Origin of the sequence: Marinomonas shanghaiensis (genome assembly GCF_003259175.1) — a bacterium.
GTDB classification, from domain to species: domain Bacteria; phylum Pseudomonadota; class Gammaproteobacteria; order Pseudomonadales; family Marinomonadaceae; genus Marinomonas; species Marinomonas shanghaiensis.
Genome location: NZ_QGOK01000015.1, coordinates 57,672 through 115,342 on the forward strand (window position 1 = coordinate 57,672; position 57,671 = coordinate 115,342).

Annotated in this window: 60 protein-coding genes and 1 riboswitch (2 of these 61 cut by a window edge); of the genes, 27 read left to right on the forward strand and 33 right to left on the reverse strand. The window is 44.1% G+C overall.

All coding sequences use genetic code 11. The features are described from left to right. The 7 genes from DKT73_RS12865 to rsmI all read right to left on the reverse strand — a co-directional run. Window positions 1-194, reverse strand: the 5' end (the start) of a protein-coding gene (locus tag DKT73_RS12865; RefSeq protein ID WP_111638959.1) for a Spy/CpxP family protein refolding chaperone. Its footprint begins 289 nt before the window's first position; only the first 194 of its 483 coding nucleotides appear in the window; the start codon lies at window positions 192-194; the stop codon falls past the left edge of the window. Between the two features lie 210 nt (window positions 195-404). After that, window positions 405-1,577: a 2-iminoacetate synthase ThiH gene (thiH, locus tag DKT73_RS12870; RefSeq protein ID WP_111638960.1), complete on the reverse strand. Its 1,173-nt coding sequence runs from the start codon at window positions 1,575-1,577 to the stop codon at window positions 405-407. Beyond that, complete coding sequence (locus DKT73_RS12875; RefSeq protein ID WP_111638961.1) at window positions 1,574-2,350, reverse strand: thiazole synthase; 777 nt, start codon at window positions 2,348-2,350, stop codon at window positions 1,574-1,576. The genes thiH and DKT73_RS12875 overlap by 4 nt, the downstream gene beginning before the upstream one ends. Before the next feature lies 1 nt (window position 2,351). Then, window positions 2,352-2,549 carry a sulfur carrier protein ThiS gene (gene thiS, locus DKT73_RS12880; protein ID WP_111638962.1) on the reverse strand — a complete coding sequence of 66 codons (198 nt, stop codon included), beginning with the start codon at window positions 2,547-2,549 and terminating at the stop codon, window positions 2,352-2,354. Next, window positions 2,546-4,060, reverse strand: a complete 1,515-nt coding sequence (gene thiE, locus DKT73_RS12885) for a thiamine phosphate synthase (protein WP_111638963.1) — start codon at window positions 4,058-4,060, stop codon at window positions 2,546-2,548. The genes thiS and thiE overlap by 4 nt, the downstream gene beginning before the upstream one ends. A gap of 15 nt (window positions 4,061-4,075) precedes the next feature. Further along, a complete protein-coding gene (gene thiC, locus DKT73_RS12890; protein WP_111638964.1) occupies window positions 4,076-6,082 on the reverse strand; it encodes a phosphomethylpyrimidine synthase ThiC in 2,007 nt (668 codons plus the stop codon). A 181-nt stretch (window positions 6,083-6,263) separates the two neighbouring features. After that, window positions 6,264-6,368: riboswitch (TPP riboswitch) on the reverse strand. Window positions 6,369-6,445: 77 nt separating this feature from the next. After that, complete coding sequence (gene rsmI, locus DKT73_RS12895) at window positions 6,446-7,306, reverse strand: 16S rRNA (cytidine(1402)-2'-O)-methyltransferase (protein ID WP_232827868.1); 861 nt, start codon at window positions 7,304-7,306, stop codon at window positions 6,446-6,448. A 113-nt stretch (window positions 7,307-7,419) separates the two neighbouring features. On the opposite strand from rsmI, the gene DKT73_RS12900 reads away from it, so the two are divergent. The 3 genes from DKT73_RS12900 to DKT73_RS12910 are packed head-to-tail and all read left to right on the forward strand — an operon-like array spanning window position 7,420 to window position 10,128. Continuing rightward, window positions 7,420-9,195 (forward strand): penicillin-binding protein activator, encoded by a 1,776-nt coding sequence (locus tag DKT73_RS12900; RefSeq protein ID WP_232827869.1) that lies wholly within the window; start codon window positions 7,420-7,422, stop codon window positions 9,193-9,195. After that, the gene (locus tag DKT73_RS12905; protein ID WP_111638967.1) at window positions 9,146-9,529 is read left to right on the forward strand and encodes a YraN family protein; all 384 of its coding nucleotides are present in this window, start codon (window positions 9,146-9,148) and stop codon (window positions 9,527-9,529) included. The genes DKT73_RS12900 and DKT73_RS12905 overlap by 50 nt, the downstream gene beginning before the upstream one ends. A 5-nt stretch (window positions 9,530-9,534) precedes the next feature. Further along, window positions 9,535-10,128, forward strand: a complete 594-nt coding sequence (locus DKT73_RS12910) for an SIS domain-containing protein (RefSeq protein ID WP_111638968.1) — start codon at window positions 9,535-9,537, stop codon at window positions 10,126-10,128. A gap of 101 nt (window positions 10,129-10,229) precedes the next feature. Here the strand turns inward: DKT73_RS12910 and DKT73_RS12915 are convergent, their stop codons facing one another. From DKT73_RS12915 to zapE, 5 genes are all read right to left on the reverse strand, one after another. Continuing rightward, complete coding sequence (locus DKT73_RS12915) at window positions 10,230-10,610, reverse strand: ClpXP protease specificity-enhancing factor (RefSeq protein ID WP_111638969.1); 381 nt, start codon at window positions 10,608-10,610, stop codon at window positions 10,230-10,232. A gap of 89 nt (window positions 10,611-10,699) precedes the next feature. Next, on the reverse strand, window positions 10,700-11,332 hold the full coding sequence (locus tag DKT73_RS12920) for a glutathione S-transferase N-terminal domain-containing protein (RefSeq protein WP_111606020.1): 633 nt from the start codon (window positions 11,330-11,332) through the stop codon (window positions 10,700-10,702). 395 nt (window positions 11,333-11,727) lie between these two features. Then, the gene (rpsI, locus tag DKT73_RS12925; protein ID WP_072839866.1) at window positions 11,728-12,120 is read right to left on the reverse strand and encodes a 30S ribosomal protein S9; all 393 of its coding nucleotides are present in this window, start codon (window positions 12,118-12,120) and stop codon (window positions 11,728-11,730) included. Window positions 12,121-12,134: 14 nt separating this feature from the next. Further along, window positions 12,135-12,563, reverse strand: coding sequence for a 50S ribosomal protein L13 (gene rplM / locus DKT73_RS12930; protein WP_111606021.1), 429 nt, complete (start codon window positions 12,561-12,563; stop codon window positions 12,135-12,137). A 152-nt stretch (window positions 12,564-12,715) separates the two neighbouring features. Beyond that, complete coding sequence (zapE, locus tag DKT73_RS12935; RefSeq protein ID WP_111638970.1) at window positions 12,716-13,816, reverse strand: cell division protein ZapE; 1,101 nt, start codon at window positions 13,814-13,816, stop codon at window positions 12,716-12,718. 127 nt (window positions 13,817-13,943) lie between these two features. Here zapE and DKT73_RS12940 point away from each other — a divergent pair, with 127 nt between their 5' ends. Further along, window positions 13,944-14,399 carry a ZapG family protein gene (locus DKT73_RS12940; RefSeq protein ID WP_111638971.1) on the forward strand — a complete coding sequence of 152 codons (456 nt, stop codon included), beginning with the start codon at window positions 13,944-13,946 and terminating at the stop codon, window positions 14,397-14,399. 52 nt (window positions 14,400-14,451) lie between these two features. On the opposite strand, the gene DKT73_RS12945 is transcribed toward DKT73_RS12940, so the two are convergent. Beyond that, window positions 14,452-15,216, reverse strand: coding sequence for a Nif3-like dinuclear metal center hexameric protein (locus tag DKT73_RS12945; protein WP_111638972.1), 765 nt, complete (start codon window positions 15,214-15,216; stop codon window positions 14,452-14,454). 81 nt (window positions 15,217-15,297) lie between these two features. Here DKT73_RS12945 and DKT73_RS12950 point away from each other — a divergent pair, with 81 nt between their 5' ends. Then, complete coding sequence (locus DKT73_RS12950; RefSeq protein ID WP_232827870.1) at window positions 15,298-16,287, forward strand: S1C family serine protease; 990 nt, start codon at window positions 15,298-15,300, stop codon at window positions 16,285-16,287. On the opposite strand, the gene DKT73_RS12955 is transcribed toward DKT73_RS12950, so the two are convergent. The 9 genes from DKT73_RS12955 to DKT73_RS12995 all read right to left on the reverse strand — a co-directional run bounded on the left by DKT73_RS12955 (window position 16,281) and on the right by DKT73_RS12995 (window position 23,242). Beyond that, the gene (locus DKT73_RS12955) at window positions 16,281-16,835 is read right to left on the reverse strand and encodes an SRPBCC family protein (RefSeq protein WP_111638974.1); all 555 of its coding nucleotides are present in this window, start codon (window positions 16,833-16,835) and stop codon (window positions 16,281-16,283) included. The two genes, DKT73_RS12950 and DKT73_RS12955, sit on opposite strands and share 7 nt — an antisense overlap. Further along, window positions 16,835-18,145: a histidinol dehydrogenase gene (gene hisD, locus DKT73_RS12960; RefSeq protein ID WP_111638975.1), complete on the reverse strand. Its 1,311-nt coding sequence runs from the start codon at window positions 18,143-18,145 to the stop codon at window positions 16,835-16,837. The genes DKT73_RS12955 and hisD overlap by 1 nt, the downstream gene beginning before the upstream one ends. Continuing rightward, on the reverse strand, window positions 18,146-18,790 hold the full coding sequence (hisG, locus tag DKT73_RS12965; protein WP_111638976.1) for an ATP phosphoribosyltransferase: 645 nt from the start codon (window positions 18,788-18,790) through the stop codon (window positions 18,146-18,148). A gap of 1 nt (window position 18,791) precedes the next feature. Continuing rightward, entirely contained in the window at window positions 18,792-20,054 is a 1,263-nt protein-coding gene (murA, locus tag DKT73_RS12970; protein ID WP_111638977.1) for a UDP-N-acetylglucosamine 1-carboxyvinyltransferase, read from the reverse strand. A 24-nt stretch (window positions 20,055-20,078) separates the two neighbouring features. Beyond that, on the reverse strand, window positions 20,079-20,315 hold the full coding sequence (locus DKT73_RS12975; protein WP_111638978.1) for a BolA family protein: 237 nt from the start codon (window positions 20,313-20,315) through the stop codon (window positions 20,079-20,081). 212 nt (window positions 20,316-20,527) lie between these two features. Further along, complete coding sequence (locus DKT73_RS12980; RefSeq protein ID WP_111638979.1) at window positions 20,528-21,145, reverse strand: MlaC/ttg2D family ABC transporter substrate-binding protein; 618 nt, start codon at window positions 21,143-21,145, stop codon at window positions 20,528-20,530. A gap of 3 nt (window positions 21,146-21,148) precedes the next feature. Next, window positions 21,149-21,613 (reverse strand): outer membrane lipid asymmetry maintenance protein MlaD, encoded by a 465-nt coding sequence (gene mlaD / locus DKT73_RS12985; RefSeq protein ID WP_111638980.1) that lies wholly within the window; start codon window positions 21,611-21,613, stop codon window positions 21,149-21,151. 1 nt (window position 21,614) lies between these two features. Then, window positions 21,615-22,397 (reverse strand): lipid asymmetry maintenance ABC transporter permease subunit MlaE, encoded by a 783-nt coding sequence (mlaE, locus tag DKT73_RS12990; RefSeq protein ID WP_111638981.1) that lies wholly within the window; start codon window positions 22,395-22,397, stop codon window positions 21,615-21,617. After that, the gene (locus DKT73_RS12995; RefSeq protein WP_111639032.1) at window positions 22,394-23,242 is read right to left on the reverse strand and encodes an ABC transporter ATP-binding protein; all 849 of its coding nucleotides are present in this window, start codon (window positions 23,240-23,242) and stop codon (window positions 22,394-22,396) included. Before DKT73_RS12995 ends, mlaE begins: the two co-directional genes overlap by 4 nt. Window positions 23,243-23,392: 150 nt before the next feature. On the opposite strand from DKT73_RS12995, the gene DKT73_RS13000 reads away from it, so the two are divergent. The 9 genes from DKT73_RS13000 to yjgA all read left to right on the forward strand — a co-directional run bounded on the left by DKT73_RS13000 (window position 23,393) and on the right by yjgA (window position 30,368). Next, a complete protein-coding gene (locus DKT73_RS13000) occupies window positions 23,393-24,373 on the forward strand; it encodes a calcium/sodium antiporter (RefSeq protein ID WP_232827871.1) in 981 nt (326 codons plus the stop codon). Next, entirely contained in the window at window positions 24,373-24,951 is a 579-nt protein-coding gene (gene lptC, locus DKT73_RS13005) for an LPS export ABC transporter periplasmic protein LptC (protein ID WP_111638982.1), read from the forward strand. The genes DKT73_RS13000 and lptC overlap by 1 nt, the downstream gene beginning before the upstream one ends. Next, entirely contained in the window at window positions 24,935-25,444 is a 510-nt protein-coding gene (gene lptA / locus DKT73_RS13010; RefSeq protein ID WP_111638983.1) for a lipopolysaccharide transport periplasmic protein LptA, read from the forward strand. Before lptC ends, lptA begins: the two co-directional genes overlap by 17 nt. Continuing rightward, complete coding sequence (gene lptB / locus DKT73_RS13015) at window positions 25,445-26,170, forward strand: LPS export ABC transporter ATP-binding protein (RefSeq protein ID WP_111638984.1); 726 nt, start codon at window positions 25,445-25,447, stop codon at window positions 26,168-26,170. Window positions 26,171-26,245: 75 nt separating this feature from the next. Then, on the forward strand, window positions 26,246-27,718 hold the full coding sequence (locus DKT73_RS13020; RefSeq protein WP_111638985.1) for an RNA polymerase factor sigma-54: 1,473 nt from the start codon (window positions 26,246-26,248) through the stop codon (window positions 27,716-27,718). 16 nt (window positions 27,719-27,734) lie between these two features. Beyond that, the gene (ptsN, locus tag DKT73_RS13025) at window positions 27,735-28,184 is read left to right on the forward strand and encodes a PTS IIA-like nitrogen regulatory protein PtsN (RefSeq protein ID WP_111638986.1); all 450 of its coding nucleotides are present in this window, start codon (window positions 27,735-27,737) and stop codon (window positions 28,182-28,184) included. 9 nt (window positions 28,185-28,193) lie between these two features. Beyond that, window positions 28,194-28,463 (forward strand): HPr family phosphocarrier protein, encoded by a 270-nt coding sequence (locus DKT73_RS13030; RefSeq protein ID WP_111638987.1) that lies wholly within the window; start codon window positions 28,194-28,196, stop codon window positions 28,461-28,463. Window positions 28,464-28,472: 9 nt separating this feature from the next. Continuing rightward, window positions 28,473-29,825: a magnesium transporter gene (gene mgtE, locus DKT73_RS13035; RefSeq protein ID WP_111638988.1), complete on the forward strand. Its 1,353-nt coding sequence runs from the start codon at window positions 28,473-28,475 to the stop codon at window positions 29,823-29,825. A gap of 6 nt (window positions 29,826-29,831) precedes the next feature. Next, window positions 29,832-30,368, forward strand: a complete 537-nt coding sequence (gene yjgA / locus DKT73_RS13040) for a ribosome biogenesis factor YjgA (RefSeq protein ID WP_111638989.1) — start codon at window positions 29,832-29,834, stop codon at window positions 30,366-30,368. Between the two features lie 109 nt (window positions 30,369-30,477). Here the strand turns inward: yjgA and DKT73_RS13045 are convergent, their stop codons facing one another. Genes DKT73_RS13045 through DKT73_RS13075 form a run of 7 tightly spaced genes read right to left on the reverse strand, consistent with a single transcriptional unit; the run spans window position 30,478 to window position 39,592 of the window. Beyond that, window positions 30,478-31,311: a carbon-nitrogen hydrolase family protein gene (locus tag DKT73_RS13045; RefSeq protein ID WP_111638990.1), complete on the reverse strand. Its 834-nt coding sequence runs from the start codon at window positions 31,309-31,311 to the stop codon at window positions 30,478-30,480. Next, entirely contained in the window at window positions 31,308-35,132 is a 3,825-nt protein-coding gene (locus DKT73_RS13050) for a YhdP family protein (RefSeq protein ID WP_111638991.1), read from the reverse strand. Before DKT73_RS13050 ends, DKT73_RS13045 begins: the two co-directional genes overlap by 4 nt. Window positions 35,133-35,149: 17 nt before the next feature. Then, window positions 35,150-36,604, reverse strand: coding sequence for a ribonuclease G (rng, locus tag DKT73_RS13055; RefSeq protein ID WP_111638992.1), 1,455 nt, complete (start codon window positions 36,602-36,604; stop codon window positions 35,150-35,152). Then, window positions 36,597-37,205 (reverse strand): Maf family protein, encoded by a 609-nt coding sequence (locus DKT73_RS13060; RefSeq protein ID WP_111638993.1) that lies wholly within the window; start codon window positions 37,203-37,205, stop codon window positions 36,597-36,599. The genes rng and DKT73_RS13060 overlap by 8 nt, the downstream gene beginning before the upstream one ends. Window positions 37,206-37,225: 20 nt before the next feature. After that, window positions 37,226-37,699, reverse strand: a complete 474-nt coding sequence (gene mreD, locus DKT73_RS13065) for a rod shape-determining protein MreD (protein ID WP_111638994.1) — start codon at window positions 37,697-37,699, stop codon at window positions 37,226-37,228. Further along, on the reverse strand, window positions 37,696-38,532 hold the full coding sequence (gene mreC, locus DKT73_RS13070; RefSeq protein WP_111638995.1) for a rod shape-determining protein MreC: 837 nt from the start codon (window positions 38,530-38,532) through the stop codon (window positions 37,696-37,698). The genes mreD and mreC overlap by 4 nt, the downstream gene beginning before the upstream one ends. A gap of 16 nt (window positions 38,533-38,548) precedes the next feature. Next, complete coding sequence (locus DKT73_RS13075; RefSeq protein ID WP_111638996.1) at window positions 38,549-39,592, reverse strand: rod shape-determining protein; 1,044 nt, start codon at window positions 39,590-39,592, stop codon at window positions 38,549-38,551. Between the two features lie 236 nt (window positions 39,593-39,828). Between DKT73_RS13075 and gatC the strand changes: the two genes are divergently transcribed. Genes gatC through gatB form a run of 3 tightly spaced genes read left to right on the forward strand, consistent with a single transcriptional unit; the run spans window position 39,829 to window position 43,036 of the window. Continuing rightward, window positions 39,829-40,116: an Asp-tRNA(Asn)/Glu-tRNA(Gln) amidotransferase subunit GatC gene (gene gatC, locus DKT73_RS13080; RefSeq protein WP_111638997.1), complete on the forward strand. Its 288-nt coding sequence runs from the start codon at window positions 39,829-39,831 to the stop codon at window positions 40,114-40,116. An 11-nt stretch (window positions 40,117-40,127) separates the two neighbouring features. Further along, a complete protein-coding gene (gatA, locus tag DKT73_RS13085; RefSeq protein WP_111638998.1) occupies window positions 40,128-41,588 on the forward strand; it encodes an Asp-tRNA(Asn)/Glu-tRNA(Gln) amidotransferase subunit GatA in 1,461 nt (486 codons plus the stop codon). 2 nt (window positions 41,589-41,590) lie between these two features. After that, complete coding sequence (gene gatB, locus DKT73_RS13090) at window positions 41,591-43,036, forward strand: Asp-tRNA(Asn)/Glu-tRNA(Gln) amidotransferase subunit GatB (RefSeq protein ID WP_111638999.1); 1,446 nt, start codon at window positions 41,591-41,593, stop codon at window positions 43,034-43,036. 128 nt (window positions 43,037-43,164) lie between these two features. Here the strand turns inward: gatB and DKT73_RS13095 are convergent, their stop codons facing one another. Further along, window positions 43,165-44,397 (reverse strand): GGDEF domain-containing response regulator, encoded by a 1,233-nt coding sequence (locus DKT73_RS13095; RefSeq protein WP_232827873.1) that lies wholly within the window; start codon window positions 44,395-44,397, stop codon window positions 43,165-43,167. A 198-nt stretch (window positions 44,398-44,595) separates the two neighbouring features. Between DKT73_RS13095 and DKT73_RS20310 the strand changes: the two genes are divergently transcribed. Both DKT73_RS20310 and DKT73_RS13105 read left to right on the forward strand, forming a co-directional pair. After that, the gene (locus DKT73_RS20310; RefSeq protein WP_111639000.1) at window positions 44,596-44,883 is read left to right on the forward strand and encodes a YkgJ family cysteine cluster protein; all 288 of its coding nucleotides are present in this window, start codon (window positions 44,596-44,598) and stop codon (window positions 44,881-44,883) included. Next, window positions 44,880-46,547: a L,D-transpeptidase family protein gene (locus DKT73_RS13105; RefSeq protein WP_111639001.1), complete on the forward strand. Its 1,668-nt coding sequence runs from the start codon at window positions 44,880-44,882 to the stop codon at window positions 46,545-46,547. Before DKT73_RS20310 ends, DKT73_RS13105 begins: the two co-directional genes overlap by 4 nt. A 97-nt stretch (window positions 46,548-46,644) precedes the next feature. Here the strand turns inward: DKT73_RS13105 and rlmM are convergent, their stop codons facing one another. Genes rlmM through DKT73_RS13120 form a run of 3 tightly spaced genes read right to left on the reverse strand, consistent with a single transcriptional unit; the run spans window position 46,645 to window position 49,581 of the window. Beyond that, complete coding sequence (gene rlmM, locus DKT73_RS13110) at window positions 46,645-47,697, reverse strand: 23S rRNA (cytidine(2498)-2'-O)-methyltransferase RlmM (RefSeq protein WP_111639002.1); 1,053 nt, start codon at window positions 47,695-47,697, stop codon at window positions 46,645-46,647. 46 nt (window positions 47,698-47,743) lie between these two features. Further along, on the reverse strand, window positions 47,744-48,487 hold the full coding sequence (locus tag DKT73_RS13115; RefSeq protein WP_332871655.1) for a TIGR01621 family pseudouridine synthase: 744 nt from the start codon (window positions 48,485-48,487) through the stop codon (window positions 47,744-47,746). A 32-nt stretch (window positions 48,488-48,519) separates the two neighbouring features. Beyond that, a complete protein-coding gene (locus tag DKT73_RS13120; RefSeq protein WP_232827874.1) occupies window positions 48,520-49,581 on the reverse strand; it encodes a GGDEF domain-containing protein in 1,062 nt (353 codons plus the stop codon). 459 nt (window positions 49,582-50,040) lie between these two features. On the opposite strand from DKT73_RS13120, the gene DKT73_RS13125 reads away from it, so the two are divergent. The 8 genes from DKT73_RS13125 to DKT73_RS13160 form a co-directional block, all read left to right on the forward strand. Next, window positions 50,041-51,600 carry an ABC transporter ATP-binding protein gene (locus DKT73_RS13125; protein ID WP_111639004.1) on the forward strand — a complete coding sequence of 520 codons (1,560 nt, stop codon included), beginning with the start codon at window positions 50,041-50,043 and terminating at the stop codon, window positions 51,598-51,600. Then, window positions 51,597-52,664: an ABC transporter permease gene (locus DKT73_RS13130; RefSeq protein ID WP_111639005.1), complete on the forward strand. Its 1,068-nt coding sequence runs from the start codon at window positions 51,597-51,599 to the stop codon at window positions 52,662-52,664. The genes DKT73_RS13125 and DKT73_RS13130 overlap by 4 nt, the downstream gene beginning before the upstream one ends. Window positions 52,665-52,673: 9 nt before the next feature. Further along, window positions 52,674-53,606, forward strand: coding sequence for an ABC transporter permease (locus tag DKT73_RS13135; protein WP_111639006.1), 933 nt, complete (start codon window positions 52,674-52,676; stop codon window positions 53,604-53,606). A gap of 66 nt (window positions 53,607-53,672) precedes the next feature. Continuing rightward, window positions 53,673-54,740, forward strand: a complete 1,068-nt coding sequence (locus DKT73_RS13140; RefSeq protein WP_111639007.1) for a BMP family ABC transporter substrate-binding protein — start codon at window positions 53,673-53,675, stop codon at window positions 54,738-54,740. Between the two features lie 157 nt (window positions 54,741-54,897). Then, window positions 54,898-55,905, forward strand: a complete 1,008-nt coding sequence (locus DKT73_RS13145; RefSeq protein WP_111639008.1) for an adenosine deaminase — start codon at window positions 54,898-54,900, stop codon at window positions 55,903-55,905. Window positions 55,906-56,006: 101 nt separating this feature from the next. Further along, complete coding sequence (locus tag DKT73_RS13150; protein ID WP_111639009.1) at window positions 56,007-56,375, forward strand: DUF2750 domain-containing protein; 369 nt, start codon at window positions 56,007-56,009, stop codon at window positions 56,373-56,375. A 78-nt stretch (window positions 56,376-56,453) separates the two neighbouring features. Further along, entirely contained in the window at window positions 56,454-56,909 is a 456-nt protein-coding gene (locus tag DKT73_RS13155) for a DUF2946 domain-containing protein (protein WP_111639010.1), read from the forward strand. Between the two features lie 149 nt (window positions 56,910-57,058). Beyond that, window positions 57,059-57,671, forward strand: the 5' portion of a protein-coding gene (locus DKT73_RS13160) for a PepSY-associated TM helix domain-containing protein (protein ID WP_111639011.1). The gene runs 782 nt beyond the window's last position; only the first 613 of its 1,395 coding nucleotides appear in the window; its start codon is at window positions 57,059-57,061; its stop codon lies beyond the right edge, outside the window.

Consider the following 57,671-nt stretch of genomic DNA (forward strand, 5'->3'; position numbering starts at 1 on the left):
TGTTGCGCTATACGGCTTGCTAGCTGCTCATGACTAGGCGCGGCATTTATCGGAGCCTCTTGTGTCGTTTGGCCTTGCATTGCCTCACTTTGTGGCGCTTTTGTTTCTGCAAAAGCACTCACAGCCACACCGGTTATAATCGCGGCACTCAAACCGATAACACCCATCATTCCTGCTTTTTTACGATTAAACATAGTTAGCTCCTTAAGCTTTGTTTCCTGTTTGGATGAAATCTATTATGTCTAATTATTTGTCAAACAGTGTCAAAGAGAGTGAATCGAGATGCACAACTTGTCATGAGAGCGTAAGGGAAAATGCGCATTCACGGATTTTCCCTACTAACCAAGCAAGGATGAACATATTCTTAGAAATGGAATCAAATGGCTTGACGCGCCATTCTCTTTTTAACGGTGTGAAAGGGCTGGGTCCCAATCTTTCCAAACAACGTCGCGCCCCTGCTTACGAATCATTGCCATAATATCCGCAACGGGACGCTCATCACTTATCTCAAACTGCTCAAGCGCTTCTTGAGCGTCCTCTGCGTAGCCACCCGGTTGCGTTTTCGATTCTGCACTCATTGTCGTAAAGCCCATCCGCACTGCATGATGACGAAACTCAGGCGATTCACGTGTAGACAAGCTCATTTCTAAATCTCGATCAAACAAGCGCCACGCAGCAATAAGCTGAACCAACTGACGATCAGAGATGACTGATTTCGGAACGATCCCGCCTTCACAAGGACGAATACGTGGAAACGCCACGCTAAAGCGGCTGCGCCAGTAACACTTTTGCAAATGCCGTAAATGATGCGCCATCATCACGGAATCCGTACGCCAGTCTTCCAGCCCAAGTAACACGCCTAAACCAATTTTATGAATGCCAGCCTGCCCAATACGATCAGGCGCGTCTAGACGATAATTGAAGTTAGACTTATTGCCGCGCAAATGATGCTCAAGATACGTCGTACGCCGGTACGTCTCTTGATACACCAGCACACCATCTAAACCGATATTTTGCAGCTGTTTATAGTCCCTCACCTCTAACGGTTGCACTTCCATAGAAAGCTGACTGAAATGCGGCTTAATGAGCGGAATCATGCGCTCAAAATAAGGCATAGAGACTTTATTGGTCTCGCCAGTCACTAAGAGAATATGATCGAAGCCTTTGCTTTTAATGGCAAGCACTTCTTTTTCTATCTGCGATTCATTCAGCGTGAGGCGCTTTATCGCATTACTCATGGAAAAGCCACAATAAGTGCATTCATTCGCGCAGGTGTTAGACAAATACAAAGGCGCGAATAAACTCACCGTATTGCCAAAGCGCTGTAAGGTTAGCCGCTCACTTTTCGCCACCATCTCCAGCAAATATGGCTCTGCCGCAGGGGAAATCAAGGCAGCAAAATCCGCCACATCCAATTTACTCTTGCTCAAGGCGCGTAATACATCTTGCTCGGTTTTCTCTTGATGAGATTGTGTCACCGCTTGCCAGTCTGTACTTTCGACAAAATGGCTAAACTGACCTTTTACTGCTGGGCTTTGTTCTAACATGCGAATTTTTTGACTGGCCTCTTCCATCATGACAAAGCTCCAATGAAATCCGTCAAAGGGCTAGTGGCATTCGCTTGTAAACGTTTTTCACCCAAACCCGACTCATAAGCCATACGCCCTGCTTCCACAGCGAGTTTAAAGGCCTTACCCATTTGAGCCGGCTGCTTAGCAACGGCCATGGCCGTATTGACCAATACCGCATCCGCACCAATCTCCATCGCTAATGCGGCGTCGGACGGCGCTCCAATGCCCGCATCGACAATCACAGGCACCCTACTTTGCTCAATGATAATTTCCAAAAAAGGGCGACTCGCCAAGCCCATATTAGAACCAATGGGCGACCCAAGCGGCATCACACACTGGCAACCCACTTCTTCTAAGCGTTTGCAAAGCACGGGGTCAGCATGAACATAAGGCATAACCACAAAGCCTTTTTTGATCAATTCTTCCGCGGCCAACAAGGTTTCCATACCATCTGGCATCAAATAGCGTGGATCTGGGTGAATTTCTAATTTCACCCAGTGTGTCTCCAACGCTTCCCTAGCAAGCTCTGCCGCAAAAACCGCTTCCTTCGCAGTACGAGCGCCAGATGTGTTGGGCAATAACTTCATACCCTGACGCTGCAGAGGCAGAAGAATATTGTCCGTTTGATTTTTTAAGTCCATACGACGCAACGATAAGGTCACCAGCTCACTTTCACTGGCAGCTAAAGAGTCCATCATGGCCTGAGCGCTGGCATATTTGCCTGTGCCAGTAAATAATCGAGAATGAAATTCGTGTCCGGCAATCAATAAAGATGACATGTTAGCCCCCAGCAATAGATTCAAAAATAAACACCTGACTTTGTTCATTCAACTTAGTCGTGCGCCACAAACTTTTTGGTACGACTTGTTGATTGATCGCTATGGCAATGCCTTGTTGGCTTTTCTCCAACTCAAGCAGTAAATCTTCGAGGGTATTTCCAACAAATTCATAAGGCTCTTCGTTTAGCACAATTTTCATCGCTCACCTCTCACATGGTTCTTGAAGGCCACCATTAAAGATCGTGTTGTGGCTTCTGGCTCTATCGCTTTGGTGATGGCTGTCACTAAAGCAACACTATCGACTCCCGTTCGTGTGACAGCCGGTAAACGTTCGCCTGTAATGCCACCAATGGCCACCGTGGGAAAGGCACCTTTTAATAGCGTGGCATAATGAGTAAGACGCGTTAAACCTTGCGGTTGAGATGGCATGTCTTTGGTTTGCGTGGGAAAAATATGCCCTAACGCGATGTAACTTGGCTGAATAGATTGTGCACGCGCAATTTCATAGTAGCCATGTGTACTGATGCCGAGACGCAATCCGGCCGCTTGAATTTGCGTCAAGTCCGCCACATCTAAATCCTCCTGACCAAGATGCACGCCGTACGCACCAAACGTGATAGCGTGCTGCCAATAATCATTAATAAAGACTTGAGCGTCGTATTCTTTTCCTAGGCTAATCGCCTGTTGAATTTTATGCTTTAAATCAGCATCGTTAGGGTCTTTGATGCGCAACTGAGCAATTTTCACCCCTTGCTTAAGCACCAGTTCTAACCAAGCCACGGAATCCACCACTGGATATAAACCCATTTTACCAAAATCCATCTTGGCAAACGGCTGATTCATGGACATTATTGGTGAGAATGGAGAGACAATCGTTGGCATATTTTCAATCTGAAGCGGCCAACCAGGTCGTCCCAATGGCCCAGCGCCAGCACCTATTTGCACACCTGTTTTCAATGCGCCCGTTATATAGGCTTTCGCCATGGTCATGGCATCTAGAAGATCGTAGCCATGGGCAATAAAGCTCGCCAACGCAGTCGATAAGGTGCAACCAGTACCTCGGGTATTATGCACGGTGAGTTTTGCGTAGGAAAACCCAACGATAGTGTCACGATCTACCAACCAATCTATGGCTTGTTCTGAGTTTGAGTGCCCCGCTTTTAACAACCACGCACATTTTGATGTCGATAGGTACGCGGCTAATTGACCTTGTATATCAACTGCTGGTTGTTGAGCCGACAAGCCTGTTAACCGCTCAAATTCCATCAAGTTGGGGGTAATGACATCCACAACAGGCAGCAAGCACTCTAATAAGCAAGCCCCAACAGAATCTTGCTGTAAGCGATTACCCGACTCACTGCTCGCGGCCATCACAGGATCAAACACCACCAGCACATGGGGGAAATTTGCTTTAATAGTCTGCACCCAAGAAGCGCACGCTTTGACAATCTCAATAGAAGGTAGCAAGCTAACCTTAATGGCCGCTGGCGGCACATCATCAAGCAAGGTTTGCCATTGCTCATTGAACATAGTCAGCGAAACGGGCTCCACAGAACGTACGGCTTTCGAGTTTTGTGCGGTAATACACGTCACAATGGTTTGCACGTGACATTCTAAATCTTGCCCCGTACGCAAATCCGCTTGAAGTCCAGCGTGGGCAGACGAATCCGATCCCCCCACACACCAGACCACAGGAGGTTTTATCGACATAAATCCTCCTTATCCTTACAAGGATGTTTCTTTTAGTTTATCCGTAGTGAGATAGACATCACTGCCTAACTCACGGAATTGCTCAGACATTTTTTGCATACCGGTTTCGGCTTCACTGATACCAATAGCATCCGACTTTAAAGCACTTACATCGATCTTCTCCGCTTCAAGTTCTAAGCCCTTGGCGTAGTCGCGCACCTCTTGAGTGATTTTCATTGAGCAGAATTTCGGCCCACACATGGAGCAAAAATGCGCCACTTTACCAGAGGCTTGGGGTAAGGTTTCATCGTGATAAGAACGAGCGGTTTCTGGGTCTAACGATAGGTTAAACTGATCCTCCCAACGAAACTCAAAACGCGCTTTCGATAAAGCGTTATCACGAATTTGTGCCCCCGGATGACCTTTGGCCAAATCCGCCGCATGGGCCGCAATTTTATATGTGATTAAGCCCTGCTTAACGTCTTCCTTGTTGGGTAAGCCTAGGTGTTCCTTTGGCGTTACGTAGCACAACATGGCACAACCGTACCAGCCGATTTGCGCCGCCCCAATACCAGAGGTGATGTGATCGTACCCTGGTGCAATGTCTTGAGTTAACGGCCCTAATGTATAAAACGGCGCTTCATGACAATGCTTCAACTGCTCTGTCATGTTCTCTTCGATCAACTGCATTGGTACATGCCCAGGTCCTTCAATCATCACTTGCACATCGTACTCCCAAGCAATTTTTGTCAATTCGCCCAAGGTACGAAGTTCCGACATTTGCGCTTCATCATTGGCATCCATGATCGAACCCGGACGCAAGCCATCCCCCAAAGACAAGGCCACATCGTAAGCCGAACAAAGCTCACAAATGTCACGAAAACGCTCGTAGAGAAAACTCTCTTTATGGTGCGCTAAACACCATTTCGCCATGATGGAACCACCACGAGAAACGATACCTGTCAGACGCTTAGCCGTCATGGGCACATAACGCAGCAAAACACCCGCATGAATGGTGAAGTAATCTACTCCCTGCTCCGCCTGCTCGATCAGAGTGTCGCGAAACACGTCCCAATTAAGATTCTCAGCGACACCATCGACTTTTTCTAAAGCTTGATAAATCGGCACAGTGCCGATTGGCACAGGTGAGTTACGCAAAATCCATTCACGAGTTTCATGAATGTTTTTACCCGTCGATAAATCCATTACCGTATCCGCGCCCCAACGAGTCGACCACACCAGCTTTTCTACCTCTTCTTCAATGGAAGAGGTCACGGCAGAGTTACCAATATTGGCATTCACCTTTACCAAAAAGTTACGCCCAATGATCATCGGCTCGGATTCAGGATGATTGATGTTATTAGGAATAATGGCACGACCTCTTGCCACTTCATCACGAACAAACTCCGGCGTAATACGCGTTTGTAGGTTCGCTCCGAAGCTCTGGCCAGGATGCTGTCGCAATAACAACTCGCTCTTTATGGCATCGATATTTTGATTTTCACGTAAGGCAATGTATTCCATTTCTGGAGTGATGATACCTTGGCGCGCGTAATGCATTTGCGTCACACACTTACCTTGACGAGCCCTGCGCACTTTGGGCAATTCTTTGAAACGCAACTCGTCCAGAGACGAATTTTCTAGACGCGATTGAGCAAACTCAGAAGACACACTTGGTAATATTTCGGTGTCATCGCGTTTATCAATCCATGATGCACGCATGGGAGCCAAACCACGATAAACATCGATGTTTTCCTGTGGGTCCGCATAGGGGCCTGAGCAATCGTACACATAGATGGCTTCATTAGGCTCAAAAGTGAGATTATCTGGATCAGAACCAATCGGCGTGTCCGTCAAATTAATCTTACGCATTGGCACACGAATCGAATCATCTGATCCAGTTAAGTAAATGCGCTCGGAAGCGGGAAAAGGTCTTGCTTGTAATGATTCGATAAAAGACTTCGCCGCTTGGCGTAACGCTTCACGAGAGGACTTTTTAGAGGTATTCGCTGGTTTATTACTGGATTCATTTGTAGTCGACATGAGCACTTCCCTTATTATAAAAATGGAGAATTGCTTGTCTGGGTGCTGTTTCACAGGCAAACGCATTGAGGGCGTTTATTGCAAAACATGAACCCTGAATTTTAGTAGAAAAGAGGCTTTACATGATAAGACCGCATCGATTCCATAAAAATCAGGAGCTCATTCGATGCAGAAAAGAAAAAGTGAAGATTTTCTTGTTTCCTACGCGGGTATTAGCCCGATCAGGTTCTGCGGATCCCGCATTTAATAATGCGATCTCAGCCAAATGGCACTCCGACAAGTAGGCCTGAGTATACTCAGTCTGATCGGAATGTAAACACCCATATTTGCTATGGGCGTTTATCTAAGAAACGTGCCGAAAGCTCACTCGCTCTGCATTTCCAGTGCCATTTTGTAAAGATGATTTTTCTTTTCACCCGTTAATTTGGCTGCCATCGCGGCAGCTTGCTTAACAGGCAAATCTTCGAGCAAAATGGTCAAAATTCGCCTCGCTTCTAACTCTGCTTCATTGCCACTTTCTTGCGTAAAACTCAACATCACAACGAATTCACCACGCAGTTGATTGGCATCGGCATCAAACTGAGCCAGAATCTCAGACGCGGTTCCAGACAAAAAAGTCTCAAAAGTTTTTGTCACTTCACGAGCCAACACTAATTGAGCATCGTCACCGTACACTTTTTGAACATCGGCGATGGAATCATACACACGGTGCGTAGACTCGTAGAAAACCACGGTACCTACCTGCTTTTTCCAGGCTTCAAATAAATCACAGCGGCCTTTGGATTTAGCGGGAACAAAGCCGGCAAAAAAGAATTGGTCAGTTGGTAAGCCAGAGGCACACAAAGCCGCAACCAAGGCACAAGCACCGGGTATGGGCACCACTTTGTGCCCTTTTTCACGTAGCGCATGGACCACATGATAACCTGGATCTGAAATCAATGGCGTGCCTGCGTCAGAGACCAAAGCAACGTTTTTCCCTTCATCCAGTAAACTTGCCACATAATCGGCTTTGTCTTTTTCATTGTGATCATGAATAGAAAATAATTTTGCTTCGATGGCAAAATGATTGAGTAAACGTCGAGTATGGCGCGTGTCTTCCGCTGCAATATAGTCTACATCACGTAAAGTTTGCTCGGCTCTTTTGCTAAAATCGTCTAGATTTCCAATTGGGGTTGCAACTATGTATAACGACCCTCTCGCATCATCAGAACTATGTGGTAACATGTTGCCTCTTTTATTTGTCATTTTGTAAGCTTATGAGCCTCATTAATTATCGCATCATATCATTAACTCTATGCTCTTTTCTTCTGAGTGCCTGTAATTCCATGAATTTAAACATGGATGCACAGCAAAACGCCGCCCGATACACGGGTAACGGCTCGACACAAGAAGGAACGCTACCACCCAGCATATACCATCCTTTTAAAGGGACTGGTGTGTCTGGGTCTTTGGCAGATGCCTACAATTCCGCCAAAATTGACTATGAGCAAGGTGAGTATCAACACACTATCGACACACTTGAAAACAAAGTGCTGCCTATTAATTCACCTATTCAATTTGATGCGTATTTATTAGCGGCCTTAGCCACCGCCAATTTAGACGATTCAATAGAAGCTTTAAACTATCTAGCGCAAGCAGGTAAGCTTTCTAGCGCAAGCTATCCTGACAATCAGAATAAGCTGAAGCAGACAAAAGCTTCTGTTTTGGAATATTTCGGTAATTGGGTCGAAGTTGTCATGCTACGCATGGACTTAACGTACAACCTACCACTTAACGACCGCGAAGAAAATCAAACCCGCCTCTGGATGGCTGTGCAAAACCTAACGCAGAATGAGATAGAAGAGCTGTACAAACAACAGAACCCTATCCTTAATGGTTGGTTAAACATCAGTAGCATTCTACGAGATCAGTCGCTGTCAATAGAACAGCAAATCAATGTGTTCAAAAAGTGGCAGTCTGAAAACCCTAGCCACCCCGCAGCCATTTCACCGCCACAAGACTTTGAAATTATGTCATCGGTTGAAAAGATGGCACCAAAGAAAATTGTTTTGATGCTGCCGATGAGTGGAAACCTAGAACGCGCTTCTCAAGCCATTGTGGATGGCTTTTTCGCCAGCTTCTACAATCAAAAAGAAGCCAGACCACAAGTCAGTATTGTCAACGTGAATGAATATCAGAACATTACTGAGGCACTTAATGCGGCCAACGAGAAACAACCTGATGTGATCATCGGCCCGCTACAGAAAAACAATGTGGCGCAAATTAGCCGCTTAGAACTTCCTTATCCCGTTATTGCGCTTAATCAACTGGATTTTAACCAATATACTAAGAATCTATATCACTTCTCCTTAAGTGCCGAAGACGAAATTCACGAATTGATTAATTTTGCGAAACAAGAAGGCGCAACCAAAGCAGCTATTTTAAGCACGCAAGACACATGGGCACTGAAACAAAGTGATGAGTTTAGAGCCGCGGCTGTTGATGAGAACATCACTATTACATCCAATCAATCGTATGCCAACACGCCCCAAGGCCGACAAGATGCCATACAAAAACTTTTATTGATCAATGAAAGCTACGCCCGTAAACGCCTGGTAGAACAATGGACAGGAGTCAGTGTCGACAGTATTGCTCGCTCTCGAGAAGATTTAGATTACGTTTTTTATGTTGGCAAGCTCAATGACGCCAAACAAATACGGCCTCTTCTAGATTTTTACTTTGCCGATAAAATTCCGATGCTAGCCAGCAGCACACTTAATGACAGTGCTCTTGATAGATCGATCAAACCTGGTGATATAGAACGCATCCTCTTTACAGAAGCGCCCGCTCTAACCCCAAATAGCAATGTACTTGATGAGCTGCCTAAAAACCAAAATTCAAATATTCTACGACGCCTTCAAGCACTGGGCGCAGACTCGTATTTATTAGCCAATAAGTATCAATTATTCACGTTACTTCCAAGCACTAAGATTTCAGCCAACACTGGCATTATCACCATGGATAAAGATGGCATCTTTCACAAAAGACCTGTCATCATGACTTACCAAAAAGGAAATTTGGTTTATGCAAACAGCCCTGAATTTTTTGAGAAAAAGGAAAACACCGAAAAATAACGGCGAAAGAGCCGAACAGGCTGCAGAAGACTTTCTTCTCAAACAAGGGTTACACTTTGTAGAACGAAATTTTTTCTGTCGCCTGGGGGAAATTGACTTAATTTTTCTTGATCAACACACGTTTGTTTTCATCGAAGTTCGGTTTCGCGCGAACAGCGCGCATGGCAGCGCCGCTGAAAGTCTTGGTCACTCTAAGCTGAAAAAAGTGCGTAATAGCGCGGCTTTATGGCTACAAAAGAATAATAAAGAAAATAACGCGAGTCGTTTCGACGCAATTTTATTTGACGAAAAAATAGACACTCAACATTTAACTTGGCTTAAAGCAGTATTTTAATCACTATGGATTTTCAAGAAGCAATCTACACACAATTTGCCCAGAGTTTTGAAGCACAACAACAAGCACTGGAAAGTTTACCGCCTTATATTGAACATGCCGCCAAGGTCATTTTTTCAAGCATTGCTTCTGGCGGAAAAATCATTTGCATAGGAAACAGCACCGGCTCTCACCTTGCTCAATACTTCAGCACCTTGATGCTGGATAGGATGGACAGAGAACGCCCAGGCTTACCCGCTATCAATCTTAGCGGTGAGGGCTCTGCCCTATTGGCAATCACTCACAATGACAGCTACCATGACGTCTTCTCTAAACAAATAACGGCGCTCGGCAATCAAGGCGACATACTTTTTGTGATAGCCAACCGCGGCAACACATCGCCTATAATACAAGCCATTCAAGCAGCCCATGAGCGCAAAATGAGTATAGTCGCACTAACAAGCCCAGAAGCCAAAAACGTTTCTTCGCTAACCTCTCAGGACGACACAGAAATAAAGATAAACCTACTTGGCACAGCCAGAGTACACGAATGCCAGCTCAGCGTTATCCATATTTTGGTTGACCTACTAGAACGCCAACTGTTTGGCTACGAAGACTAAAAACCAACAACAAAAACACCTTTATTTTAAAGCAAAAAAAAGAGCGCTAACAAAGTGGCTCTTTTTATATTGCTAAATTCAGCTAAACCGAACAATTTACTTTATTTGACAACCTTAAGCTGAAACCCTTTCTTAGGCTCTGGTGTTGTTGGTGGTGTCGGCTCGTCGTGAAATTCTTCATGCGGAAACACAAAGCCATCACCATTTTCTTTCGCATATAAAGCCAGCGCCGCTCGCATAGGCACGTAAACCTGCATAGGCTTGCCACTAAAACGAGCCTCAAAAGAAACCGCCTCTTTATCCATAATCAAATGACGCACAGCCGACATACCGATGTTCAATACGATCTGGCCATCTTTTACAAACTCAGTAGGCACAACAACATCTTTCTGATCTGCATCCACCAACAAATAAGGTGTCATCTCATTATCCGCCACCCAAGCATAGGCAGCATTTAACAAATAAGATCTTTTCGGTAACATTCTTCCTCCGACCTAATTAATATTTAGTAAAAAAAAGGAGCACTAAGCTCCTTTTTTGTGACTTGATACAACCGCTTCAGAGGCTGAAGCTAGTCTAAACGCATCTCTTGTTCTGCTTCAGAAAGACTTTCTTGGAAAGACTCACGAGAAAAAACAAGATCCATATATTTATAAAGCGCTCTTGCCTGATCTTTTGGTATCTCTACACCCAATATAGGTAAACGCCACAATATCGGAGCCAAGCAGCAGTCTACTATTGTAAATTCGTCACTCATGAAGTAAGGCTTTTCTTCAAAGATTGGAGTAACGTTAAGCAGACCTTCACGCAACTCTTTCTGCGCTTTAGCAACCGCTTCTTTATCTTTGCTCGTCAAAATCAAATCAACTAATTTTGCCCAGTCACGCTGAATACGGTACATAAACAAACGGCTTTCAGCACGAGCAACAGGATATACAGGCAACAATGGCGGATGTGGGAAACGCTCATCTAAGTATTCCATCATCACATTTGGCTCATAAAGAACCAAGTCGCGATCTACCAATGCTGGAAGCTCATTGTATGGATTTACATCGGCCAGCTCATCCGGCTTATTAAACGGGTCTACATCTATGATGTCCACTGTGACGGCCTTTTCGGCCAATACAATACGAACTCGATGGCTGTAATGATCTTCTCCATCAGAAAAGAACGTCATTGAGGAGCGCTTTGCAATAACACCCATGTCTAACCCCTATATTGAAAACATCTACGTCCTCTTCAAAGGAGAGGACAAACTATAATATGCTGACGAAATAACAAAAATATTACACGATTTCGTCATCACAAAAAATCTTTAATGAGACTTTACCACGCACCTTTCTTAAAACAAGGCTTCGAACACTCAGCACTATTGGAATGAAATATGGTCAACCCAATAAAGCAAGCGACACGTAGTAAATTCATAACACTATCATGAAGCCATGAAAATTAAAGCTCAGTTATTCTAACATCATTTTCAGATAATTTTTCTTAGAAAAACAATTTTGTTGTAAGAATCGTATTACTGACTTTATTTCAAGCAAAAAAAACGCTTGGCGAAAACACCAAGCGTTTTGATAATAATTCCAAAGCGAAAAATTAACGCTTAGAGAACTGAGGACGACGACGTGCTTTGCGTAGACCAACTTTCTTACGTTCAACTTCACGAGAGTCGCGTGTAACGAATCCAGCAGAACGTAGAGTACGACGTAGAGTCTCATCATATTGCATCAAAGCGCGTGTAATACCGTGACGGATCGCACCAGCTTGACCAGAGATACCACCACCTTTAACAGTGATGTAAACGTCAAATTTTTCAGTAGCGCCAACAAGTTCAAGAGGCTGACGAACAACCATCTGAGCCGTTTCACGACCGAAGTACTGAGAAAGAGTACGGTTGTTGATAACTAAGTTACCAGAACCCGCTTTAAGGAACACACGAGCGGTAGACGTTTTACGACGACCTGTACCGTAGTATTGAGTAGCTGACATAATGATCTTCCGTATTAAATGTTAAGGGCTTGAGGTTGTTGAGCAGTATGTGGATGCTCAGTACCAGCGTACACTTTCATTTTCTTGTGCATTGCACGGCCCAAAGGACCTTTTGGCAACATACCTTTTACGGCGATTTCAAGAACGCGCTCAGGAGCGTGATCAATCAACTTCTCGAAATTCATAGAACGCAAGCCGCCTGGGTAACCAGTATGGCGGTAGTATTGTTTAGCAGCTGCTTTGTTACCTGTAACGTGAATTTTCTCAGCGTTAATAACAACGATGTAATCGCCAGTGTCAACGTGTGGAGTGTATTCCGCTTTATGCTTGCCACGTAGACGGCGAGCAATTTCAGTAGCCAAGCGGCCTAGAGTTTTGCCTTCAGCATCAACCACGAACCAGTCGCGGCGAACTTCAGCAGGTTTAGCTGTAAAAGTTTTCATCAAAAAACCCTTTCAATACGCGAGCTTAATAGCACGCTATACCTATTATTATTGGTTGGCCAAATAAATAGTATTTGATCAACGTACACTTACCTTTAAAAAGGCGAGCGAAGTATATACCAATAGAAAACAACATGAAAGTAGAAACAGGCTTATGGGCGATGCTCTAGAGATAAATATTCTTCTGATTGCATTTCCAACAAGCGACTAACAGTACGATCATATTCAAATGCAAGGCGTGTCCCCGTGTAAATGTCAGGAATAGCCACTTCGGCAGAAAAAATCACTTTCACATGACGATCATAAAACTCGTCAACCAGATTGATAAAACGCCTCGCCAAATCATCTCTCGAGGCATCCATCTGCGGTAAGTTAGAGATAATCACCGTCGTATACAAACGAGCGATCTCAATATAATCGATCTGACTTCGCGGCCCATCACACAGCGCTTTAATGTCGAACCAAGCCAAGCCCTCACAGCTGCGCAGCAAGGGAATATTTCGCCCTTCTATTTCAACAGCCCCGCCCTCTACAATATGAGAAGCGTCTGAGATCAAGCTCATAAAGCGATCATTTAACTCCTTGTCCGCACTCTCGCTCAGAGGAAAATGATACAACTTAGCTTGCTTTAACGTACGCAACCGGTAATCCACACCACCATCGACATTCATTACTTTGGTGTGTTTTTTCACAAGATCAATAGCCGGCAAAAAACGTGCACGCTGGAGACCATTTTTATACAAACCATCCGGCTCAATGTTTGAGGTGGCAACTAACGTCGTACCATTTTCAAACAACACCTCCAGCAATCCGGCTAAAATCATGGCATCAGTAATATCTGTGACAAAAAATTCATCAAAGCACAGCACTTGGGCTTTGGAGGAAATTTTTTTGCCTACAATTTCTAACGGATTTTTGACATCGTGAAGTTTGCGCAATTCTTGATGAACCATCTGCATAAAACGATGAAAATGCAGACGCATTTTCTTTTCCGTCGGCAAACAATCAAAAAAAGTATCCATCAAGTAAGTCTTACCACGACCCACTCCCCCCCAAAAATAAAGTCCCTGCTCAACCGTAGGCGCCTTCTTTTTCAAAAAACGCCCTAAAAAGCCACCTGTGGCTTTTTCCGCCTGATTGGCGACCAGACGATCAAATAAATCCTGAAGCGCCTCTACCGCTTCCTCTTGAGCGGGATCATAATTGAAGTCTGTTCTTGTTAAATCTTGCTTATAACGTGTAATGGGTGTCATCGCCGCTCTTTCATTAGATTAGTAAATTATGCTCATTCTAACAAATTGCATCTTAAACAACACCTATCAAGCTGTTATCGTAGGGGTGGTTTCGCTATAATGGATTATCTGTTTTTTGGAGAAAGTCATGAACTTAGAAGAATTTAACATTATCGTTTTTATCACCGGCATTATAATTGGCTGTGTTGCCACACTCGCTCTTAAAAGTTTCATTGCGAAAAACAACCGCAAGCAAACAGACTCAAGCTCAAATATCATCACCATGAAGACATTGCAGCAAGAGTTAGACAGCAAGCAAGTTATCATTGATAACTTTTTCACGGACAGCAACCAACACCTTTCTACAGTTGAAAAACGGCTCGCTGAGCTGCGCAATTGTTTAGCTGAAAACGCCAAGCAATTAAGCAACGTTACGGTTGAATCCAGCACCACGGCGGAACAAAACCTATCTTCTGAATTCTCAGACTCAGTAGAACCGCCAAGAGACTATGCCTTAAAACATGGCAAAGAACCTGGAATGCTGAGTGAAAACTTCGGCTTGGAAAACAGAGATCTCGACTTAGAACCAAAACGCACCATGTAACATAGAAAAACGGGCCATTAAAAAGCCCGTTTTTTTTACTTATCACCACACGTTACGCAGGATTATCAATATCAATAAATATGGCATCCAAGCCATGCTCTTGAGCTAAAAACTTCGCTATGGATTTTGCACCGAATCGCTCGGTAGCGTGATGACCCGCTGCGACAAAATGAATGCCCATTTCACGTGCAATATGTATTGTTTGCTCAGAAACCTCTCCCGTAATAAAGACATCAGCACCGACCGCTACAGCCTGCTCTATATAGCCTTGTGCGCCCCCTGTACACAGTGCCACTCGATGAATAAGACGATCATTCACACACTCAAACAACACATCGCGACCTACAGCCTCTTCAACTCTCTTCTGAAACGCAACCGCTGACATTGGCCCGTTTATTAAATCACCAACAATACCAATAGAGTCTTCTATCGGCACCCCAGTCTGTAACCCAGATCGATTTGACAGACCTATTGCGTCCGCCAGTCCAGCATTATTCCCTAAAGTTGGATGAGCATCCAATGGCAAATGGTAGCCATATAAATTAATATCGTTGAGGATTAGCGCAGCAATGCGGCGATACTTCATCCCGACGATACGAGGATCTTCGTTCTTCCAAAAGTAACCATGATGAACAAAAATGGCATCTGCCTTATAGTCAATAGCGGCGTCAATAAGAGCCTGACTGGCGGTTACACCTGTCACCACACGGGTAATCTCTTTTTTTCCTTCCACCTGCAAACCATTGGGCGCATAATCTTTAAAACGATTTGGACTTAATGTCTTATCTAGTAAACTATCAAATTCACTTCGCAGCAAAATAACCCCTTATACTTTATGAATCAAAAAAAACACGGGTCACCCATTCTTCTTTCTGCACTTGCCGGAACCTGCATAGGCTTGGCTGTACTCCTCGTACAAGAGAAGCAAAAAAATACAGACTCTAGCTACTCCACTCCCGTGCAAATAGCCACACCTTCTGTTGTTAACATTTACACCCAAGTTAACCAACAAAAAGGCCTGAATGACATAGGTGTCGCAAAACATAGCATTAATTTAGGCTCAGGCGTAATTGTCACAAAAGATGGCTTCATTCTCACCAACTATCATGTTATTCAGAACGCGCAGAGCATTGTCGTCGCACTACATGATGATCGACGCATTGAAGCCCAACTCATCGGTTCAGACCCATCAACAGACTTAGCTGTTTTAAAAATACCACAGCTAAACCTACCAAGCATTAAAATGGGCGATAATGACAAAGTGTCCGTAGGAGATCGCATCCTTGCCATCGGCAACCCATTTGGAATAGGCCAAACCGTCACTGCTGGCATTATCAGCGCCAAAGGACGCAACAGCATAGGACTTAACACCTATGAGAACTTTCTACAAACAGACGCCGCTATCAATCCAGGCAATTCAGGTGGCGCTCTAGTGAACCTAAAAGGCGAACTGATTGGCATAAGCTCAGCCATTTACTCAAGCTCTGGCGGCTCCCAAGGAATTGGCTTTGCAACGCCGGCGGACGACGCCCTTGAGGTCATGAATGACATTATAAAACACGGAGAAGTAATACGAGGCTATTTAGGAATGGAGGCTCAAAAGATCACCCCGTTATTGGCTGACAATCTATCTCTTCCTTCCAAGCACGGACTGCTTGTCAACGATATAACAAAAGAAAGCCCAGCCGAAAAAGCCGGCATTGAAGTTGGCGATATCATACTAGAAATAAACAACACACCAAGCGAGGATCCATTTCAGATTAGACGCTTTATTGCCTCTTTGAAGCCCGGAACCCATATTTCCCTTGTTGGCATTAGAGGGTTGCAATCCTATCAGACTGACATCATGCTAGAAAAACAACCCACCATGCAAAGAATCAATTATTGATTTTGACGCTCAATCAACATTTTCAATTGATTCAAACTACGCTCAAAATTATTACCTGCAATATCATTGGCAAACAAAGCAAGGTAAGGACTCAATAAACCAGCACTTAGATCACCACCAATGATCCAGTTTACTAGAGTTCCACCCTCCACTTCAGATAACAGAATTTGATTGTGAACAAGATTAATCTTGGGCTTTGGACGCACATCAAAACGAACAACAGACTCTGACGCAGTAATGAGTGACAAAACACCTTGATCTGATGTTGAATCATACGTTATGAAGACAGAATCACCGTCCCCTAAAACCCCATCAAACGAACTCAATCGACCATCTTGAATAAACATCCACTGCGCCAAGCGGTCACCCTTAAGCATCTCTTCGTAGACCTTGGTCTTTGAAGCATTTATAACAACACTGCGCTCAACACGGTAATCAGTCGGCATAAAAAAGCCCACCACAACCAGAAGCAAAATAACCAGCGCCGTAATGCGAGTCACTTTTCTTAGCTTATAAAGAGCAGCAGGATGCGATGAGTTACCGACCATTATAATCCCTTCAAAATCCGATATTCAGCCGACATAGCATGCGCCTCTAACGACTCTCCACGAGCCAAAGGAGAAGCTATTTTAGCCAACTCACTCGCCCCTTCAGGCGAACAGTAAATCAGCGAACTACGCTTTTGAAAATCATAAACCCCCAAAGGAGATGAAAACCTTGCCGTACCAGATGTCGGTAAAACATGGTTAGGTCCAGCACAGTAATCACCTAACGCCTCAGGCGTATGACGTCCCATGAAAATGGCACCCGCATGACGGATTTTTTCGACCCATTTTTCTGGCTCATCGATCGATAACTCAAGATGCTCAGCCGCAACAACATTGGCGATATCCATCGCTTCATCCATATTTTCAACATGAATAAAAGCGCCACGCCCTTCTAAAGACGCTTTAATGATATTTTTTCGACTTTGCGTTTCAATCAAACGCTCCATAGACGCTTTTACATCTTTGATAAAAGCCAAGTCAGGTGAGATCAAAATAGATTGGGCATCTTCATCATGCTCTGCTTGCGAAAACAAATCCATGGCAATCCAATCAGGATCAGTCTTACCATCACAGACCACAAGAATTTCCGAAGGTCCGGCAATCATATCGATACCCACTACGCCGAATACCATCTTCTTCGCCGTGGCAACATAGATGTTACCAGGACCAACAATCTTATCGACTTTGGGAATCGTCTCTGTCCCGTACGCTAAAGCCGCAACGGCTTGCGCGCCACCTATCGTAAATACACGGTCAACGCCTGCAATATAAGCGGCTGCCAACACAATATCATTGACCAAACCATCAGGCGTTGGAACCACCATGATAATCTCAGCAACTCCCGCCACTTTTGCAGGCATCACATTCATCAACACTGACGACGGATAAGCGGCCTTACCACCTGGCACATACACACCCACGCGATCCAAAGGCGTGACCTTTTGACCTAACACGGTACCGTCATTCTCTTGGTACTGCCACGAAGGTTGCTTTTGTCGCTGATGATAATCATGCACCCGCTTTGCAGCGGCTTCTAGGCTAGCCACCAATTCAGCACTGACGCGATTTTTTGCAAGCGCTAACTCTTCCCGAGAAATTTCAAGCTCAGAAGAAGAAACAACATGACGACGATCAAACCGATTTGTGTATTCAATGACCGCATCATCGCCGCGAAGACGCACTTGCTCAACAATATCAGCAACCGCTTTCTGCACACCAGCATCGGAAACAGAATCCCATGCAAGCAAAGATTCTAGTTCAGAGCGGAAACCATCAGAACTAGAAGAAAACTCTCGAATATTAAGATTCAATTATTTACCCTCGTTATCATCAACCGCACGTCGTATCATTTCTAAGATAGGCTCAATTTCTGCGTACTTAGTTTTATAGGCGGCTTTATTGACCACCAAACGCGTACTAATAGGCGCAATCAACTCGCGAGCCTCAAGACCATTAGCCTTAAGCGTATTACCAGTATCAACGATATCCACGATCAGATCCGCCAATCCCATAATGGGAGCCAACTCCATCGCGCCATATAATTTAATAACATCAGCCTGAATACCTTGCTCCGCAAAATACGCTTTCGCTGTTTTAATAAATTTAGACGCTACTTTTAAACGTCTATTTGGCAACGACTGACCAACAACTCCCGCTGTCATTAGACGACATTTCGCTATTTTAAGATCCAGAAGCTCATAAAGATTTTTTGTTGACGCTTCCATCAACACATCTTTACCCGCAACACCAAAGTCAGCCACACCATGATCAACATACGTAGGCACATCGGTTGCACGCAAAATCACCAACTTAATATGCTCGTGATTTGTATCAAAAATTAGCTTGCGACTTTTACTAATGTCTTCAATTGGAACAATATTCGCCTTTTCCAAAAGCGGTAAAGTTTCACCAAGAATACGCCCTTTTGACAGAGCAATAGTTAATGTTCTGCTCATATCAATTCAAAACTCGTGAAATTTTCGCACCCAATGCACCAAATTTTTCTTCAATGCATTCATAACCACGGTCTATGTGGTAAATACGATCAATCTTTGTATCGCCCTCTGCCACTAAGGCCGAAAGCACCAAACTAGCTGATGCACGCAAATCTGTCGCCATCACAGGGGCTCCTTTTAAGCGCTCGCAACCACGCACAATCGCCGTATTGCCACTCACTTCAATGTCTGCCCCCATGCGAAGCATTTCATCTACGTGCATAAAACGGTTTTCAAAAATATTTTCTATTACACGCCCAACGCCATTTGCAATAGAGTTCAGCGCCACAAACTGCGCTTGCATGTCGGTTGGAAATGCCGGATAAGGCGCGGTGCTTATATTTACAGCATCGGGACGACGCCCTTCCATATCCACTTCTATCCAACTGTCACCACAAGTCACTTTTGCGCCTGCTTCTTCTAGTTTAGATAATACAGCCTCAAGAGATTTCACGTTGGTATCAATCACTCTAACTTTACCACCGGTGATAGCAGCCGCCACCAAGAAAGTCCCTGTTTCTATACGATCCGGCATAACGGGATAAGTGGTACCGTGCAAGGACTCAACACCATCAATAACAATGGTATCTGTACCGTGACCTTTAATTTTAGCACCCATGGAAATCAGGCATTCGGCCAAATCAACCACTTCAGGCTCACGCGCTGCGTTTTCTAAAATCGTTTTTCCATCTGCCAAGGTGGCGGCCATCAGCAAATTCTCGGTTCCCGTAACCGTTACCTTATCAAAAAAGATACGCGCGCCTTTAAGGCGACCATCCACACTAGCAACAATGTCGCCACCTTCAACAGATATCTTGGCCCCCATTGCTTCTAGACCACGCAGATGCAAATCCACAGGCCGGCTGCCGATCGCACAACCACCTGGCAGCGACACAATTGCTTTACCGAAATGGCTAACAAGAGGGCCCAAAACCAAAATAGAAGCACGCATGGTTTTTACAAGATCATAAGGTGCTTCACAGTTATTGAGTGTGGAAACGTCTAATTGCACACTCATTTTCTCATCCACGACCACACCACACCCCATAGAGCCAAGCAGCTCAAGCATGGTAGTGATGTCATGCAAATGAGGGAGGTTTTTAATTGTAATCAAGTCTTTTGTTAACAAAGTTGCCGCTAAAATAGGCAACGCGGCGTTTTTCGCACCTGAAGCGCGAACAACACCATTAAGCCGAGTACCACCGGTAATCAGAAGCTTATCCATATTTTTAATCTCTTATAATCGCATTTATAGCTTGCTTATTTGTTCTGGCGTATAGGTTTTCATTGTAACGGCATGAATGGCGCCACTGGATATAGCCTTTTGAAGGTGTGAGTATACAAGCTGCTGCCTCTTCACTGTGGACAGGCCTTCGAATTCACTTGTTACTACTACCACTTGGAAATTACAACCTTCCCCTTCTGCAATAACTTCGCAGTTGGGAATAGAGGATTCTAAAAGTGCTTTAACTTCACCTGCGTTCACAGTCGCTCCAATAGATAAAGATATTTGATTGCACTATTCTACATGAGTACAGCCAACTACTTAACACCCACAAGCCCAACTCTGAATAAAAAACCTCTTGTTTTCCAAGATTTTAATCCAGACTGACAATAGCAGACAGAAAAAACAAAAAAATCCGAACTCATCACCTGAATTCGGATTCTATAAGGAACATAAAATAGACGAGAGGACCGCTAGGACTTTTTCGCCAAAGAGTCACGCCATGCAGAAATAGCCGCTTCAATATCGTTTCTATTTTGCTCCATCATGACCGCAAACTGCTTACGGAAAGTTAAGCCAAAATTAATATTATTGATGACAACGTTACTAAGCATCCATTTGCCTGCCTTGGACTGCTCCATATAAAAACTGATGTTCAACATACCACCCGCTTCCATCTGGAAATCCACATCCACTTTCGTTTCTCGACCTTGCCCTTGCGGACCCAATGGCAAAACATTAATACGATTTGCATCAAGCTCTAACAGAGAAGCACCATAGGTTTTCAGCAAGGTATCTTTAGTCACCGTGGCAAAACGCACCCTTTGTTCGGCAGTCGCTCTACGATAATACTTCCCCATGACTTTTTTTGAAAAATCATCAAAATCCACCACATCTTCGAGAATAGCGTTGACGCGCTGCTCAAGCAGAGCTGGATTTGAAGCCAGAACAGTCTTATCTGCAACAATATCTTTACGAAAAGCATCTACCACATTGATGACAGCATCTCTTGCACCATCGACATTAGACCACGCCAAATTTGAACAAAACGCAGTTAGAACAAACAAAAAACTCATAACAATTTTAGACATAGCTTATTTCTCCGAGTCGCCAGCTTTAAACAAAAACTGACTAATCAAGGTCTCTAAAACAAGGGCTGATTGGGTGTCGTATATTTCACTGCCATTTTTCAGCATCTCGTCATCCGCACCAATCGATATACCCAAATATTTCTCACCCAACAAACCACTCGTCAATACGGCAATAGAGCTGTCCGTTGGAATATTATTTACGTCAGAGTGGATATTCATGGTCACTAACGCCATATACAACTCCTTATCAAACGTAATGGATTCAACACTACCCACTGTTACGCCCGCTATGGAAACTTTGGCTCGACTTGTTAAGCCCGCAATATCATCAAACCTAGCAACAACCTGATAAGTATCTTTTTTACTAGAAAAAGCCAAGCCACTCACTTGTACAGCCAAATAAACAAGAGCGGCAACACCCAGTACAATAAAACACCCAACCAATAACTCAGCTCGCTTACTTCTCATCCTAAAAATCTCCAAACATAGCAGCGGTCAATACAAAATCTAACGCCAAAATAGCCAATGAACTTAATACCACAGTACGGGTAGTCGCTTTGCCTATCCCCTCTGAAGTTGGCACACACTCATACCCCTGATACACCGCTATCCAAGTAACGACAACAGCAAAACACACCGCCTTAATGACACCATTCATAATATCAGTATCAAAATGCACTGATTGCTGCATAGATGACCAAAACGCGCCATCATAAACACCCAACCAACCCACTGAAACCAATTGCCCTCCAAGAATCCCAGAGGCCGAAAAGATTAAACTCAACAGCGGCAAACAAATGACACCAGCGATGAAGCGTGGCGCAATAACACGTCGAAGCGGATCAACTCCCATCATTTCATAGCTGGATAACTGCTCAGTGGCTTTCATTAAACCGATCTCTGCCGTCAAAGAAGAACCCGCTCGGCCTGCAAACAAAAGCGCGGTCACAACTGGTGATAACTCGCGCAACAGCGAAAGCGCCAACAACTGTCCTACCGCCTCTTCAGAGCCAAATTTCGCTAAAATACTGTAACCCTGCAGCGACAGCACCATGCCGATAAATGCCCCTGACACAAGAATAATAACAAGAGACAACACACCAACCGAATAAAGCTGCTTTACCAGCAAATTCACCGACTCGCTAAACCGAACAGGAAATCGGCAAACGCTTTGAACCAAAAAGATACCTGCTCGCCCTACCGCTTCTAACCAGTCAAAAAGCCATGCGCCCAAAGAAATAATTACTTTCACTGTATCGCTCCACCTTTATTAGACTTACTCGCAACAGATTGGGGACCACCCTGAAGATCGACATCACTGTCATCAACACTCTCAGGATAATGAAATGGCACTGGTCCATCTGGTTCGCCATTCAAAAACTGCCGCACTTCAGGATCTTCAGAAGCAAGAATATCCTTGGCAGAGCCTTCGGCAATCACTCGCCCACCAGCCAAAATACAAACATGATCTGCAATAGATAAAGACTCTTTCACATCATGAGAAACCAACACTGAGGTGATATTTGCGGAATCATTAAGCTGGCGAATCAACTTCACCAACACACCTTTCGATATGGGATCCTGACCTGTAAATGGCTCATCATACATAACTAACTCTGGGTCTAATGCGATTGCACGAGCCAACGCAACCCGTCTCGCCATTCCACCTGACAACTCCGCCGGCATCATTTTAGCGGCACCCCGAAGGCCAACGCTATGCAACTTATCAGACACGATGGAGGCAATCTCTTTCGCACTAAGCTTAGTATGCTCCTCCATAGGAAACGCGACATTCTCTGCCACTGACATGTCCGTAAACAAGGCACCACTTTGAAACAACATGCCCATTTTCTTACGCACTTTGTAGAGCTCAGTACGAGACAAAGCATGTACATTTTGCCCATTAACAAAAATAGTACCTGCCGTAGGGGTAAGTTGCGCGGCGATCAGACGCAACAACGTGGTTTTTCCCGTTCCACTCGGCCCCATGACAGCCGTGATTTTTCCCTTAGGTATGGTTAGAGAGACATTTTCATAAATAACACGATCTCCTCTAAAAAAACTCAGATCATTGACCCTTATATAAGCATCTACCACTGATACACCTTTAATCACTATAAAATATCGCCTGATACTATCACTGCACTCCAATAAATAAAATCATGACACCACTAAATGCACCTTGTTTGTGAGATCAAGTCTTGAATTCAAACGTCAAACCTCATTAAATGGTGATTCCTAAAATCTATGAGTAATTTCAATACCATGCTGTTATTTTCTGTTGCCCTCATTGTGGGACTCGTTTTGTTAATCATGAGTTCTGACAAATTCATCGAACACTCTGCTTTAGTTGCAGAAAAACTCAATGTCAATCCGATGATAATAGGGATTACTCTCGTTGCATTTGGCACGTCAGCCCCAGAGATGGTTGTTTCCGCTATTGCAGCGTTAGACAATGCTCCAGAAATTGCCGTTGGTAACGTATTAGGCTCCAATATCGCAAACATAGCGCTTGTATTTGGTATCACCCTTTTCTTTTCAGCAGTTCCTATTGCGAAAGGGCTTGCAAAAAAAGAAGTGCCACTTGTGCTGGCAATCACCTTACTCACAGGGGCATTGCTTTACGATCAAACACTTGATCTATGGGACGGCATAATACTTCTGGCCGCCTTTGTGGTGATCTTGACCATATTATTGAAAGGCAATAAGGATCTTGAAAGCGAACTTGCGGATGAGCTACCTGAAGACGATGGCGCACCCGTTGTAAAATCTCTGTTTATCGCGCTTATTGGACTAGCGGTTTTGATTGGTAGTTCGAAATTATTGGTATGGGGCGCCATTGGCATAGCAACCGCTCTTGGTGTAAGTGAGTTAGTCATCGGCCTCACTATCGTTGCTGTTGGCACAAGCCTACCTGAACTGGCAGCGTCCATAAGTAGCGTACGAAAAGGCCATCACGACATTGCAATTGGCAACATCATTGGCTCAAACATTTTTAACTTAGCCACTGTATTACCATTGCCTGCCCTTATTGCACCGGGACTTGTCGACGCCAACGTCATTAGCCGAGACTTCCCTTGGGTACTTGGACTGACCGCAGCACTTGCCGTCGCGATTTTTGTGTTCAAAAACAACAAGAACAACAGCATCCCACGCTGGGTGGGACTTCCGCTTGTCGCTTCTTACGGTGTTTATTTATTCATGATCAGCACAAATGGCTCGGTGTGATGCATTTTTTGACAAAACTGATTACGGCAAAAAACCTCTTTCTAAGTGGAGCGACTTTAATTTTGTTCGCTCTTACTTTTTGGTATGGAACAATACCCACTAGAAATCTGGTTGAAACCGATTCACTGAGCAGCTCGCCAGACTATTTTATCACGGACGTAAAAGTGAGAGAATTCGACTCAAGCGGCCAATTAATCGAAACCTTGGACGCCGAGCAAACTCTACACTATATAGCAAAATCTAGAACCCTATTGGAAAAGCCCAGTATTGAGCGCCAATCAACCTCTGGTTCTTGGAGTGCGAAAGCAGAGAAAGGAGTTATCGAAGATGGCAGCAGTGACATTTTATTGACAGAAAATGCTCGGGCAACGAAAAAATACCTTCAATCTGAAGACATACAACTTAGCGCGGATAACGTGCATTATCTAGATAAAGACCAGTCATTAACCAGCTATGGAAATGCAACCCTTATTTCCCCTCAAGGAAACACGACGGCCAGCGAGATTACTACTTACATCAATTCAGAAGAAGTCGTGATGACAGGATCTGTAAGAGGACAATATGAAACAGTTCGTTAACATCAGCCTATTGGTTGCCTCAGCCTTCATAGGCCAATATGCTCACGCATTGCCTGATGACATAAATAAGCCGCTTGAAATCCAAGCTGACGAAGCCTCCTTTAATCAAAATACAGGGGAAGCCATATACAAAGGCAACGTGTTTGTCAAACAAGGCACTATTGAGATTCAAGCGCAATACCTCAAAGTATCAACAAACGTAAACACCAGAAAATTTAGTAGCTTAGAAGCAACAGGTAAACCAGCCAAATTCAGTCAACAGATCGATTGGAGTGGCAATATTGTGATAAGTAAAGGCAATAAAATCAATTATCTGACCACAGAATCAAAATTAGAGATCATCGGCGACGGCTACTTAAGCCGTATGCAAAACTCCATTACGGCAGACTACATTCTGTATATGATCAATGATGGCACCTTCAGTGCAGAGAAAAAAGATTCTGGTCGCGTCAATATGACATTGCAACCACAAGCACCCGAGGCTAAGAAATAAATGGCATTACTGGAAGCAAAACATTTGGCGAAAAGCTACAAAAAGCGACAGGTTGTAAAAGATGTCTCTATTGCCGTAGAGTCTGGTGAAGCAGTTGGTCTACTAGGGCCAAATGGTGCAGGAAAGACGACTTGTTTTTACATGATTGTTGGCATGGTCGCCAATGATGCTGGCGGTATTTTTATCGACGGCCAAGATATCACTCACGATGCCATGCACACACGTGCGCAAAAAGGTATTGGCTACCTCCCACAAGAAGCGTCTATTTTCAGAAAAATGTCTGTTGAAGACAACATTCTCGCCATTCTGGAAACTCGCAAAGAGCTTAACAAAGCTCAGCAAGCGGAAAGACTTGAGGAGCTATTAGAAGAGTTCCACATTAACCATATACGCACCAACTTAGGCATGGCACTGTCCGGAGGAGAAAGACGTCGGGTTGAAATAGCCAGAGCGCTTGCAATGAACCCAAAATTCATACTCCTAGATGAACCCTTCGCCGGTGTTGACCCTATCTCGGTTGGCGATATCAAGCTGATCATCAAACACCTGCAAGAAAGTGGAATTGGTGTTTTAATTACCGATCACAACGTCAGAGAAACCTTAGACATATGCGATAAAGCGTACATTGTTGGCAACGGTTACATCATTGCTTCAGGTGATGCGAACACCGTTATCAATAATGAACAAGTAAAAAAGGTTTATTTAGGCGACGACTTCCGTCTGTAACCCCTTATCATTGCTGTAGAAAGGGAGTAGTATGCATAACTCGTTCCAATTCACTCAAACTGAAAGAGTTGCTCTATGAAGCAGTCTTTACAATTAAAGCTCGGCCAACAGCTGACGATGACACCGCAACTGCAACAAGCCATTCGCTTGCTGCAGCTTTCTACGTTGGATTTAAAACAAGAAATACACGAATTTCTTGAATCTAACCCACTCCTTGAACTCGACGATGATGAGCACATGCACATCGACATTCCTGCGAGCATAGAAACAAAAAGCGCAACAGACCACACAACCGAAACCAATAACGAAGAAGAGCGTGTAGAGTCGGAATGGACAGAAAGTATCCCTGAAGAACTGTCAATTGATAGCAATTGGGATGATACATACCAAAGCTCTGCCGCTGTCAGCGATCATAATAGCTATGAAGGTGACGGTGACTTCGAAAGTCGCAACGCTCCCGCCGAGAGCATTCAAGACCATCTTATCTGGCAACTGAATCTGACTCACATGTCAGACCGAGACATAGAAATCGCTTATGCTATTATCGAATGTGTCCAACCAGATGGCTATTTAAGCATCTCCCCAGATGAAATATGTGAATCTCTAGCGGTTGAGTTAGAAGACTTAGAAATAGAAGAAGTCATTGCCGTACAGCATAGATTACAGCGCTTTGATCCTGTGGGTGTTTGTTCTATCGACTTGCGTGATTGTTTGCTTGTGCAATTGGAGGCATTCAGCAATCACCCGCTTTATAAAAGCACTCATAATATTATTGATCATTATCTCCCCCTATTGGGCAATCGTGATTTTGCACAACTGAGCCGTAAGACCAAACTAAAAGACGAAGCCTTAAAAGAAGTCATTGACCTAATACAACAGCTCAACCCTCGACCAGGCTCCGTTATAGACGCAGACGATACCGATTACGTCATTCCTGATGTGTCCGTCAAAAAACGTCATGATGTTTGGCAAGTCGAACTAAATAATGAAGCGTTACCGCCAATAAAAATCAATGAAACCTATTCAGCTATGGCAAGCACAGCGGCAACAGCAGAAGACGCCACCTACATTAAAACCTCACTCCAAGAGGCGAAGTGGTTTATGAAAAGCCTACAAAGTAGAAATGAAACGCTACTAAAAGTGGCAAGCTGTATTGTGAGTCGACAAATCGATTTTTTTGAGCTTGGTGAAGAAGCAATGAAACCCATGGTACTTCACGATGTCGCAGAAGAAGTCGGCATGCATGAATCGACTATTTCAAGGGTTACAACACAAAAATACATGCACACACCTAAGGGTATTTTTGAGCTGAAGTATTTTTTCTCAAGCCACGTCAACACTGCCGCTGGAGGAGAATGTTCTTCCACCGCAATACGAGCTATGATTAAGAAACTTGTGGCGGATGAACCACCCAAAAAACCACTAAGTGACAACAAATTAGCGGCTATTTTAGCCGATCAAGGCATTCAAGTCGCAAGACGAACTGTTGCCAAATACCGAGAGGCGATGAACATCCCTCCTTCCAATGAACGCAAACGACTGATCTAACGGAAAACATTTTATCATGTCCTTGAAATCATTATTAAAAGCGGAACTTGTTCTCGCAAAGCAAGATATTGTTAGCAAAAAACGTGTGTTAGAAAGCATCGCAGAAGTCGCCTCAAATCGACTACATTGCGACAACGAAGCGGTTTATGACGCTCTTTTAGGACGTGAGAAGCTCGGCAGTACAGGCATAGGCAATGGCATTGCCATCCCTCATTGCCGACTAGAATCAGCCAATCATACCGCGATTGTCGTTATGTCCCTACAAACACCGATTGACTTTGACTCCATAGATAAAAGAGCGGTCGACCTAATATTTGCGCTCATTGTCCCACCCCACGAGTGCGATCAGCATCTTGCGACTTTAGCCCAAATCGCAGAACTGGCTCAATCACCTGAGTCATTAGACAAACTGCGCACCGCACAATCTAATCAAGATCTATTCGCCATTTTTGATTCTTTAATATAGGAAAAGCACATGCAGGAAGAGTCTATTATCATTATCAATAAGCTTGGCCTGCATGCTCGCGCGGCTGGCAAACTCATTGAAACCACCACTCGTTTCTCGTGCGATATCACCATAGAAAAAGACGGTCGCAATGTCGACGGAAAAAGCATTATGGCCATGATGATGCTTGCGGCAGGGAAAGGAACAGAAATTCGCATAAAAACCAATGGCGAAGATGAAGGTGAGGCCATTAGCGCCATCATAGAGCTGATTAACAATCGGTTTGGTGAAGACGAGTAACGCTCTTCTATGTCGAAGCAAAACACGCTCAATCATCTGCAAACGGTAACCGAATCACTTGAGTCCGGTGAAACCATGCAGATACGCTATTTACTGAATGGCGCTTTACCTGCACAAGATGTCGCTAGACTATTAGAGTCTTCCCCGCCGAAAGAGCGTAAGCTTTTATGGGAATTAGTAGACGCTAAAAATGAAGGTGAAGTATTGCAATATCTCAGCGAAGATATTGGCATACAATTCATGAAAAATATGGATACAGAGCGGCTTATCGCAGTATCCGAGCATTTTGAAAGCGATGACCTCGCTGACTTACTGCAACACCTGCCGGAAAAAATCGTCAAAGAAGTTCTGGCGTCCATGTCCATTCAAGACAGGACAAGAGTTGAAGGCCTATTAAGCTATTCGGAAGACTCAGCCGGTGGCTTAATGAACACAGACACAATCACCATTAGGCCGAATATCACGGTAGATATTGCTTTTCGATATTTACGCAGACACACGTCCTTACCAGACATGACTGACAACTTGTTGGTTGTCAGTCGCTCCGACCGACTACTTGGTACGCTACCACTAACAAAACTGTTAGTTTCTGATCTAAATGCCACAATACGCGACATTATGGAAACAGAATTTACGGTTATTGTCGCTGAGACACCGGCAAGTGAAGTTGCACAGTTATTTGAAAAAATGGATCTTGTCTCTGCCCCTGTTATTGATAGCAAAACAAAAAAATTGTTGGGGCGAATTACCATTGATGACGTTGTTGACGTTATTCGAGACGAAGCTGAGCACTCTATGCTCAGCATGGCCGGGCTTGATGATGATGAAGACACGTTTTCCCCAATAATGAAAACCACAAGACGTCGCGCCGTATGGCTAGGCATCAATCTTATCACGGCTTTCATTGCCTCGTATGTCATTGGATTGTTTCAAGACACACTTGATCAAGTTGTTGCTCTAGCGATTCTCATGCCAATCGTCGCCAGTATGGGTGGCATTGCAGGCTCACAAGTGCTTACTTTGGTGATTCGTGGGATTGCACTTAACCAAATTGGCGCAACAAATACTCGCTGGCTTCTTAACAGAGAACTGATTGTAGGGCTCCTTAATGGCTTGCTTTGGTCAACCGTGATTGCTGTCCTTACTGCACTTTGGTTTGACAACATCAAGATTGCCTATATCATAGCGGGCGCTATCGTAATAAACCTACTCTTTGCCGCCGCCACTGGAACACTTTTGCCTATCTTGCTAAAAAAAATCGGCATAGATCCAGCCCTTGCTGGCAGCGTAATTTTGACTACCGTGACCGATGTTATTGGATTTTTATCCTTCCTTGGTCTTGCTACTATTTTTCTAATATAGGTTCCCATGACAGACTTTGATCAATTTGAAAACGACGACGAAACCCCTAAAAGTAAAACCCAGATCAAGCGTGAAATGGAAGCCCTGCAAGATCTTGGGAAAAAACTATTAGGCCTTAGCAAGAATCAACTTAAAAAAGTGGAAATGTCTGACACTTTGCGCGAAGCCTTTGTTGAAGCGGGTCGAATCAAACAGCATGAAGCCATGAGACGACACCTGCAATACATTGGTAAAGTCATGCGCACAGAAGATCACGAAGCCATTGCTCATCGCGTCGCTCTTTTCGACTCCACTTCTGCTGCCTACAACAAACTGTTTCATCAACTTGAGATTCGAAGAGATCTACTCATTGGAGAAAACAGCAAAGAAGCTTTATCAGAGTATCTGGAAGAAAACCCTCAAATTGAAGATATCCAATTGCTTAGACAGCTGATTCGCCAATCCCAAAAAGAAGTATCGCAGGAAGGCAATACCTCAAACCGTAAAAAACTCTTCCGTTTCTTACGAGAGGCAGAGGAAAAACGTCTTGGCTTAAAAGAGTAATAGACAAAAACATTCGCATAAAAAAGCCCCCGTTTTCCACGGCTAGACAGCCTTAGAAAACGGGGGCTTTTTTGAGAGATCAACGGATTTTAATTTATTACTTTTTAACCTAAATCAGTCTTCGGTGATAAAAACAGGGCATCTTTTCTCTCGCCGTGTTTAACGACTGCTTGTTTACACGAAAGACAAAATACCCCGGCTCTTCGCCCATTCCCACTAAGCGCTCCCCCCAAGGAGAATATAAAGCGCTGTGACCATACGTTTGCCGAGTTTCATTATGCCAACCACACTGACCAACCCCAAGTACATAACACTGGTTTTCGATGGCTCTCGCGGCAAGAAGTGTGTCCCAGTGCGCCTTGCCAGTGACATAGGTAAAAGCGGCTGGAACCAAGAGTATTTCAGCACCTAATTTTACCAACTCGCGGTAAAGCTCTGGAAAACGCAAGTCATAACAAATACTCAAACCCACGTTAAAACCATCCACCTCAATGACTTTTAACGCCAACTCTCCAGGCTCAATAACATCTGACTCTTTGTAGGTAGCCGCCTTATCACTTACCGTCACATCAAACAAATGAATTTTATCATAACGTTCATATATACAACCATCTGGATCAATCACCCAACAGCTTTGCCTTACGCGTGTGGCAGCTACCTGCTCACCGTTTGGCCTTAACAGAGCTGGATGCGAACCAACCACAAGATATATGGCATTTTTCTTTGCCAACGCCGACATTTCTGAAAACAATATGTCTTGATCAATCGATTCAGCTAAACCTCGCATTCCCTTGCCATTAAACAAGAAAACATTTTCAGGCAAGACAACAAGACGTGCGCCATCTCTCACCGCAGCAGACACAAGCCGAGACACTTCGCGTAGATTATCTTGCCAACAATTCGTACTTGTTAACTGAATCGCAGCAACAACTAATTCGGTCATTGCTTTGTCTTCTCTAACGGCCGATAGCGGATCGGAGTCATCACAGGATCATTAAAAGAACCTTCTACTTTGTATTGCACGCTGGTCACCTTTGACAGCTGATCGCCAATCAACTTATCTGTAATAAATAATAAACCCGCTAACTGAGGAGTCCCCCACAATAGACCAGCTAAAGGCAAGGTTCCTGTTATCGGAAAAGTGGCCGTTAACCTTTCATTCAAGGTTTCATTCACAATATCAGCCTCCCCTTCTATGACCAATTCAGCTGTAGGTGACACAATTGAAATTGGAGAAGTGGTTTTCAAAAGCCCCTTCTCTAAAGAAAGCGTTCCCTTAAACTGGTCATACGTTAACCCAGGTTCATAAACATCAGAGAAATCCAACAGCAAACGTCGGCTTAGTGCTCCAATATTAAAAATACCCAACGCCTTCAAAAACGCCGGTAACTCATCTACTTTGCTGACATTTCCATTTTCAGCCGAAAAACCAATGCGGCCTGATACTGATTGACGATCAAAGTAAAAAGGATGTCCATCCCAATTCAAACCAACGTCAATGTTATATTTTTTTGAAGATACGATGGCTTCGTTAGAAAACTTTTGCGTCAATTCCGCCAAATCGGCACCATTCGCTACAATAGCCAATTCAACACGGGAGTTTTTACCCTTATCCTGCCAAATTAGACTGCCTTTGAAGTCCCCTGTTTGCAATTTAGAAGAAATGGGGTCAATACGTACAACATCACCATCACGAGAAATGGCCAACTGCCAATCACCATAAGGACTTTCATTCAAATAAAGTTCATCGATAGACAGCATCATGTTAGGAATTTGTTTTGCCGATATCGGCGCTTTGTTTGATGATGAGACAGTAGAATCAGAGGATACGGTATTCCAGCTTAAAAAACCAAAATGTAAATTCGGTGTCCCATTGTCATCTAGCAAAGAAAAGTTCATTTCATCCGAGCTCACAAAAAGCGATCTATTTGCCGCAGCATCATAAGCCACCTTAAAGTTATGCAAGGTGTTACTGCTATCGACAACAACATTGTCGACAATCAAATCCACTCGACTTAACCATGACGGAACCTCTGGAATCTCAACGGTCTCTTCCGCGGACTCTGACGTTCCTGACAGATCGCTGAACAGCGATTGCCAATCATTGACATTAAATCTATCGACGCCACCGACCAACACCAAGCCCTTTGGTATCTGAGAATTTAAAACCTGATCTCGAGTGGCATTTAGCATGACTTCTCCACCAACAAACTCATTGCCATTTTGCAATAACAACCTAGCTTTTAAGAAGGCATCGTAATCAAAATCAACTACTAAATCTTTCTCGTGCTGCATGACCTTTACCTGAAACGGCAACGCTTCGTTAAGCATTTTTCCAATCGGATCAGGCAGATCTATTTTCACCCCCTTTAAATCACTATTAACCACTAAATCTACCTGCCCGTCTTGAGACTCGTTAACAGACAGTTCACCGCTATAACTTGTTTTACCCGATATTTTGTTACTTAAAGCAATCGGCAGCTTATGCCATGCCGCCACTTCTTTTATATCAAGGTCTCCAGACAAATCACCATGAACGGCCAACCCTCCATTCGGGGCAAGATCAGAAGACAAAATGAGACGCGATAAACCACCTAAAGCCTCTATATCAAATTCAGAATCGGTTATACCAAGGTCAGAACTATAATTTAAACGCCCCAACTTAATTCGAGTAGAAAGATCAATATCGTTAATATCCAGAGGGTTGTTCTTAAAACCTAAAGTCAATGTCACCTTAGGCTCAAAGCCCTCTGCAAAAGGAACCGCAATATCGAAACGACCATCAACATTGCCCTCTAATCGCCAGTTGGCAAAAGGCTGCAACACAGAATCAGCAAGAGGCGTCGCTCGCAACATAGTGAGAATACGCGAGGCACTGTCACTGACATCACCTTTAAGATTTAACCAATCCGCTGACCCATTTAGAATAGGGACGGTTAATAACAAGTCGTTTACAGGCAAATCAAGCATATAACCCGACGCCACTTGTACCGTCACACCGGTTTCATCAAACTCAAAAAAACCATTTACCTTGGTGGCTGTTGGCCAATTTTGATCGAACGTTATACTGGCATTACTTACCGCCAACTGTACCCTAACATGTGGCTCCGCCCCCTCAGATAACTCGGTTTGTACCAACACATCCGCGCTATCAACCACACCAGTATCGGCAAATGCGTCCTTTAGCCAAGACATAACATCGGGACTAAGTGCGTTTGGGGGAAGATAAGTTAGACGATCGGTAACCGCTAAGTTACGCCCATGAAGGTCTAAAGCAATCCAGTCAGGTTCCGTCTCACGAACCTCCAACCTAAAACCGCCTTGGATATCCGCACCATTACGTTGCACTCTTAAGTCTCGGCCGTTGATTAAAAATGCATCCGATACTTGCTGCCAACTGACATAACCAGACAACCAATCAGTGCGCCAAGACTCTTCATAGAGTACATCAAAAGCGAGATCGCTATCACGCCCCCGAAAATCAATGTAACCGCTGTCCTGTGACAAACTAAAGACAGCATCAATGTTAGTGGCTTTCGGGATACCGTTATAACCTTGCACAGACGCAGAACGCAAATTAGCTAAAAACTGAAAGGCTACATCATCGTTTTCACGCCACAAACGGATCGAACCATTTTGCGCGAGACCGACAGGGCTCAATCCACCCAATATTTGTGCGGCATCAGATTCCTCAGGTAAAAAATGCATCGCTATTTTTTGCGCTAGACCGATATCAATCTGGCTGAACGTTATATTTGATCGATCAGTAACAGACGACCAGTCAAAAATCATATCGGTAGCAGGATAACGATGGCCATCCTTATCGCCAATAGACATATCACGCACTTCCACCCTAAGACTCGGCTGCTTTAAAGAATAACGAAGCCGCACAGAGGGCATAATTTCATATTGCTGATCATCATCAAAAGCAACGTTCACCTTAACGGACTCTGCTCTAATATCGAGCTCTTTACCGATTAGTGCATCGATCCAGATATCACCGCCAAGCTCTACTGAAGACAATGAATAAGTGTCTCTTGGTAACATATCCTGTAATGGCAATGCCATTTGAGGTGCTTTAATAAAAGCCTTTACTCGATAACTGCCCAACAAACTTCGCGTTTCATCAATGCGCGCGCTCATCTGAAAAGGCAATGGATTATCATCCAAAAAAAAGTTCGCATTCAACAAGGACTCAAAGTCCCGCTGAAAAAGATAAATATGAGGAATATTGACAGTATGCTCCCCCAATTGATCGCTACGGACATGGAGGGACGCATCAAAAACAGAAAAATTACGCTGCGCTGAGAGATAATCCAGTACACGCTCAACACCAACATCATTTTGCACTTCACGAGAGGGCACAGCACCATTCAAACGCCACTGACCATCACTCTCTTGCAAAATGATAGATGGTCGCACAAATCGAATATAAGTAAATTGCGGGCTCAAACTCAATAAGGACTGTACGATATCTAAACGGACCCGCATTTCATCCACCGTAACTGCGGATTCTCCATTCACGTACAACTGAAAACCACTGACCGAAACAGTTGGATCGATCCCCTCTAAACGTCCACCGATTTCTTCCAAGGATACAGGATAGCCTGTTATTTGCTGTAGATTACGTTCTATCTGAGGGCGATAATTATCCAGATAAGGCAGCAGCCTCTCAACGCTGACGGCAATTACAGCAAGCAGGGCGATAAAGGAAATCCCCCCCCAAAAAGATACCAAGATCAGTTTACGTAATAGCCAACGCATATTAAGACCTTTTACTGCTAACGCAGAACCACATCATATTGATCTTGAGTATAAATAGCATCCACTTGAAAACGAATGGTTTTACCAATAAACGCCTCCAACTCAGCAACGGCCGCACTTTCCTCATCAAGGAATCGCTCGACAACAGAACCCGCTGCTAACACAGTGTAGGTTTGAGAATTGTACGCACGATCTGCCCTTAAAATCTCCCGGAAAACTTCATAACAAACGGTTTCAGGCGTTTTTACCAAACCACTTCCACGGCAAGAGCGACAAGGCTCACAAAGCGTCTGCCCAAGACTTTCTCGCGTTCTTTTCCGCGTCATCTCAACCAAACCTAACTCAGAAACACCGGTAATCTTGGTTTTAGCATGATCTGCATCCAGAATTTTTTCAAGCATTCGCAGCACTTGTCGCTTATGCTCTTCATCTTCCATATCGATAAAATCAATAATGATAATACCACCGAGATTACGCAACCTAAGTTGTCGACCTATTGCTGTCGCGGCTTCGAGATTTGTCTTATAGATCGTCTCTTCAAGATTTCGACTACCAACAAAAGCGCCCGTGTTGACATCAATGGTTGTCATGGATTCAGTTTGCTCAACCAGCAAATACCCACCTGATTTTAACTGCACCTTTCTGTCCAAGGCTTTTTGAATTTCATCTTCAACACTGTACAAATCAAAAATCGGACGTTCGCCAGGGTAATACTCTATACGATCTCGCAATTCAGGTATGAAATCTTCAGCAAACGACCGCAGCTTCGCATAATTTTCTTTAGAATCAATACGAATTTTTTCTGTCGATAAACCAACCAGGTCACGCATAGTTCGAAGATGCAAAGGAAGATCTTCATAGATAACAGAAGGCGCCTTGGCATGCTGCATGCGCCGCTTGACTGATTGCCAAAGCCGGGTAAGAAATTTAATATCGGCTAATATTTCTTCCTCTCCCGCTCTTTCTGCAGCGGTTCTTAATATGTAACCACTGTTTTCATCCGCATCGGTCAATGCTTCAGAAACCAATGATTTTAGACGCTCACGCTCCGCTTCATTCTCAATTCTTTGACTAACGCCGACATGAGACTGATCGGGCATGTACACAAGATACCGAGACGGTATTGAAAGGTGCGTTGTCAAACGCGCCCCTTTTGTACTAATTGGATCTTTAGTAACTTGCACGACCAAAGACTGGCCTTCGCGCAAATAATCTCCGATCTGATCGCTTGGATTAACCGCATCACGATCTGCCACTTCAGAAACATGTATAAACGCGGCACGCTCTAAACCGATGTCAACAAAGGCGGCCTGCATCCCCGGTAGCACACGCACTACTTTCCCTTGATATATATTACCTACAATCCCTTTACGACTTGAGCGCTCAATGTATACCTCTTGCAGTACACCATTCTCAACCAAGGCAACACGAATCTCCATCGGAGTAACATTAATGAGTACATCTTCACTCATGAGACATTTCCTCTAGTGGATGGATTCCAAACTGAGCCAAGATTTGTGCCGCCTCATACAAAGGCAGACCAACAACCGCGGAATAAGAACCAGACATTGAACGCACAAAAATAGATCCCATCCCCTGAATGGCATAGGAACCTGCTTTATCGTGTGGCTCACCGGATTTCCAATACTGCTGTATTTCGACATCTGAAATATCACGAAATGAAACATCATTTACGATGCACTTTGTAACCACATGATCAAATTCAAGATTACAAAGACAGAGAGAGGTAATCACTTGATGTGAGCGGCCAGAAAGCTGCCTTAGCATGGATAGGGAGTCGTCAAGACTACTCGGTTTACCTAAAATCCGCCCCCCAACCACCACACTGGTGTCTGATGCCAAAAAAATAGCAGACAAACCAGCGTTAGGCTGGCGTTTGTATTTTTCAATGGCGGCCTTCGCTTTTTCAACCGCCATCCTAACGACGTAATCTTTAGCCTCCTCTTGATATTTCGGTGTTTCGTCAATATCAGCAGGCAAAACCTCAAACTCTTTCACCAAGAGGCTAAGCAGCTCTTTCCTTCTCGGCGAAGCGGAAGCCAAAACAAGCATAAACTCTTCCCAAAAACAGCCTAACGGATAGCATAAATGCGTCGCACGCTACGCAAAATAATAAATGACCAAGGCCACAACAAACCAGTAATAACCGCTGGCATAAAAATCATTAACGTGGGCTCAGCATAGCCGAGATAATGATCAATCCAAAAATCAAGTAACTGATTGATACTGACCAACATACAAATGAAAAAACCTTGCTGCCAACGGTGATACATTCTTAGACGCTTGTAAAAAACGGCACAAGTATAAGCAATAATCACATAAGTAAGAGAATGCTGACCTATGATGCCACCCTGCAACAAATCGACCATTAGCCCCAAAAACCAAGCTAACCCCACCCCTACTCGGAATGGTAATGCGATCACCCAATACAAAATCACCAGCAAAGCCCACTCTGGGCGAAACCAAACAAATTGCTCAGGAAAAGGCACCGCCTCAAGCATTAAAGCCGTTAATAAGGTTATACAAAAAACAAAAATCGGCTTCATTCGCGTTCTGCCTCAGGCTTCTCAATCAGCATCACGTGACGACTGCGACCTAACTGCGCCAAAGGAACCACATCCACGTCTGCATAGGCTTTACCTTGCGTGTATTTAACACTTCGCACCACACCAACGGGATAACCGCTTGGGAAGCGATTATCCAGACCAGAGGTCGTTAAAATATCCCCCTTTTTAATATCTACTGATCGAGGAACACTCATTAGTTCCATTCGCTTTAGATCTCCTGTACCTCGCAAAATACCTCTAAAGCCGGTCCGAGAAAGCTGTACAGGAACAAAATGACTTGCGTCAGCAATCAGCAAGACTCGACTACTGTACGCCGCTGTTTCGACCACCTGACCCAGTACGCCAGTGGCATCTAAAACAGGCTGTCCAACAAACGCACCAGAAGAAAATCCCTTATCAATCATCAATCGATGACTGTAAGCATTCTGATCAAAACCAATCACTTCAGCCATGACAATTTTTTCGTCAACACGTTGAGAGGCGTCCAATAATTCTCGCAGTCGAACGTTTTCAGCCTGAAGCGAGTCAAGGCGTTGTTGACGACTGCGTAATAACAATATTTCAGCTTGCAAAGACTGATTTTCCTTAACCAATCCTTCCCTGCTAGCAAGATGTTCACCCGCCCAATTAAACATTTTTTGCGGCGTATTAACCACTACCTGAATCGGCGTTACAAGCAAGGTCAAATAGGGCCTTACTTGCGAAAAAACAGCATAACGAACATCAGCGACAATCATTGCAGCAGACAAGATAACCAATACAAGGAAACGAGCACTGGAAACCTTACCGCTAAAAAGAAGCGAATTGTTAATGGGACGCTCCTAACCTTTACTCGTTATCAACAGTAAACAATTCAGACGCATGCTTATCCATCAACTCTAAAGCCATACCACCGCCACGCGCAACACAGGTTAATGGATCATCAGCAATAATGACGGGCAATCCTGTCTCTTCACTAATTAATCGATCAATCTCACGCAACAAAGCACCACCGCCCGTAAGCACCAATCCTGTCTCACCGATATCGGCCGCCAACTCTGGAGGAGACTGCTCAAGCACACCTTTAATCGCTTGGACAATTTGCGCCAAAGGCTCTTGCAAAGCGTCTAAAATTTCCGTACTGCTCAATACAAATGAACGAGGAATCCCTTCAGCCAAATTGCGACCACGTACATCGATCTGCAATTCCTCACCGGTATGATAAGCCATACCAATCTCTGTCTTAATGCGTTCAGCCGTTGCGTCACCGATTAAGCTACCATATTGACGACGAACATAAGTCACAATAGCTTCATCAAAACGGTCACCGCCCACTCGAATAGACTCAGAGGTTACAATACCGTTTAAAGATATGATTGCGATCTCTGTGGTACCACCACCGATATCGATCACCATAGAACCCGATGCTTCAGCAACAGGAAGACCCGCACCGATCGCCGCCGCCATTGGCTCTTCAATGATATACACTTCACGCGCACCGGCACCCAACGCAGACTCTTTAATGGCACGACGCTCTACTTGCGTTGACTTGCATGGTACACAGACCAACACGCGAGGGCTCGGTTTTAACCAGCTGTTTTCATGGACTTTCGCAATAAAATACTGCAGCATTTTTTCGGTAACATGAAAATCTGCAATAACACCGTCTTTCATAGGTCGGATAGCGGTAATGTTACCCGGAGTACGACCTAACATACGCTTAGCATCTGTACCAACAGACGCGACTGTTTTCTGGTTTCCGTTGTGGCGAATAGCAACAACAGAAGGTTCATCAAGCACGATTCCGCGATCACGAACGTAAATAAGGGTATTTGCCGTTCCTAAGTCAATAGACAAATCACTTGAAAACATTCCCCTGATTTTCTTAAACATGAATTCTTACACCCTGATAATACGATACGAACAGCGTCAAAATGTAACAATCACGGGACCATTGGGCAAGTTGATTCCGCGTAAATGTTAAAAAAGTTCCCTTGCATTTCATTGTTTACGAAAAAAAATTTAATAAATGAAAAATAAGCTAGATTTTTCACACTGTTAGCTTTATAGCCTCCCAACTAAGGGATACAATAAAAGCCATTTACGATAATCAAAATATCAGGTGGAACATGTCCATAGACAAACAAGACGTGCAAAAAATTGCACACTTGGCTCGCCTCGCGCTTACTGAGGCAGACGCCGATCAATATCAACACTCCCTTTCTAGTGTTTTATCACTTGTTGAACAAATGCAATCTGTCAATACCGATGGGGTTGAGCCACTTTCCAACCCGCTTGAGATGACTCAAAGATTAAGAGAAGACACAGTCACAGAAGAAAATCGCCGCGACGCCTTTTTAGCGAACGCACCTCAAGCCGAAGCAGGCCTTTTCCTCGTACCAAAAGTGATCGATTAAGAGAGACAAGCATGTTCGAACAAAGCATCTCGACATTAGCTCAGCAATTACGTAACAAAGATATTACCAGCGTTGAATTAACCCGCCTTTTCTTGGCACGCATAGCCAAACTTGACCCTCAACTAAACAGTTTTATCACGGTGACCGAACAGCGAGCATTAGAACAAGCCGCTGCTGCAGACGCGTTGCTGCAAAAGGGAAAAGGCACAACGTTGACTGGCATCCCAATTGCCCACAAAGACTTATTCTGCACCGAAGGCACGCTGACAACCTGCGGCTCAAAAATGCTTCATAATTTTATTCCACCTTACGAGTCAACCGTTACGAATCGTATCCAACAGGCTGGCGCCGTTATGCTGGGTAAAACGAATATGGATGAGTTCGCTATGGGCTCATCTAACGAAAACAGTTTTTACGGCGCCGTAAAAAATCCATGGAATCTTGATAAAGTTCCCGGTGGATCTTCTGGTGGGTCAGCTGCTGCCATTGCCGCTGGACTCGCCGTTGCCGCAACAGGTACAGATACGGGTGGCTCTATTCGCCAACCGGCTTCTTTCTGTGGCATTACAGGCCTTAAGCCAACTTATGGCCGCGTCTCTCGTTTTGGCATGATTGCGTATGCATCCAGCCTTGATCAAGGCGGCCCGATGGCTAAAAGTGCAGAAGATTGCGCGCATTTAATGCAAGCCATGGCGGGGTTCGATGAAAAAGATTCCACTTCAGCCGAACAGCCAACGGATGACTATCTTGCCAATCTGAATGCACCTCTTGCTGGTCTAAAAATTGGTCTTCCAAAAGAGTACTTTGGTGATGGCTTAGATTCCCAAGTAGCTGACATTATTATGGCCGCGGTAAAAGAATTTGAAAAACTGGGCGCGACGATAAAAGAAATTTCATTACCGAACCTACAACTTAGTATCCCATCATACTATGTTATAGCGCCTTCCGAAGCGTCTTCAAACCTGTCTCGATTTGATGGTGTGCGCTTTGGGCACCGTTGTGACAATCCGAAAGATTTGCTTGATATGTACATGCGTTCACGTGCTGAGGGCTTTGGCCGAGAAGTACAAAAGCGCATCATGGTAGGTACTTACGCTCTGTCTGAAGGCTACTACGACGCTTACTATCTCAAAGCACAAAAAATTCGCCGCCTTATCAAAGAAGATTTTGTTAAAGCCCTTGAAGAAGTTGATGTCATCATGGGCCCTGTTGCGCCCACTACAGCATTTGGCCTTGGTAGCAAAACCAGCGACCCTGTCGCCATGTACCTAGAAGACATCTATACACTGTCCGTTAACCTAGCAGGCATTCCAGCCATGTCTATCCCAGCGGGTTTTGCACAGGGCATGCCTGTTGGTCTACAGATCATGGGTAATTATTTTGCTGAAGCCAAACTTTTGAACGTAGCACATCAGTACCAACAACATACTGATTGGCATTTACAAACACCAACAATGGCAAAAGGAGCATAAGCATGAACTGGGAAGTTGTTATCGGTCTTGAGATTCATACTCAGCTCTCTACTAAATCAAAATTGTTTTCTGGTGCCGCTGTCGGCTTTGGCGCAGAACCAAATACTCAAACCACACTTGTCGATTTAGGCATGCCAGGCGCCCTGCCTGTTTTCAACAAAGAAGCACTACGCATGGCGGTTATGTTTGGCCATGCTATTAATGCAGAAATTGGCATGACATCGGTTTTTGCACGCAAGAATTATTTCTACCCAGATCTACCTAAAGGCTACCAAACCAGCCAAATGGATCACCCTATTGTTGGCAAAGGTTATCTTGATGTGATGCTAGAAGACGGTACTACTTCTCGTGTTGGCATCACTCGTGCACACCTTGAAGAAGACGCTGGTAAGTCTTTGCATGAAGACTTCCAAGGCATGACGGGTATAGACTTAAATCGCTCGAGCACCCCGCTGCTTGAAATCGTATCAGAGCCAGACATTCGCTCAGCAAAAGAAGCCGTTGCTTATGTTAAAATGATTCACTCCATCGTGACCTATCTTGGTATTTGCGACGGAAATATGGCGGAAGGCTCCATGCGTTGCGACATTAACTTATCATTGCGCCCTAAAGGCCAAAAAGAATACGGCACACGCACTGAAATCAAAAACGTCAACTCATTCCGCTTTATCGAAAAAGCCATCTATACCGAGATCGAGCGCCAAGCAGATATTCTAGAAGATGGCGGCCGCATTATTCAGGAAACTCGCCTGTATGACCCTGAAAAAAATGAAACTCGCAGCATGCGCTCAAAAGAAGACGCTAACGACTATCGTTATTTCCCATGCCCTGACCTACTGCCTGTGGTATTAACACAAGAATATGTCGATAACATAAAAGCTAACCTACCGGAGCTACCAAGCCAAAAAGCCGCACGCTTCCAAAGTGACTATGCACTCAGCGAATACGACGCCAACGTACTGTCATCTTCTCGCGCTATGGCAGACTTCTTTGAAAACGCTAACGGCGTTGTGAAAGACCCAAAACTGACAGCCAACTGGGTAATGGGTGAGCTCAGCAAATTGCTTAACCAAGAACAGCTTGACATCAACAACTCTCCTGTTAGCGCTCAGGCATTCGGTGAATTGTTAGTTCGGATCAAAGACGACACCATCAATGGCAAAACAGCCAAAGATGTTTTCCAAGCCATGTGGGATGGTGAAGGCTCTGCAGACGATATCATCGACGCAAAAGGCTTAAAACAAGTCACAGATACTGGCGCTATCGAGACCATGATCCAAACTATTTTGGACGCTAACGCCGCCCAAGTTGAACAATATCGCGCTGCCGACGAAGATAAGCAAAAGAAAATGATTGGCTTTTTCGTAGGACAAGTAATGAAAGCATCACAAGGCAAAGCCAATCCAGGTCTAGTAAACCCAATCCTGGTGAAAATGCTGAAAGGTTAACCTTCTTCTCTAGTCTTGATCAGACAAGAGAAGTAAAAATCAGACCAGCAAAATACAATTTCCCCCTATGTCGATTTTGAACATCAGGGGGAGATTCTTACTCGCTAAACTTTTACATGAAACCCACACTAAAGATCTGAAATTATTCTATCTCTACCAGCTCGCTTCGCTTCATATAAAAGCCGGTCAGCCTGCTTTATCAAATCTTCAAAAGAACCTATAGACTGACAACTTAACCCCACGCTACAAGTCATAGAAATTTTTGCCCCTGTATACTCTTTGGCACGCAGATGACCCAAAAACACCTTCAAACGATCAAGCAACTCCTGCCCGCAAACCTTAGCCAGAATACAAAATTCTTCGCCACCAAAGCGACAAACCAACATATCTGGAAAAGCGCCTTGCATATCGCCCCCAAACGACGCCAATAAATCGTCCCCTATCATGTGACCGTAGGTGTCATTAATCACCTTAAAGTGATCCAAATCTAACATTGCCAAAGAAAAGCCAGCATTCGCCTTGCGCAAATAACGCTCCCCTTCCTCAAAAAAGAAACGCCTATTTTTCAATTTTGTCAGTGGGTCGGTATTGGCTAAATCGCGAATCGTCTCCAGCATTTCCTGCGCTTCTAAACTGTGCACCACACGACAATGAAACTCTTCATGGTAAAAGGGCTTTTTTAAAAAATCATTGGCGCCCGCTTTTATAAACTTAGCGGATAACGCACTGTCTCCTTCTGCAGAAAGCCCAATAATCACTAAGTCCTGAAAACGAGCGTTACTTCTCAGCATACGCACCAATTCATAGCCATTCACCAAGGCGATGTTGTGATCAGCGATCAGCATTCTTATACCGGAGTCTTCTTCTAACTTAGCTAACGCCTCTTGACCGTTATCCACTTCAATGACATTAAAACGGTATTGCTCCAAAAGCGCCCTGACAAACTGACTATTGGCCGCAGAGTCTTCGGCGACCAAGACCTTAACCCCTTCATTTTTAATTAAACGCTCAACGACCTTAATCGCATGATTAAACGAATAACGACTGTCTTTAGTGATGTAGTCTAAAACCCCTTTATCCAATAGACTAATTCGCAGGTCATCATCAAAGTTTCCTGTCAATACGACACAGGGTATTTGCTTCAACAACACCAAATCAACAATTTCCCCGTTTTCAGCATCGGGTAAATTTAGATCCACAATGGCTGCGAAAAAACTTTCTTCCTCTAACTTACGTCTTGCCTGATCGTAGCAAGTACACAAAACGGGGATAAACAGAGGGTTCTGAGACAGTAAATGATTGAGAACTTTCAGTACAACAGGGCTATCTTCTACAACCAATATTTTCCGTTCTAACATCATTAACAAAATCCTTTCTTAAAGCACTTCTTGTAAAACCATAGTGTTTGCACTTTTTTGAGCGTCTTTTTTAATTATCCCCTATGACCTAAGATTCCGATACTCTAGAATACTTATTCATAAGTTTGCTTTGTAAATAATACGTAAAAAACACACCATTCAAAAGACAATCTCTTACTTCAACTATAAGGTCATTTAATAATGCAATGTCGGCCAAGTTGCGGTGCATGCTGCACAGCGCCTTCAATTACGTCTCCCATTCCCGGCATGCCTAACGGTAAAGCCGCTGGAGAAACTTGCGTACAACTGTTAGCGGACTATCGCTGTGCAATCTTTGGTGATCCATTAAGACCTAAAGTATGCTCAGACTTTCAGGCAGAAGAATATACTTGCGGTAACAACAGAATAGAGGCAATCCGTATTTTGTCGATTTTGGAAAACGACACAAAACCAATACATAGTAGTTTATTAAAAAGGAAAGACAAATGACATTAGCAAAACAACTCCTCCCGATACTTTGCGCCAGCGTATTTTTGAGTGCCTGCTCTACTGGCTCAAATAAGTCATTTGTTCTCGTTCCTCCAAGCGAATCTCAAATAGAAAACAGCATCAAAAGCCAGGTCTCATTGACACTTAATGCATTCACCCCTGTTGCTGGCCAAGCACTCCCAAATGAGACCGTTCTTGAGGCTTACGAAGCACGTGATTATGAGCCCGTCTGGATAAAAGACAACAATATCAGCATGTCTCTCTACAAACTCGTCGATGTACTCGAACAATCCTACACGCATGGACTGAACCCCATTCACTACCATTCCGGTATCATTAAAGAATATTTAGCCTTAAAAGAACCCAGTCCACAACAACTAGCAGAAATGGACGTCATTGCGACCATTGCCCTCACCAGCTACGCAAATGACCTTAGCAACGGCCGATACGAACCCCAACTTATCGATCCAAACTGGCAGCTAGACGCGCCTAACAATAATTGGAAAGAACTGCTCTATTTAGACTCTGCAACCGAGATGGTAAACGCACTACCACTCCTTGCTCCGCGCAGCCCACAATATCAAGTTCTGCAAAAATGGCTCGTTTATTACCAAGATCTAGCCACCAAAGAGAAAGACATATTGGTTAGTGCAGGCGTACCGCTCTCAGCTGGCGACACTGGGCCACGCGTTGCACAATTGAGAGCACGTTTAGTCCAGCTTGGTGACATACGCTTTTCTACTCGCAAGGTAAACGAAGACCAATTCGATCTGCCTTTAAAAGAGGCATTAATACGTTTTCAACAACGTCACCACATCGCGGCAGACGGAGCTGCAGGCTCAAAAACCATTGAAATGCTCAACATTCCGTTAAAATCCAGAGCAAAGCAAATCGCCTATAATTTAGAAAGATGGCGCTGGTTGCCAAGCGAATTAGAGGCTAACCGCATTTGGGTGGATTTAACCAACTACACAGTGGATATGCACCTAAATGGCGAACTTACCTCAATGAAAGCGATTATTGGTAAGCCTGATCGTAAGACGCCGGTTTTTAAGGGATTAATGACCTACATGGTCACCAATCCAACATGGCGTGTTCCACACAGAATCGCTAGAGAAAACCTATTACCTAAGTTACAGGCTGATTCTAACTACCTCATTAAGCACCGCTATAAAGTCTACTCAAGCTGGAGTATTGGTGCAAAAGAACTGGACTCTACGAAAATCAATTGGAAAAGCATTAGCGAAGACAAACTTGCGTTCCGCTTTGAGCAAGAACCAGACGAAGGCAATGCACTAGGTCAGTTTAAGTTTATGTTTCCCAATAAAAATGAAATTTACTTGCATGACACACCATCGAAACACCTGTTTCGTGAAGCCGATAGAGCCTTTAGCTCTGGATGCGTTCGCTTGGAAAACCCAATGGAATTTGCCCAAGAAATAACCAAAGGCAGCAAACAATTCAATGAGATGAACAACGCACTGCAAACAGCCAGCAACACAGTGATCAGCCTACCGAACTACATTCCGGTTTACTTGGTGTATTTTACCGTGGTTCCCAACGCAAATGGCATGCTGGAGTTTCGCAATGACATTTATGCAAGAGACACTTTAATGGAAGAAGCAATGGGATATTCCGCCATAGACCCAAGAGAGTCTATTTAATAAAGAGGTTATTTCATAATATTTAAGACACATTAAAAATCAAAAGCCCTATAAATCTGATTTATAGGGCTTTTTAAGACAGCTAACAGAACATAAGTTATTTAACCATAATACACACTGTTACTTCTTCACGATCATGATAAAGGTGTTTTACTTGATATTGATAACTTACACCTGCCTTTCTCAACAGATCTTCCATCAACTGAAGACATAAAGACACTTCTTGATAACGCTTTTTCATGGGCAATTTCAAATTAAAAATAGCCCGTCTTGTCCAACCACTTGCCAGCCATTTTGCCATCAATTCCGCTACTTTAATTGGACGCTCAACCATGTCACATACCAACCAGTCCACGGTATAAGGTGGCTCATACTTAAAGCCATCTGCCTTTTCGTGCTGAACCAAACCAGAAGACATCAGCTCTTTCTGCATCGGACCGTTATCAATGGCAATAACCTGAATCCCCTTCTTAACAAATTGATACGTCCACCCTCCTGGAGCCGCGCCTAAATCCACCGCCGTCATACCCTCAGCCAAATCACTTTCACGTGTCCGCTCAGGGACAAATTGCAGTAACGCTTCTTCTAGTTTTAGCGTCGATCGACTGGGCCCTGCCGCCGGAAAACGCAACCGACGTATCCCCATAGGAAATTCACTACGGCAAACAGCATAAGACACACCCAAGTAAGCATTTTCGCCATCCAACATAAAGACGTGATGACGCACACCAACAGCCTTATTACGCAACACTCCTGACTTCTTCCAACCTTCCCGCAATGGCTTCTCAAGTTTTTTAATCAGATTAGATAAAGCCTTAGCCTCATTGGTGTCAGCCGTTTCTATGCAAATATCCTCAGCCAATGGTAATTCACGAGCGGCCTGAAGCAAGGACTCTACTCGTCCCCCTTGCTCCAATTCAATGACATCGTTTACTGCAATAATCTGACGTGCAAAAATAAGACGATTAAAGTTCAACTGCTGTATCAACACCTCACCAGCGTCGGCTTGGTCAAAGTTATACACAACGTAGCCAGCATCAGGAATTACCTTAGCATAACCGTAAAAGCCCTTATTATTTGCGACGTCTGACAACTCTGCCGCACAATCTTTTTCAAAACCTTGACGGCAATAAACCAAAACATTTTTCATTACAATTCCTTCTCAAATAGGCGTTCAACCTACCGAGTTATATTAATTACTTTCTAGAGGGCCATTTTAATAACGACTCATCTAACTGAGCCGAAACAAAAGCACACAATTCCGGCGAAAAATGCACCCCAAAGCTAGGCGAGCTAACAAAATGCATGACTTCGCCCTGCCAATTAAACTGCAAGGAGTAAGCATGCAAATACCCACGATCAGCCTCTTCTCCACCATACCTAAGATCCCCTAAAATGGGCGACCCAAGACTCTTTAGCGCGACACGAATCTGGTGAGTTTTCCCGGTCAACGGCCGAACCAAGAACACCCTATTCCCTTGAAAAGACAGAGAAAAAAACTGCGTGATCGCTAAATTTTCCTTTTCGTTGGTTAACTTCCACTGCCCCCTTCTGCTCGGTGCCATACCACCCGCAATCGTGCCTTGTTTTTTCCTTGGTTTTTTAGAAGACAACGCCAAGTAGCGCTTTTCCATTTCATGCTTTTCAAACATTTTACCAAACACAGCAGCCGCGTCAGCATGGCAGGCAACAATCAACAACCCTGATGTCATTTTATCTAAACGATGTACAGGGTAAAAAGTACAATCAGGATAGGAATTGGCCAGTGACTGCATCACCCCCATCCCCTCAGACTCCGCATGAAAACTCATGCCTGCGGGCTTTTCGATAACCCAATAGTCATCACTACGGAACAATACTTGGAGCAAAACAGCCTCATCACGAATAAATAAAGGAAAAACCGAGTAGCCAACAAGTTTATCCACAGAGAAAGTGGACAACTCATATGTCAACAAAAAAGAAACAACTATCGCTAACTTTGATAATTCGACTGCACAGAGAGCCTATTGCGACCACTGCGCTTAGCATCATACAAGCCCTTATCGGCTTGCGCTAATATCTCTTCATAGCGGGAAACACTGGATTCTATTGACGCCAACCCCACACTGATGGTGACTGGAATAACGATGCCATGCTCCGTCTCGATCAGCATGTCTTCGACCGACTGCCGCATACGCTCCATGATTCGCTCCGCCTCATTTAGACTTGTACTGGGCAGTATGACGATAAACTCCTCTCCACCGTAACGACCAATTCTATCTTGAGGACGTATGACTGAGGCCATCACACTCGACACTTTGCTTAACACTAAATCACCCGCCTCGTGCCCAAAAGTGTCATTAATCTTTTTAAAATGATCTAAATCGACGATAGCAAACACACAAGACTCTCGATTAATCACCGAGTCCGCAAAAATATTCACCGCGTCGGCCAGTACTTTTCTTCGATTAGACAGCCCCGTCAGTTCATCCTTTTCGGCCAAAATCCGCAAATGACGATTCACTGACTTGAGCCTATTCATAACAAGATGAATCACCATAGCAAAGTAAAACGACACGGCGAAGAACACCAATACAATCACGATATTTTGATCTGCACTGGTAAGGTAAAGGCCTCTTGTGTCTAAGAGCTCACAAGCAAAAAACAACAAAACAGAAAGGCAGACGATCCAATATTTAGTTGATCGCTGATCAGAACGAAAAACCACAAAAGAGTACGCAATGACGTTGACAAAAAGCCAATGAAGCCCACTATTTGTCCCAAAGTAAAACAAACTAAGAATACCAATCTGCACAATCTTAATAGTTGGCATTAGCAGTTGCGCACGATAGAAATATCCTCTGTAGTTATAACGCAAACCAATCAAACCTAAGAGCAATCCAGCAAAAGAAAAAATCGCAACAGAAGGCATGCAACGAAATGCAAATACAACCACCATCAGCACCGAGCTAATGCAAAACATCATGTAAGAAAAATTCACCACATGCTTTTGATTAAGATCATTCCCAATCTCATCTTCAAAGCCGAGATTCAAAAGTTTTTCTATGATTTTTTTTATTGAAGAAAACACTATACCCCGCACTTATTATCCATGTTAAAAAACGCTAGAAGATGCTTGCCACTTTTATTCGCAAAAAATCAGGCTTCTAAAACGTGGGAGACAAACCTTGTATTCTACCGAATATATACCACCTTTTCTATTCATTCGAACACTGAATTCCTTTTCACGAGAAAAGATTATTCTCCATAAAGCGGCTGCAATCTTAGAGACAAGCCTGTCTAATTTTCGTATTCTCTGCACCAAAGTTTGCCTCTCTATTGGCATGAATATTGATTGAACAAAATACGCAGACAGAGCAGTGGTGAGAAAAGCTTAACTAATCGGTCAAATATAACAACACCAACCGACTAACGCCCCATAAAAAGGCATAAAGAGATCAATAACAGTGCAAAAAATCGTTTATCCAACCTTAAACCACAAGGTAGCGGCACATTGAAAACACATAACTCAATATCACGCCTTGAGCTTGCTAACATCACTAAGCAATACCCAGGCTGCCTTGCTAATGACAATGTCAGTCTTATTCTCATGCCGGGAGAAATTCATGCATTACTAGGCGAAAATGGCGCTGGTAAAAGCACTTTAGTGAAGACTATTTATGGCGTAGTTGCACCAGATAAAGGCGACATTATTTGGGATGGCAAAGAAGTCAGCATCAAATCACCTTCCATGGCCAGAGATTTGGGTATTGGAATGGTGTTTCAACACTTCTCTCTGTTTGAAACGCTGACCGTAAGCGAAAATATTGAGCTGTGTTTAAGCAAACATCAACTCAATAAAATTGGAGATTTAGCTGCTCGAATTACCCAATTATCAACCGAATATGGCTTAAACGTTGATCCAAGCCGTTACATACATTCCTTATCTATTGGCGAAAGACAACGAGTGGAAATCATGCGTTGCCTTGTGCAGTCGGTAAAACTGCTCATTTTAGATGAACCCACCTCCGTCTTAACACCACAGGAAGTCGCAGGGCTATTCGATGTATTGCGCACACTATCAAAAGAAGGCTGCAGCATTCTTTTTATCAGCCACAAACTTCATGAAGTGACAGAGATCTGCCATAAAGCCACGATTCTTCGTGGCGGAAAAGTAGTTGATACCTGCATTCCCAACGAAGAAACGCCAGCGACGATTGCCAAAATGATGGTGGGGGATCTCGCAGAGCAAGAGGCGGGCTACACCAAGGCTGAAGGAAAAACCGTTGTATTCAGTGTAAATAATTTATCGCTTCCTTCTAAACAGCCTTTTGGCACAACACTCAAAAATATCAACCTTGACTTAAAAGCGGGGGAAATACTGGGGATTGCAGGCGTAGCAGGCAATGGTCAAGACGAGTTAATGGCGATTATTAGCGGCGAAGATACCCGTAATGTGAAACAAACTATATCGCTAAACAACCTCGACATAGGCCATTTACATGCAGGAGAAAGAAGAAAACTTGGCATGGCGTACGTGCCAGAAGAACGGTTAGGTCGCGGCGCTGTACCAGACATGAGCCTGACAGAAAACACCCTTTTAACTCACAGCGAAGGGTTTATTAAAAACGGGTTAGTGCAATGGCAGAGCATCAAAGACTACACCAAAGACCTCATTACGAAGTACAAGATAAAATGTCATGGTGAGTTTTCAGAAGCAAAAAGCCTAAGTGGCGGTAATTTGCAAAAATTTATTATGGGACGAGAAATCGGTCAAAACCCAAAAATTTTGATTTGTGCACACCCAACGTGGGGAGTAGATGTGGGAGCAGCCCTCGCTATTCACCAAGCGTTATTACAACTTCGTGATAAAGGCGCGGCTATTTTGCTCATCTCAGAAGATATCGATGAGTTATTTTTATTGGCAGACAGAATGGCTGCCGTTTGCAACGGTCACTTATCCCCCTTGGTCAAAACAGAGCACACCAACATAGACCAGATTGGTCAGTGGATGGCGGGCACTTTTATTAACAACACATCGGCTCACACACAAGAACAAGAGGCCAAAGCATGATCCGTATTCAAGCTCGCACTGAGCCAAGTTCATTAATGAAGGTCGCCTCTCCACTGTTGGCCATTTTGCTAACCTTAATATTTGGTAGCATTCTCTTTTCAGCCATTGGCAAGTCACCATTACAAGCACTACAAGTCCTGCTCATCGCCCCATTGGCAGACACTTACAACATAGGGGAAATGTTCGTAAAAATGGGGCCCCTTCTACTGTGTGCGGTTGGCCTTTCGTTATGCTATCGCGCTAACATGTGGAATATCGGCGCAGAAGGACAATTGCTCGCTGGCGCACTAGGCGGCTCGGCCATGGCTCTTTACTTCATTGATTCCGATTCCGCCATTGCTTTACCCGTTACCCTGCTCGCAGGAATAGCCTCGGGTATGATTTGGGCCGCTGTCCCTACTTTTTTAAAGTTACGCTTCAACTCAAATCTTATTTTAACCACCATCATGTTTAACTACATTGCCCTGTATTTATTAATCTGGGCAGTACACGGTCCATTGAGAGATCCGCAAGGCTTTGGTTTCCCAGAATCCGCCATGTTTACGCAAGCTACACTGCTGCCAACCTTATTTGAAAGCAGCCGAATTCATCTAGGCATCGTTTTCGCTATTCTCTCTGGCATAATTGGCTGGTTTATCTTGAGCAAGACCCACTTAGGCTTTCAAATACGAGTGTTTGGGGCGGATGAACCTGCGGCAAGGTACGCAGGCTTCAACAGCAAGAAACTAAGCTGGTTAGTTATGTTATTTGCAGGCGCACTGGCAGGACTGGCAGGGGTCAGTGAAACCACAGGACCGATTGGACAATTGGTGCCAAACGTTTCACCTGGCTACGGTTATTCCGCCATTATTGTGGCCTATTTAGGCAGACTTCACCCTATAGGAGCCATTATTGCAGCAATTTTTATGGCCGTAATTTATATGGGTGGAGACTTGGCTCAAATCGAAATGGGCATTCCTGTTGCCGTCGTCAGCATGTTCCAAGGGGTATTACTTTTCTTCCTCTTAGCCTGTGATTTTTTCATTAATAACCGCCTCAGCTTTTCAAATCAAGCGACAAACTAGGAGCACATTTTGGACTCAGATCTTATCGTACAAATCTTGTTTGCTGCAGTAAAAACAGGCACGCCACTGCTGTTTATTGCCCTAGGAGAAGTGATTTGTGAAAAATCAGGCATATTAAACCTAGGCCAAGAAGGCATGATGCTCATGGGCGCTGTGGTCGGTTTTTTGGCCGCTTACAGTACTGGAAATATGGGATTTGGTGTGCTTGCAGCCATGTTAATGGGCAGCATCATGAGCCTAATTTTTGCAGTGCTAGTGTTGCAACTTGGCGCGAATCAAGTGGCAACAGGGCTTGCTTTAACCATTTTTGGCACTGGCTTAAGTGCTTTTGTCGGAGCCGGTTTTGTCGGACAGACTATTCAGGGCTTTCCGCCTATTGCGATCCCCTTTTTATCCGACATCCCTTACATAGGACGCATTCTTTTTAGTCACGACATTTTAGTGTACTTCTCTTTTGGCATGACAGCAGTGCTGTTTTACGTGGTCAATAAAACCCGTATTGGCCTAACACTCAAAGCCGTCGGTGAAAATCCTAATGCCGCGAACGCCATTGGTATTCCAGTGCTCAAAGTGCGCTACTTAGCCATCATGTTTGGCGGTGCTATGGCAGGGATTTCTGGTGCTTACATGTCACTGGTTTATACACCAATGTGGGTCGAAAACATGACCGCTGGTCGAGGCTGGATTGCGCTTGCTTTAGTCGTCTTTGCTTCATGGCGAATTGGACGCATCATGCTTGGCGCGTATTTATTTGGTTTAGCGAGCATCATGCATTTGGTTCTGCAAGGCATGGGGTGGTCTATTTCACCCAACTTGCTTGCTATGCTGCCTTACGTTGCCACCGTCATTGTGATGGTCATCATCAGCGCCGATCATTTTAAAGAAAAACTGCTTGCACCGCGTTCACTGGGCAAACCATTCGACCCAAGAAACATGGCGTAACAAGGTCATTAACCATTACTTCACTATTGAAGACAATAAAGCCTTAGGGCACAAAAGGAGCGAGAAATGAAACTGAAAAGTTTGCTGGTTAGTTTGGGGCTTATAGCGGGTGCTGTGACAGCCCATGCAGAAGAGCCTTTAAAAGTTGGCTTTATCTACGTCGGCCCCGTTGGCGACCTAGGTTGGAGTTATGAGCATGACATGGGGCGTAAAGGTCTAGAAGAATATTTTGGCGACAAAGTAAAAACAACGTTTGTTGAGAACGTTCCAGAAGGGGCGGATGCTGAGCGTGTTATCACTCAGTTAGCAAAAGCTGGAAATGATCTTATTTTTACAACGTCTTTTGGCTTTATGAACCCCACCGTCAAAGTCGCAAAGCGTTTCCCTAATGTGAAATTTGAACACGCGACAGGCTATAAACTGGATAAAAACCTAGGCACTTATGTGCTACGTACCTATGAAGGACGTTATATCTCTGGCGTGGCAGCAGGAATGATGACCAAAACCAATACCATTGGTTATATTGGTTCTTTCCCAATCCCAGAAGTTATCCGTGATATCAACGCCGCTTACATGGGTGCCAAAAGCGTTAACCCTGACGTCAAAATGAAAATTGTTTGGGCAAATACTTGGTATGATCCAGGTAAAGAAACCGACGCTGCAAACGCCCTCATGGATCAAGGCGTCGATGTCATGCTTCAGCACACTGACAGCCCTGCGCCTCTTATTGCGGCAGAAAAGCGTGGCTTGCGCGCCATAGGCCAAGCGTCGGATCAAAGTAAATTCGCACCCGATGCTCACATTTTTTCAGTACGTGATGATTGGACGCCTTACTATGTCAAACGCGTACAGGCGGTCATGGATGGCACTTGGGAAGCTCAAGATTTTTGGGGTGGATTCCAAGATGACATGTTAACACTTGCATCCATTAACCCAAATTTACCGGCTGATGTGAGAGCAAAAATTGATGCCACTCACGACGCTATTAAATCAGGTGCATTCAAGCCCTTCACTGGCCCTATAAAAGATAACAAAGGGAATATCGCTGTAGCAGCTGATCATTCATTAACCGACGTAGAATTAGCTCAGGTTAACTGGTATGTAGAAGGCATTACCGACGAAATCCCACGCTAATCCTTTCGCAGCAATTTTTTATATACGGCCAGCCCGGCTGGCTGTATATTTCCCTTTTTTTAAGCAACACTCACAAAACACTGCCAGCCATTCTTTTTCATCTTCTGCTTTATCGCTTTATTTAAGAATTAAAGGCACAGCAACAAAAGGTAACTCTATGGAAACACTGATCGAACTCTCAAAGAAAATGCCCAAAACCGAACTTCATTTACACATTGAAGGCACCTTTGAACCAGAACAGATGTTTGCCATCGCTCAACGTAATCAAGTTGTATTGAAATACCATACCGTAGAAGAATTAAAAGCCGCTTATCAATTTACTAATCTACAAGATTTCTTAGACTTGTATTACCAAGGCATGTCGGTGCTGCTTCATGAGGTCGATTTTTATGACCTCACCATGGCGTATTTAGAAAAAGTCCATAGCGAAAACGTTGTGCACGTGGAGATCTTTTTTGATCCTCAAGGCCACCTTTCTCGTGACGTCCCTTTTGATAGACAAATCAACGGCATTTATAACGCTCTCAAAGACGCAGAAAAAAAATGGGGTATGACGTTCAAACTTATCATGTCCTTTTTACGACACCTAAGCGAAGAAAGTGCCTTCGACACACTAGAGTTGTCCAAACCTTTTTTACATTTGATAGATGGCGTTGGTTTAGACAGTTCTGAAGTAGGCCATCCACCCGAAAAGTTCTTGCGTGTTTTTGAAGCCTGCAAAGACCTTGGCCTAAAAATTACCGCCCATGCGGGAGAGGAAGGACCACCAGAGTACATTTGGCAAGCCATTGATCAAATCGGTGTCGACAGAATAGATCATGGCAATCGAGCGCTGGAAGACGACAAACTCATTGAAGAAATCAAAAAGCGCAGCCTAACGTTAACAGTATGCCCTTTATCCAATTTGAAACTTTGTGTCGTTAATGACATGAAAGACCACCCGATTAAAACCATGTTAAAACTTGGCCTGAACGCCACGGTCAATTCAGACGACCCAGCGTATTTTGGCGGTTATATGAACGACAACTATGCAGCATTAATTCGCCAGACAGGCATCAGCAAAGAGGAATTATTGCAATTAGCAAAAAATGGTATTACTGGCAGCTGGATGGAAGACAAGCAAAAAGAACGATACTTGCAAGAGCTAACCTCTCTGTTCGCTTAAGTCGCATTTTTCCAACACATCGACTAAAAAGCGTATTCGAAATAATCACACTTTTTAGTCAATGTGTTAACATTGCGTTTTTATAAGCTCGAGTCCCTGCTATGTCAAATGCCATCCTTCTTGATAACACTTTCTACCGCCTAACAAGCAGCCAACGCTATGATCATGTCATTAGTCTTATCAAAAAAGGCTCCTCTGTTTGGACGCTAGCGGATTCCGAAGGCTGTTTGATTATTGACCTTGGCAGTGACAAAGTATTGCCTATTTGGCCTAATGAAACATTAGCGTTAGCTTGGGGAGAAAAAGAGTATCAAGGCTTCGCCACCCTGGAGATCAACGCTGAGGATTGGGCTGCTAAATGGCTTCCTGGCATGCAAGGCGATCATTTTTTTGTTGGCATTGCCCCAAACCTTGCAGGTGAATGCATTGTTGCTTCCGCTGAAGAACATGCAGCCGATTTAAACCGTTAACTTTACGCTTTAACCTAAGATAAACACGCCGTGAATTTTCAATTAAAAAGTCTTCCATGCGAAGATAGAAAATTAAAAATGCGTCGAAACAAGCTAACACACTTTGCTGTGTGTGTTAGCTTGTTTGCTGTTTTTCTTATTTATTTTGGTCCGCTTTTCTCTCAAATAAGCAATGCTCTTGCACCCCAATCAAGCATGATGCAGATGGGGAGCGTGTCAATGAACATGCACGCCTCAGGGCACGACCATGCCCAAATGCTTTTAGAGCAAAGCAAAGACAAGCAAGTAGCAATTGTCTCTGCCCACATCAGTCATCATGGACATCACAATCATGGTGAAAGCGCAAACCTTCTAGAGGCTTGTGGTTACTGTTCCCTACTGTTCCATTTAAACTGGATAGATGCCAAAACCTTTGAGCTCATCCCGCTAACACAAGAACGTTACCTAAACAGGGTAACGACGCCTATTTCGCACAAATATAATGTGCCCTTCACTTCCATTCTCCCCAGAGCACCACCAACCATTTCGGTCTAATTCTCAACACAATATCGAAAAAATGACACTGCCAATTCAGGTTCGCCATAGAACCAGAAAAGTTGTGCATGTCTTTAATAATAATGGAAAAGTGAGCGTTTCGCTCAGAGGCGTTGTTTTGCCCTTTTCCACCAAACGAGAAATAAATAATGTCAATAAAAACCAATAGCAAGACGTCCGAGTCTTCTTCAAATGCTATGTTGCTATTAATTACACGACTACACTTCTACATTGGTCTTTTCATCGGGCCTTTTATTTTTGTGGCCGCCCTTACAGGGACGATTTATGTGATTACACCGCAAATAGAAAACGCCCTCTATAAAGATGTATTGACCACACAAAATATAGGAGAAAGCCAACCGCTTTCCTTACAAATCGCGGCCGCAAAATCGTCTCTGCAAAGTGATTTGACATTGTTTGCTGTTCGCCCAGCACCAGAGCTTGGCGATACGACGCGTATCATGTTTTTAGATGAAACAGCACAACATTCCGGTGCTAGAGCCGTGTTCATTGACCCCGCCACTCTTGAAGTGAAAGGTAATTTACCGGTTTATGGAACAAGCGGCGTTTTACCACTTAGAACCACTATAGATTTTATGCATCGGCAACTTCTTTTAGGAGAAGTTGGACGCTATTACAGTGAACTGGCTGCTTCTTGGTTGTGGATTGCAGCACTTGGCGGAGTATTTTTGTGGTACAAAGGAGGGAAAAAAAACAGCGCTGCGTTTGCCATTAGAACAGAGCATCTTCGTAAACGTAGAC

Coding starts and splice junctions, on each gene's coding strand:
- gatB (WP_111638999.1), top strand. CDS start 41,591: ATGAACTGGGAAGTTGTTATCGGTCTTGAGATTCATACTCAGCTCTCT.
- yjgA (WP_111638989.1), top strand. CDS start 29,832: ATGACAGACTTTGATCAATTTGAAAACGACGACGAAACCCCTAAAAGT.
- DKT73_RS12920 (WP_111606020.1), bottom strand. CDS start 11,332: ATGGGTGTTATTGCAAAGCGCTCCTCAATGACGTTCTTTTCTGATGGA.
- gatC (WP_111638997.1), top strand. CDS start 39,829: ATGTCCATAGACAAACAAGACGTGCAAAAAATTGCACACTTGGCTCGC.
- ptsN (WP_111638986.1), top strand. CDS start 27,735: ATGTCCTTGAAATCATTATTAAAAGCGGAACTTGTTCTCGCAAAGCAA.
- DKT73_RS13145 (WP_111639008.1), top strand. CDS start 54,898: ATGGAAACACTGATCGAACTCTCAAAGAAAATGCCCAAAACCGAACTT.
- DKT73_RS12980 (WP_111638979.1), bottom strand. CDS start 21,145: ATGTCTAAAATTGTTATGAGTTTTTTGTTTGTTCTAACTGCGTTTTGT.
- thiH (WP_111638960.1), bottom strand. CDS start 1,577: ATGATGGAAGAGGCCAGTCAAAAAATTCGCATGTTAGAACAAAGCCCA.
- rsmI (WP_232827868.1), bottom strand. CDS start 7,306: ATGTTACCACATAGTTCTGATGATGCGAGAGGGTCGTTATACATAGTT.
- DKT73_RS13105 (WP_111639001.1), top strand. CDS start 44,880: ATGACATTAGCAAAACAACTCCTCCCGATACTTTGCGCCAGCGTATTT.
- DKT73_RS13045 (WP_111638990.1), bottom strand. CDS start 31,311: ATGACCGAATTAGTTGTTGCTGCGATTCAGTTAACAAGTACGAATTGT.
- rlmM (WP_111639002.1), bottom strand. CDS start 47,697: ATGAAAAATGTTTTGGTTTATTGCCGTCAAGGTTTTGAAAAAGATTGT.
- mgtE (WP_111638988.1), top strand. CDS start 28,473: ATGTCGAAGCAAAACACGCTCAATCATCTGCAAACGGTAACCGAATCA.
- DKT73_RS12955 (WP_111638974.1), bottom strand. CDS start 16,835: ATGGTCGGTAACTCATCGCATCCTGCTGCTCTTTATAAGCTAAGAAAA.
- DKT73_RS12905 (WP_111638967.1), top strand. CDS start 9,146: ATGCAAACAGCCCTGAATTTTTTGAGAAAAAGGAAAACACCGAAAAAT.
- thiS (WP_111638962.1), bottom strand. CDS start 2,549: ATGAAAATTGTGCTAAACGAAGAGCCTTATGAATTTGTTGGAAATACC.
- DKT73_RS12940 (WP_111638971.1), top strand. CDS start 13,944: ATGAACTTAGAAGAATTTAACATTATCGTTTTTATCACCGGCATTATA.
- DKT73_RS13095 (WP_232827873.1), bottom strand. CDS start 44,397: ATGATGTTAGAACGGAAAATATTGGTTGTAGAAGATAGCCCTGTTGTA.
- rplM (WP_111606021.1), bottom strand. CDS start 12,563: ATGAAAACTTTTACAGCTAAACCTGCTGAAGTTCGCCGCGACTGGTTC.
- DKT73_RS13150 (WP_111639009.1), top strand. CDS start 56,007: ATGTCAAATGCCATCCTTCTTGATAACACTTTCTACCGCCTAACAAGC.
- lptA (WP_111638983.1), top strand. CDS start 24,935: ATGAAACAGTTCGTTAACATCAGCCTATTGGTTGCCTCAGCCTTCATA.
- DKT73_RS20310 (WP_111639000.1), top strand. CDS start 44,596: ATGCAATGTCGGCCAAGTTGCGGTGCATGCTGCACAGCGCCTTCAATT.
- murA (WP_111638977.1), bottom strand. CDS start 20,054: ATGGATAAGCTTCTGATTACCGGTGGTACTCGGCTTAATGGTGTTGTT.
- hisG (WP_111638976.1), bottom strand. CDS start 18,790: ATGAGCAGAACATTAACTATTGCTCTGTCAAAAGGGCGTATTCTTGGT.
- rpsI (WP_072839866.1), bottom strand. CDS start 12,120: ATGTCAGCTACTCAATACTACGGTACAGGTCGTCGTAAAACGTCTACC.
- DKT73_RS12915 (WP_111638969.1), bottom strand. CDS start 10,610: ATGTTACCGAAAAGATCTTATTTGTTAAATGCTGCCTATGCTTGGGTG.
- thiC (WP_111638964.1), bottom strand. CDS start 6,082: ATGTCGACTACAAATGAATCCAGTAATAAACCAGCGAATACCTCTAAA.
- DKT73_RS13155 (WP_111639010.1), top strand. CDS start 56,454: ATGCGTCGAAACAAGCTAACACACTTTGCTGTGTGTGTTAGCTTGTTT.
- DKT73_RS13050 (WP_111638991.1), bottom strand. CDS start 35,132: ATGCGTTGGCTATTACGTAAACTGATCTTGGTATCTTTTTGGGGGGGG.
- DKT73_RS12910 (WP_111638968.1), top strand. CDS start 9,535: ATGGATTTTCAAGAAGCAATCTACACACAATTTGCCCAGAGTTTTGAA.
- lptC (WP_111638982.1), top strand. CDS start 24,373: ATGCATTTTTTGACAAAACTGATTACGGCAAAAAACCTCTTTCTAAGT.
- DKT73_RS12875 (WP_111638961.1), bottom strand. CDS start 2,350: ATGTCATCTTTATTGATTGCCGGACACGAATTTCATTCTCGATTATTT.
- thiE (WP_111638963.1), bottom strand. CDS start 4,060: ATGTCGATAAAACCTCCTGTGGTCTGGTGTGTGGGGGGATCGGATTCG.
- gatA (WP_111638998.1), top strand. CDS start 40,128: ATGTTCGAACAAAGCATCTCGACATTAGCTCAGCAATTACGTAACAAA.
- DKT73_RS13020 (WP_111638985.1), top strand. CDS start 26,246: ATGAAGCAGTCTTTACAATTAAAGCTCGGCCAACAGCTGACGATGACA.
- mreD (WP_111638994.1), bottom strand. CDS start 37,699: ATGAAGCCGATTTTTGTTTTTTGTATAACCTTATTAACGGCTTTAATG.
- rng (WP_111638992.1), bottom strand. CDS start 36,604: ATGAGTGAAGATGTACTCATTAATGTTACTCCGATGGAGATTCGTGTT.
- DKT73_RS13060 (WP_111638993.1), bottom strand. CDS start 37,205: ATGCTTGTTTTGGCTTCCGCTTCGCCGAGAAGGAAAGAGCTGCTTAGC.
- DKT73_RS13000 (WP_232827871.1), top strand. CDS start 23,393: ATGAGTAATTTCAATACCATGCTGTTATTTTCTGTTGCCCTCATTGTG.
- DKT73_RS13130 (WP_111639005.1), top strand. CDS start 51,597: ATGATCCGTATTCAAGCTCGCACTGAGCCAAGTTCATTAATGAAGGTC.
- DKT73_RS12900 (WP_232827869.1), top strand. CDS start 7,420: ATGGATGCACAGCAAAACGCCGCCCGATACACGGGTAACGGCTCGACA.
- lptB (WP_111638984.1), top strand. CDS start 25,445: ATGGCATTACTGGAAGCAAAACATTTGGCGAAAAGCTACAAAAAGCGA.
- DKT73_RS13030 (WP_111638987.1), top strand. CDS start 28,194: ATGCAGGAAGAGTCTATTATCATTATCAATAAGCTTGGCCTGCATGCT.
- mlaD (WP_111638980.1), bottom strand. CDS start 21,613: ATGAGAAGTAAGCGAGCTGAGTTATTGGTTGGGTGTTTTATTGTACTG.
- DKT73_RS13140 (WP_111639007.1), top strand. CDS start 53,673: ATGAAACTGAAAAGTTTGCTGGTTAGTTTGGGGCTTATAGCGGGTGCT.
- DKT73_RS13075 (WP_111638996.1), bottom strand. CDS start 39,592: ATGTTTAAGAAAATCAGGGGAATGTTTTCAAGTGATTTGTCTATTGAC.
- zapE (WP_111638970.1), bottom strand. CDS start 13,816: ATGACACCCATTACACGTTATAAGCAAGATTTAACAAGAACAGACTTC.